This is a genomic window from Ruegeria sp. CDSA021 (genome assembly GCF_059612325.1).
Genome location: NZ_JBXWQJ010000008.1, coordinates 56,677 through 114,347, shown reverse-complemented (window position 1 = coordinate 114,347; position 57,671 = coordinate 56,677). Strand labels below are relative to the sequence as shown.

Genomic DNA, 57,671 nt, shown 5'->3' with positions numbered 1-57,671 from the left:
CCCGACAGCAACATCTTGGCCGTGCGCGAAGAAATCGCCGGAGCCCTGCAGCTTGGCCATTCCGAAGGTGTGGTCGAAAAAGAAGATCGTGATCGCATCTTGGGTGCACTGGATCTGGGTGAACGGACGGTGGAAGAAATCATGTTGCACCGCTCGAACATCGAGATGATCGACGCCAACGCCGCCGCCGAAGCAATCCTGAAGCAGTGTCTGCAAAGTCCGCACACGCGACTGCCTGTTTTTCGCGATGAGCCGGAAAACATCGTCGGGGTGGTTCACGCCAAAGACCTGTTTCGCGCCATGTATGCGCAAGCCGGCGGTCGAGGCGGCACCGACCGTCTGGCCAGCTTTGACATCGGCAAGGTAGCCAATGACCCCTATTTTGTGCCCGAAACCACCACTCTGGACGACCAGATGCGGGAATTCCTGCGAATGCACAGCCATTTTGCACTTGTGGTCGACGAATACGGTTCGCTGCGCGGCCTGATTACCCTGGAAGACATTCTGGAAGAGATCGTGGGCGAAATCGCCGATGAATTTGACATCGACGAAGAGGTGCCCGTCACCAGGACCGAAGATGGTCAGTACCTTGTCGAAGGCGCAATGACCATCCGCGACGCAAACCGGGCGCTGGATTGGTCACTGCCGGATGAAGAGGCCAACACCCTTGCCGGTCTGGTCATACACGAGGCGCAAATGATCCCGATCGTGGGTCAGGTGTTTTCCTTCCACGGCTTCCGGTTCGAGGTAACGGCCCGCGATGGGAATCGCATCACAGGCCTGAAAGTTCGGCCGCTTTAAACCGGACCAGATAGCAAAAACGACACCTTCTGTCGCGTAATTGACAGCACCTGGCATCTTTGCTTTGCACCGTCCCACAAACAGAGGGAGGTGCAGATGAAAAACACATGCCAAGTGGCCGTCATTGGTGGGGGTGTCGTCGGATGCTCGGTTCTGTATCACCTGACCAAGCTGGGCTGGTCGGATGTGATGCTGCTGGAACGTTCCGAACTGACCAGCGGGTCAACATGGCACGCGGCGGGCGGGTTTCACACACTGAATGGCGACACAAACATGGCAGCGCTGCAGGGCTATACCATTCGGCTGTATAAAGAGCTGGAAGAGATCACCGGCATGTCCTGCGGGTTGCACCATGTAGGCGGCGTGACCCTGGCCGACAATCAGGACCGTTTTGACATGCTGCTGGCCGAGCGTGCCAAGCACCGTTTCATGGGGCTGGAGACTGAAATCGTCGGGCCGGACGAGATCAAGAAGATTGCCCCGATCACCAATACGGACGGCATCATCGGCGCGCTCTATGATCCGTTGGACGGACATCTGGATCCCTCGGGCACCACACATGCCTATGCCAAAGCAGCCCGCATGGGCGGGGCAACAATCGAAACCCATTGCATGGTGCGTGAAACCAACCAACGCCCGGACGGGTCTTGGGATGTGATCACCGACAAGGGCACCATTCACGCCGAGCATATCGTGAATGCAGGTGGTCTTTGGGCGCGTGAGGTGGGCGCGATGGCCGGTGTCTATTTCCCTCTGCATCCGATGGAGCACCAATATCTGGTCACGGACTCGATCCCTCAGATTGAAGCGATCATCGACGCCGGTGGCGAGCATCCTCATGTGATGGACCCGGCAGGTGAAAGCTATCTCCGGCAGGAAGGGCGCGGTCTTTGCATCGGCTTCTACGAACAACCCTGCAAACCCTGGGCGGTAGACGGTACGCCTTGGGAGTTCGGCCATGAGCTCCTGCCCGATGACTATGACAAGATCACCGACAGTATCGAGTTCGCCTATAAACGCTTCCCTGTTCTGGCCGAAGCTGGCGTGAAATCAGTGATCCACGGGCCTTTCACTTTTGCGCCCGATGGAAACCCTCTGGTCGGGCCGGTGCCAGGAATGCGCAACTATTGGTCGGCTTGCGGTGTTATGGCCGGGTTCAGCCAGGGCGGCGGTGTTGGCCTGACGTTGGCGCAATGGATGATCGAGGGTGAGCCCGAACGTGATGTCTTTGCCATGGACGTGGCCCGGTTCGGGGATTGGATCAGCCCCGGCTATACCCGTCCCAAAGTGATCGAGAATTATCAGAAACGTTTCAGTGTCGCCTATCCAAACGAGGAACTGCCCGCCGCGCGTCCAAATCGCACAACACCGATGTATGACATCTTCAGTGATCTGGGCGCCGTCTGGGGCCAACAAAACGGGCTGGAGGTCGCCAACTACTTTGCCCAAGGCGATGAGCCCGGGTACGAGACCCCTTCGTTCCGGCGGTCTGACGCGTTCGGTGCGACAGGGCGCGAAGTGCGGGCCGTGCGCGAGAACGTGGGTATCAACGAGGTCCACAACTTCGGAAAGTACCGGATCACCGGACCAGCTGCGCGGGATTGGCTGGATCGGTTCATGGCCGGACGTATCCCGAAACCGGGACGCCTGTCTCTGACACCGATGTTGTCGCCCAAAGGCAAACTGATCGGCGATTTCACCGTATCCTGCCTGAGCGAAACCGAATTTCAACTGACGGCCTCATATGGCAGCCAGGCGTTCCACATGCGCTGGTTCCTGCAAAATGCACAGGCCGGCGTATCCGTCGATAACATCAGTGACCGGTTGAACGGGTTTCAGATTGCAGGCCCCAAGGCTACGCAAGTGCTGGCCGCCTGTACACGGGATGATCTGAGCGACTTCCAGTTTCTCGATGTCCGCCGCATGACAGTTGGCATGACCGACTGTATCGTTCAAAGGGTAAGCTATACCGGCGATCTTGGGTACGAAATCTACTGCGACCCGATGGCCCAACGGCAACTCTGGTGGACCCTGTGGGAAGCCGGGCAAGCGCATGGCATGGTTCCTTTTGGGATGCGCGCAATGATGAGCCTGAGGCTGGACAAGTTTTTCGGCTCGTGGATGCGGGAGTTCTCGCCTGACTACACTGCTGCGGAAACCGGGTTGGACCGCTTCATCTCATTCCGCAAGAACAGTGATTTCATCGGCCGCGCCGCTGCTGAGGCGGAACGCGCTGAAGGGACCGACCGTACATTGGTGGCCTTTGAGGTCGATGCAGACGATGCGGACGTCAACGCCTACGAGCCGATCTGGCTGGACGGCGCTGTGGTCGGTTTTTGTACATCGGGCGGGTATTCTCACTTCGCGCAAAATTCCATTGCGATGGGCTTCTTGCCTTCTGATCGCGTATCCGAAGGGCTTGAGGTTGAAATCGAAATCCTTGGGCAGATGCGCAAGGCAAAAGTACTCTCGACACCTTTGTTTGACCCGGACGGCACACGCATGAGGGGATGACAGCGCGCTTGACCGGCGGCATTGTAGCGGCATGACTGACATTCCCATTATCCTGCTGGCTGCCGGGCAATCTAGCCGCATGGGCGGGGTGGACAAGTTGATGCAGCTGATCGACGGCGTCCCGCTGTTGACGCGTTCAGCGCGCAACGCGCGGGCCGTTGGACCCGTGTTTGTCGCCCTGCCCCCAGAACCGCATCCCAGATACAAGGCTCTGGGCGGTCTGGACGTTCAACCCGTACCTGTCCCGGACGCAACAGAGGGAATGAACGCAAGCCTGCGGGCCGCGATGCGGCAGCTACCGCCAGACGCTCGTGCGGTGATGGTCTTGTTGGCTGATCTACCCGACCTGACTCAGGCCGATCTGGCCGCGGTCCTCTCGGCGCGACAGACCCACCCCGACAGTCTCATCTGGCGCGGGGCTACTGCAGACGGCAAGCCCGGCCATCCGGTGATCTTTGATCGGACGCTCTTTGATCAACTCTCAGCGTTGCAGGGCGATGATGGCGCACAAAAAGTAGTACGGGCACATCAGGGTAAAGTGTACCTGCATTGTCTGCCTGACCGGAACGCGTTGTTGGATTTGGACACGCCCGATGATTGGTACACGTGGCGCAAGAAACGTGCCCTGGAATAAACGCGGCCCGGTCTTTTCAGACCGGGCCGATGCCCAATACAGGACTACCACTTTTCTCAATCCCAAAAATCTGGTCAGTGCGCTGTCAAAGCACCCCGACTGAATAGCTGCCAAACCTAAACAAGACCCCCTCGTTAACACGCCGCTAAAACTTTCGGTGACTGAGTGAACCAGCAGCGCCCCCTAGCGCTTTTGGTTCCCCCTCACTTGGGCACGTTCATCCTCACTGATCTGATCGTTCGAAACAACGTAAAATTGGAAGGAATGGTTAACTTGACCCTAGGTCGAATGGTTTTTGAGCAACAACGCAGGTGCCGTCAATCAACCTTAAGGTGATTTCGTCTTATTGATCACCGCGACGATTCGAAATTATGCACAAACTTATGCGCACATTCACCTCATCAAAGCCAAAGTTTTCTGGTCAAGTCAGGCGACACTCCTGCTTGCACACAACTATTGGAGGAGTTGGCATTTTCCCCATCCTGCAGCTGGATCATTGTCAACAAAACAATAATAATTCAACGTTTTTGAAAGTTTGACGTCAAATTCAGCAACAATCCTCCGATTCGCGCGCCTTAACCAGGCGATTTTAACGAATCCCACTTGACGTCGGCCGCCACAGAACACGCGCTTTGTGGCAAAATTAAGATTTCTTCACGTATCCCTCAGGAAAGACCAATCCTGCTGCCGCATCTCTTGTTTCAACGCGTGGTCGAATCTGCGCGACACATACAGGAGACAGATATGAGCATCCGCAAATCCTCGCTTTTATTTCCCCGGACCTCCAACTGGACGGGCATCAGCGCCTTGGGCGCAGCGCTGCTGGCGACCACGGCTATGCCGTCCATGGCGGACGAGGCGCTGGCTGATTTGGTCGAAACCGTTTCACCTTCGGTTGTAACCATCATCGCGGAACAAGAAATCGTGCCCGGCGCGGCACCCGGACAGAATTTTGACTTTGACGGACATCCGTTTGGCGAATTCTTCAAACGGTTCGGCGCTCCGGAAGGTTTCGATGCACCCCAGCGCGGTCCGGCACAGGGTTTGGGCTCAGGCTTTGTAATGGATGAAGCGGGATACATCATTACCAATCACCACGTCGTCGACAACGCTTCGTCCGTGACCGTTCGACTAAATGATGACCGCACCTATGATGCCGAAGTGGTCGGCACCGACCCGCTAACCGATATCGCCGTCTTGAAAATCGACGCAGACACAAAGCTGCAGGCCGTTGAACTGGGCGACAGCGATGTTATCCGCGTTGGTGAAGACGTTGTGGCCATCGGCAATCCATTTGGCCTGAGCTCGACCGTAACCACTGGTATCGTCTCGGCAAAAGGGCGAAACATCTCTGAAGGTCCCTACGCAGAGTTCATCCAGACCGACGCTGCGATCAACAAAGGCAACTCGGGCGGCCCCCTGTTCAATATGGATGGCGAGGTTATTGGCGTGAACTCGGCCATCTATTCGCCCAGCGGTGGATCAGTTGGTCTGGGCTTTGCCGTGACTTCGAACATCGTAGATCATATCGCAGCCGATTTGCGTGACGACGGCCAAGTCAGCCGAGGCTGGCTGGGTGTTTCGATCCAAAATGTCAGCCCGCAACTTGCGGCGGCCCTTGGTATCGATGCCTCCTCTGGCGCGTTGGTATCTGACGTTGTTGCCGACAGCCCGGCAGATGGTGTTCTGAAGCAGGGCGATGTGATCCTGTCCTTCAATGACGAAGCCGTCGATTCCAGCGGTGATCTGCCCATTCTTGTCGGCACGACCAAAGTTGGCACTGACAGTACTTTGACCGTTCTGCGTGACGGCAAAGAGGAATCGGTCACTTTGACCATCGGCCAACATCAGGCAGCGTCTGCTCAGGCCGATACGCCGATCGAAGCTGAGGTTGCTGGCACAACGTTGGGCGTCACAGTCGCCCCGCTGACCGAAACGGTGCGCGCCGAGACCGGTGTCGCCGAGACCGTCGAAGGTGTTTTGGTTACGAACCTGAAACCCGACAGCCCCGCCGCAAAAGCCGGTCTGCAACGTGGTGACGTGATCGTCAAACTGGGCAACCAGGACACGTTCACCCCCGACGCGTTGAAGGCAGCGCTGGACAGCGAAAAAACCGATCCGGCCCTGGTGCTGATCAATCGCGCTGGCAGCCAGATATTCGTCGCAGTCGAACTGGCCTGATCTTGAACACGGGCGCGCTGCTTGATGGGAATTTTCGGCGCGCCTCACCCGGCGGACAGAATTGTCCACTGTCTGCCGGGCTTGCCGGGTGCGCGCCCAGCACCCGGCAAGGTCCCCGAATTCAATGTGCATCACCTGAAAATTGTGTTTAAATCCCGATAGAAAGGAGCCCGACCATGAGCCGCCGTCTGTTGATCGTTGAAGATGACGCTGACACCAGGGACTTCATCGCCAAAGGGTTCGGCGAAGAAGGCTATGTGGTCGAAACCGCCGCAGATGGGCGCGAAGGGTTGTATCACGCAACAGATGGGGGGTTCGATGCCGTTGTGCTGGACCGGATGCTGCCGGGCTTGGACGGGTTGTCCCTGATCAAGTCTCTGCGGGCGGCCGGATTGAAGACACCGGTTCTGATGCTGACTGCCATGAGCGCGGTGGACGAACGGGTCAAGGGCCTGCGCTCGGGCGCTGACGATTACTTGGTCAAACCGTTTTCCTTTCAGGAACTGCACGCCCGTATCGAGGCTCTGTTGCGCCGTCCGCAGGAAGCTGAGGAAACGCCAACGCTCACGTGCAAAGACCTGGAGATGGATCTGTTGACCCGCAAAGTCACCCGCGACGGGCATGAGATCACCCTCACCCCACGTGAATTCCAAATCCTCGAGTATTTCCTGCGTCGCAAGAACCGCGTGGTGTCGCGCACCATGCTGCTTGAGGGCGTATGGGATTATCACTTCGATCCAAACACCAACGTTGTCGACGTCCACATCTCGAAACTGCGGCGGCAGCTGGATGAAGGTGGCGATGCCCCCCTGATTGAAACCGTTCGCGGTGCGGGTTACATGATGTCTGATGGATAACCTACGGCTTTCTTTAAACAATTCCCGCACACGGCTGGTCGCAACCAGCATGTTTCTCAGCACCTTCCTGACGGCGTCGGTGTTGGTTTTGGTTTACGTCACGGCAAACCGAAGCATCGAATCCGAGACACGTTCGGTTGTCTCTGCTGAGTTGACAGGGTTGGCAGATGAATATGAACGGCGTGGTCTGCTTGGGTTGATCACAGCAATTGAGCGCCGCCTGCCAAGTGCTTCTGAACGAGACGCGCTTTACCTTTTGACGGATCGGCTTGGGGTCAAACTGGTGGGCAATCTGAAATCCTGGCCCGTCAATGTTGCAGCGGGCAGCGGTTGGGTCGATCTGGAGCTGCGCCGCGCCGACAATGACCAGCTTGTCCCAGTGTCTGCCGCCTCGATCCGCCTGCCCGGTGGAGAGCGTTTGCTGGTCGGGCGCGATGCCGCTACGCGGCAGCAGTTTGATCGAGTCTTGTTCCGATCAGTCGCATTGGCGCTGGGGATCGCCTTTGTGCTGAGCGTGATCACCGGCTGGCTGTTCACGCGTTTGGTTTTTGCGCGCCTTTCGGACATTGCCAGCACGGCAGAAAACATCGTGTCGGGTGATTTGTCCAAAAGGATGCCCCTGCGCGGAACCGGGGACGAATTCGACCAGGTCTCGGGCACTTTGAACAACATGCTGGACCGGATCGAGGAGTTGATCAGCAACCTGCGCACCACGTCAAATTCGATTGCGCATGACCTGCGGTCTCCGCTGTCGCGTCTGCGCCAGCGTGTCGAGGCCCTGTCAGAGCCGGGAAAAACCGATTTAGACCGCGAAGTGGATATAGCGCGCGCAACGGCTGAAATAGATCACGTGCTGCGTGTTCTGGCACAGTTAACCGAGATTTCGCGCGCCGAAGCCGGGCTTGGACGCGAACAGTTTGAAACCATCAACTTGCAGCAACTGGTTGGCGATGTTGTCGAACTATACGACCCTGTAGCTGCGGATCAGGGTATTACACTAGACGTCACTGGCTCTGCCCCCCCTATCGAAGGGCACCGCCCGCTTCTGTCGCAGGCCCTGTCCAATCTGCTTGAAAACGCGATGCGATATGCGCCCGCGAAGTCGACCATAACAGTGTCACTGGATACGGCGAACGGTTTTGCCTGCCTGCACGTGCGCGATCAGGGCCCGGGCGTCCCGCCCGAAGAACTGGATCGCCTGCAACTGCCTTTCGTCACACTTGACCCGGCGCGGACGGAACGCAACGCCGGTTTGGGGCTGGCATTGGTCGCAGCGATTTCACGTATGCATGGCGGGAAATTTGCAGCCCGGAATTGTAATCCCGGACTGGAGACGACGATCTATCTGGCGCAAAAGCCCTAAACCGGGATACCTTTTGTCGCCATCGTCTTGTTTTTATAGCGTTTATCTTCCGTCACATCCGTCCCGAACCACTTCGGTGGCACAAAAGCTTCGGCATCTTGTTCCGAGTCGAACTCAACCTCAACCAGACGCAATGGCGCCAGATCGCCCGAAAAGATATCCAGTTCAAACATGAGCCCATCCGGCAATTGTCCGGTATGGCGCTCTTTTTCGACGCGACGGCCTTCGGTTTCGGGCCAGAAGGTTTCGAACTGCTCTGCCGTAATCTGTGCCTCACGCTCAACTCGGACCAGACCACCGCCCCCTTTCAGGGTCAGGAAAAACGCATCGTTCTTCTGCCTCAACCGCAACTCAGTCGAGTCGTCGAGCGCCGTCAAATAACCCTGCCGCACAACCGCTCTCTGCGTATTGCTCAGGTCCGGCACAGCCGCCACCAGGAACTTGCGTTCGATTTCTTTGCTCATCGGGTTGAAACCACTCCGTTTTCCAATTCGTCAAACAGCGCCCGGTACGCGGCACAAGCCACACTGCGTTCAGCATAGGTACTGACCGGGGCACGATGCTGACCCATCTTTTCAATGTCCGCCGCGAAGGGAACCGTCGTTTGCAAAAACCGTTTAGGATATAGCTTGCGCATCGATTCCATCGTTTCCTGATGCAAAATCTTCCGTTTTTGCACCATAGAAAAGAACGCTCGCAGCTTTTTCTTGCGCAGTTTGTGTTCTTCAAAAAAGCTCACCAACTGATCAAACGTCCGCTCGGACAGGGTCGTGGGAATGACCGGGACCACGATTTCATCCGCTGCCTTGAAGATGTTTTCGGACAGGGTCGAAAAGTTAGGTGGGCAATCCAGAATGATCACGTCATAGTCGCTGCCAGCGGACACCAGCGCCTTTTTCAAGCGCGAGCGTTTGTTGCGCATCCGGGACAGGAACACATCGAAGTCGCGGAAGGTCAGGTTTGCGGGCAACACGTCCAGCCCTTCGAAGTCGCTGGCCCGGATCGCTTTGGTAAAGCGTTCTACATCCTCAAAAAACCGCGCATCTGTCAGCTTTTTCGATGGCTTCACCCGAAAATAGAACCCCGACGCACCCTGAGGATCGAGATCACACAGCAAAACCTGTTTCCCCGCTTGCGCATAGGCATAGGCCAAGTTCACCGAGGTCGCGGTTTTACCGACACCGCCCTTGTTGCTGTAGCAGGCAATGATCTTCATCCCTCACTCCTTTTTATGGTGAAACAAGCTGCGGAACAGAGTCCGGGTTTCGGGACTGTCAAAGTGTTGGAAGCTAGTGATAACGCGGTTGCGCTCGGATTTTTGACGTTGATCCAGCACCGCTATCAATCCGCCCACGGCCAGACCGATCTGTGTATCCACACGACCCTGTGCGTTGCTTTGCTGAAAGGCAAAGGCCAGCAATGCCTCTTGCTGGACAGAGTAGTCGTTGAACAGACCCAGATTGTCTTGCAGCTTTTTCAATGGCTTGAGAATTGTCTTGAACCCTTTTGCGTCAAAGAGCGGGGCAAAAAACTCCATCAGATAGCGCAGCTTCTTACAGTCGATGCGCAAGTCATGGACCGTTTCGTCCGGGGTGTCATCGGTGATGCTGCGCGCGATTTTGCATACCTTGCGGTAGCGTTTCCAGATCAGCGTGCAGGCATAACCGTAAGCACCCCGATCCGCGTTTGGTCCGGCTTTTAAACGACCAATGCCGTCGAACATTTCGATCAGCTGATCCATAGAGGCGCCATAGTCATTGCTGCGCAACCTTCGAGACAAGCGCGACAGTTCCTGCCCGCGCTCTTTCTGGAAGCGGTCAAACATCTCTAGCAATCCTGGATGAAGGTTGTGCGGGATGAGGTTGAAATACATATCTTTTTCCAAAAGATACACATCCAGATCACGCATCCGTCCGGTCGGGGCCATAAGATCTGAAAATACCTGCTTCAAATCGGCGGTCTGATCTTCGGAAAAGACCCCTTTGAACAGGCTGACCACAGACCTGATTTTGCGCAGGGAGACACGGTAGTCATGCAGAAACTCTGTATCGATGTCCGCGATCACGCCATCTTCGTTTTGCCGGGCAACCTTCAGATACGTACGAATGATATCTGCTGCGACTTCGATGGATGGTTCTGTTTTGCCCAACTTGATTTCAGGCTTGGCCTGATAGGCGTCCATATCTGGATACAGCCCGACATAGAACGCCTGGATACCCGGTTCGCCAACAGACATGTCGGCAATTGCTGCCCTGACCTTTTGATAAGCTCGCTCGTACCCTCGCAGTTGTTGAAGCTGAACAATTGTCACTTGCCCTGTTGGCGAGGACATACACCAGATCGTTCCCTTAACTTGTGTTTTTTGTAGTTCATCCAACACGGTGAGCGATTTCACCTCAATCTCTCCGGTTCCGATCTGCATAAGGGCGCGCAGTTCGGGAAATCCATTCAAAGCTGCCTGCACCGGGCCCCGTGGCAGGTCCTGAACAAACCGTCCCTTGCCTGCGCAGTTCTGGGACAAATAACGCTGCCCCTTTTGCAGCAGTTGCAACGCACCACCACTTTCGATCAACACCCGACCCTTGGCCCGTAAGGATTGGTCATGGCAATCCAGCAGCGCAAAAGGCCTGGCCACGCCTACCTGTTCAGCGACAACGGAAAACCCCGGCAAGGCAGCTTCAACAGCGGACAAGTCCATCAACGAGGGCAGAAAAAACACCTCTTCAGACGACCCGGCCATCCCCCTTTCGGTTGATCCACCTCTGGTCTTTTTGTGTTCTTGCACCCGACCCTCCGCGACAGCATGGTCTTATGCAATCTCAAGCTTGGAAAAACATCAAGGCATTCCGCTTTGACCATGCGTAATCCCCGGGTGACAGGGGTCAGGTATGGACGTAAAACAAGCCTATGAGCAACCCTGTTTCATCTATCCGCAACCTTGGTCCGGCCTTTGAACAAGCCTGTGCACGTGCAGGCATACACTCGGCTGAAGAGCTGAGAGAATTGGGGCCGGATGAAGCCTATGCTCGCCTCTTGCGCGCAGGCAGCCGGGCCCATTTCATCGGCTATTATGTGTTGGTGATGGGGCTGCAGGGCCGTCCGTGGAATGACTGCAAGGGCGAAGAGAAGAAAGCCCTGCGACAACGGTTCGACGCGATCAAAGCCGGTAACAGCGCGGCGCCGGAAAACCAGATGGTTGCGGATCTGGATGCCATTGGTGTTCGCATCGCAATCAAAGACCTAAAGCAAGTCTGAACAAAAAAGGCCGCCCCAATCGGAGCGGCCTCATACTTCAGCAAAGGCGGCGGCTTAGCCAACCAGTTCGATGCCCGAGAAGAAGTAGGCGATCTCAACCGCTGCGGTTTCCGGAGCGTCTGAACCGTGGACCGAGTTTTCGCCAACCGATTCAGCGAACTCGGCGCGGATGGTGCCGGGGGCTGCGTCTGCAGGGTTGGTTGCGCCCATGACTTCACGGTTCTTTGCAATGGCGCCTTCGCCTTCCAGAACCTGAACAACGACCGGCTCAGACGACATGAATTCGCACAGTTCGTCATAAAACGGACGCTCGGCATGCACGTCATAGAACTTGCCAGCCTGAGCTTTGGTCATGTGAATGCGCTTTTGCGCAACGATGCGCAGGCCGGCCTCTTCGAACTTGGCGTTGATCTTGCCAGTCAGGTTGCGGCGGGTTGCATCGGGTTTGATGATCGAGAATGTGCGTTCCAGTGCCATGTCGGCCTCTCCTTACAATTTGGCGCGGGACCCGCGCCGAAATCCATCGCGCGCCGCGTATCACGGTCTTCCGCTCAAGAAAAGTGTAATGATGGTCTGCCCGCTGCATTGGGGTTCAGAATGTGTCGGGCAGCGGGTCAATCCGGTCCAAACGACGAACATACAGCACCGCAAGCAACCCGGCAAAGCTGCACGCCCACATCATGCCCAGAACCAGAAACGGCCCGTTTTCTGGGCTGACAAATGCGCCTGTCATTGACGTCAGGATCGCACCGAGTGCAACCACCATCGCCCCCGACAACCCTGCCGCGCTGCCTGCCAGCCTGGGGCGCACCGACATGACCCCTGCCGAGGCATTTGCATTTGTCAGACCGTTGCCGAACCCGACACAAATGGCCGAGCCGAAGAACACCCAGACCGACCCCAATTCAGCGAGAAACAACAGCAATCCGCAGAATGGCCCTGTTGAAGCCACAACCCGGCCGATCAGGATCATCGTGGTCAGACGTGTCCGCGCTGCTATCCGGCCGGTAACGAAGTTACCGACCATGAACCCACCCGTGATGATCCCAATTCCAAGGCCCAGCATAGCAGGGCTTAGATCGAACCACGCGGCCGCGACCAATGGCGCGCCGGTGATAAAACTGTAGAACCCGCCAATCGAAAACGCCGCACAGAGGGCATAGCCCCAGAATCGACGGGCGCGGAACAGATGCGGATATTCCCGCAATTGGGCCGCGAAAGTTGAAGAGCGGTTCATGTTAGTCTCGCCCATGTCAAACCACAGCAGCCCCAACAGCCCTGCCCCGAGCAAGGTGTAAAGCACAAATCCCGAGCGCCAGCCGAAGAGCATATCCAGCCCCCCGCCCAGCATCGGACCAAGCATCGGCGCCAAAGCCATGGCCATCGCGACATAGCCGAGTTTGCTGGCCGCTTCATTTGGCGGATACCGATCTCTGATCGACGCACTGGACAGAACTGACCCAGCGACAACCGAAGCCTGCAAAAGACGGAACCCCAGAAAAACCCAAATCGATTCAGCTAGTGTGCATCCGATTGAGGCGATGACGAAGATGGTCATGCAGATCAACAAGATCGGCCTGCGCCCGAAACGGTCGGACAAGGGACCCATAATCAATTGTAAAACCGCTGAAACCGCCAGATACCCGGCAATCGAAAGGTTCACCAGGCCGTAGTCCACGCCGAAATCGTCACTCATATGCGCCAGTGATGGCAGGAACATGTTCAGCGACAGCACCGACAGTGCCGTGGCAAAGATCAGCGTGATCAGAGATGGTGGCGTTTGGGCCGCGCGCATGTGAAAAACCGTTCAGAAAAGCAAACGAAACAGCGCTAACACATTGCTTGAAGCTTGAACATGCTAAGCCGCTGGCGGCGGCATCACAGCTCTGCTAAGAGCGCCCCATGCTACGGATCGAAGATATCACCTACGCCGTTGAAGGTCGCCCGCTTTTTGATGGGGCGTGCGCGACTATTCCCGATGGCCACAAGGTCGGCCTTGTCGGCCGGAACGGCACCGGGAAAACCACCCTGTTTCGCCTGATCCGGGGGGAGCTGGCGCTGGAATCCGGCAACATCTCAGTCCCGAAACGCGCGCGGATTGGCGGTGTGGCGCAAGAAGTGCCTTCGTCAGAAGTGTCGCTAATAAACACCGTCCTCGCCGCTGATACTGAGCGCAGCGCATTGATGGCCGAAGCCGATAGCGCCGAAGACCCTGCGCGGATCGCCGAGATCCATACCCGGCTGGCCGACATCGATGCCTGGTCGGCAGAGGCGCGGGCAGCCTCGATCCTCAAGGGGTTGGGCTTTGACGACGAAGATCAACTGCGCCCCTGCTCGGATTTCTCGGGCGGTTGGCGGATGCGTGTCGCTTTGGCGGCGGTGCTGTTTTCGCAGCCCGATCTGCTGCTGCTGGACGAACCGACCAACTATCTGGACCTTGAAGGCGCGTTGTGGCTGGAAAGCTATCTGGCCAAGTATCCACACACGGTGATCATCATCAGCCACGACCGAGGGCTGCTGAACCGTGCAGTGGGGTCGATCCTGCACCTGGAAGACCGCAAGCTGACCTATTACGCGGTGCCGTATGACAAATTTGCCGAGCGTCGCGCCGAACGTTTGGCCCAGGCGGAATCCGAGAACGCCAAGTCCAAGGCCCGCATCGCACATCTGCAAAGCTTCGTGGACCGGTTCCGTTACAAGGCGTCCAAGGCCGTTCAGGCCCAATCCCGCCTGAAGATGATTGAGCGCATTCAACTGGTCTCGACCCCGCAAGAGGCTGCCTTGCGCGCGTTTTCCTTCCCCGAGCCCGAGGAACTTTCGCCGCCAATCATCCAGATCGAAGGCGGCGTCACCGGCTATGGTGAAACTGAAGTGCTGCGTCGCCTGAACCTGCGCGTCGATCAGGATGACAGGATCGCCCTGCTGGGCAAGAACGGTCAGGGCAAATCGACGCTGTCCAAGCTTCTGTCCGACCGCCTGCCGCTGATGGCGGGCAAGATGACCCGCAGTAACAAGCTGCGCATCGGCTATTTCGCACAGCATCAGGTGGATGAACTTCACGTAGACGAAACGCCACTGGACCACCTGCGCCGTTTGCGACCGGATGAAGCGCCGGGCAAGTGGCGATCCCGTCTGGCCGGATTTGGATTGAACGCAGATCAGGCAGAAACCAAAGTCGGTCGCTTGTCGGGTGGTCAGAAAGCACGCCTGTCGCTGTTGATCGCCACCATCGATGCGCCGCATATGCTGATCCTCGATGAACCGACCAACCACCTTGATATCGAAAGCCGCGAGGCTCTGGTCGAAGCGCTGACCGCATATTCCGGTGCGGTCGTGTTGGTCAGCCACGACATGCACCTTCTGAGCCTTGTTGCTGATCGGCTCTGGCTGGTCTCAGAAGGAACTGTCAAACTGTTTGACGGCGACCTGGAAGCGTATCGTGCCATGCTGTTGTCGCGAGACAAGCCGGTGAAAGAAAAGCCTCAAGTCAGCAAACCTAAACGCCCCTCGCGCGAGGCGATGCTGACCCTACGCGCCGATCTGCGCAAATGCGAGGACAGGATCGAAAAACTGACGGACATGCACGATAAACTCTCGGCCAAGCTGTCCGACCCGGCTTTGTATGAAGACGACAAGGTCAACGATCTGGAAACCTGGAACCGGAAATTTGCTGAAGTCACTGAGGCCATGCAAAAAGCCGAGGCCCTGTGGGTCGCAGCCGCCGAACGGCTTGAACAGGCAGAAACAGCATGACCACGCCCATCAAGGATACTAACGCCATGATTGCCGGTATGCGCCCTGTTTTACAGTCAGGCGAGTTTGCCTTTGCTTCCTGGCATCAAGACAAACCTTGGCCAGACGGTACACGTGCAAGCTGTGTCGAGGCTGAGGGGTTATCTCTCATCGTACCAATCAACCATGCAACGCAGGATGCCGTCGCAATGCGTTGCATCACGTTGCAGGTTCATTCTTCGCTGGAAGGTGTCGGTTTGACCGCAGCCGTTTCCAGCGCATTGGCTCAGGCAGGTATTCCCGCGAACATGGTCGCAGGGTATCACCACGATCACGTTTACGTCCCTTCAGATTCGGCACAAAACGCCCTGAATATCCTGCAGGACCTGCAAAGGAGCAGCAAATAGCGATGGACAGCGCATTCCTGATAACTGCGTTCACGACGCTATTTGTGGTCCTTGATCCGCCCGCGCAAACACCGATCTTTGTGGCACTGACTCAGGGCATGGACTGGAACACGCGCCGGTCCATCGCGGTTCGGGCGTGCGTGACTGCGGGCTTCATTCTGACCCTGTTCGCTGCGTTCGGTGAAGCTCTTTTGGGGTTTGTCGGCATCTCGATGGAGGCGTTTCGCGTTGCAGGGGGCGTTCTGCTGTTCCTGACCGCGCTCGACATGCTGTTCGAACGCCGCACCAAACGGCGCGAAAGCAGCGCCGAGGAAGAGGAACATCCGGACCCGTCCGTCTTTCCCTTGGGCATCCCGCTGATCGCCGGTCCCGGCTCGATAGCAACGATGATTCTGCTTGCGGGTCAGCAGCCCGGCATTCAGGGTCTTGCCGTTGTCATTGGCGTCATGCTTGTCGTTCTGGCGATGGTATTCGTGATGTATCTGACATCCGGCGCTGTGGCGCGTGTTCTGGGCAAGACCGGGCTGAATGTTCTGACCCGTTTGTTGGGTATGTTGCTGGCAGCGCTTTCGGTACAGTTCATTCTGGATGGCCTCAAAGCCTTTGGTTTTGCCGCATAAACCCCCATATAGCGTAGTACTGGCTGAAGTGGGGATACGCGAATGGAAGGCGTAAATATCGGACAACTGGTCTATCTGGTCGTACTTGGCCTGGCGGTTGCGTTCTGGTTCGTTTCGCAAAACCGCCAGTCCCTGAACAAGACATTGCAACAGGTGATGGCCTGGGTGTTCATCTTTGTTGGCGTCATCGCTGTTATCGGCCTGTGGGAAGACATCCGGTCTTCGGTTGGGCCCGCCCCGCAGATGACCGTTTCGGGCGAAACGATCGAGGTGCCCCGCGCCTATGATGGCCATTATTACCTTCCGGTTCTGGTGAATGGTGAGCCAATCAACTTTCTTGTCGACACCGGCGCCAGCCAGATCGTGCTGAGCGCACAGGATGCCGAACGCGCAGGCATCGACCCCAATCAACTGAACTATTTCGGACGCGCCCTGACCGCCAATGGCGAGGTGCGCACCGCTCCGGTCCGGCTTGAAACCCTGACTGTTGGCCCCATCACGGATCAAAACGTATCAGCCTGGGTCAATGAGGGCGAGTTGCACAAGTCCCTGCTGGGGATGGATTATCTGCATCGGTTTTCGAATATCCAGTTTGCAGACGGGCGCATGATCCTGTCGCGCTGACCTCTTTGGAATCGCTTTCGATCATTGAGAACAAAATAGGAACATGCTAAACTGTCCGCATGTCTGCCCATCTTCTCGATCAAAGACCCGCGCGCGCTGCTCCCGGGTTGAGCCTACATAATCAGATCACTCTGCAACTGGGCCGCGTGCACGAGGCATGTGGCCCAGCCCGACGCAGCTTTGCCATGTGGTTGACCGGCCAGACACAGGGCCCGGTCTTGTGGATTTCCCCCGCGTGGGAACCCGGCCAGCTAAACCCCGATGGGATGATGGCCTTTGCCGATCCGGCCCGGTTCATCTTTGTTCATCCCACCCGTGCCGAGGATCTTCTGTGGTGCATGGAAGAGGCACTGCGCAGCGGGGCGATCCCACTGATCATCGGCGACCTGCCCGGCGCGCCGGGGCTGACACCGATACGTCGGATGCATCTGGCCGCAGAACAGGGCGGCACGATGGGGCGGGCTCCGCTTGGCCTGCTGCTGACCCCTGGTGACGGTGGCGCGCAAGGGGTCGAGACGCGCTGGCACATGGCTGCGGCCCATCAGGGCGAGGCCCGGCGCTGGACCCTGACCCGCCGCCGCGCACGCGCCCTGCCCCCGATCACATGGCAGGCCAGCATGACCGCCGCCCGCGCAGGGCTGGAGTTGATCCGGCCCCAGACCGATGATGCTTTGGGGTAACACGGCAAATCGCTCACCCAAGATGTGATTGGCTAAACACAGGGCACCGCCCTAGCGTTTATGCACACGCAAATGATGCACCTGGCCACCAGTGACCGCCATCTCTGCAAACAATATCTGAATAAAAGGGACCACCCGCGCGTTAACCAAGAGTTACCCCCTGCGCTCTAACGTCAAGGCACAGGCGCGCACAACAGGTTCGAACACACCCGAAACACCAGCACAGGCAAGAGGAACCTTCATGACCAGAATGACCAGACGGGCCGTGATAGCCGGGTTGGTGGCATGGCCGGCACTTACCTCTGCGCAGACCGCATTGATCCCTTACGCTCTGGCGTCCAAAGGCACATCGGTTGGATTCACCTTCGATCTGTCCGGGGTTTCGCAATCCGGCACGATGCCGATCCAATCGGCTGCAATAAAACTGGATACAAAGCGTCTGCAAAACAGCAAGGTCGACGTGATCCTGAACGTTGCCAATGCGCGAACCAGATTACCGTTTGCGCGCGGCCCCATGCTGGGGGAAAGCGTACTGAACGCCGATGCACATCCGACCATTCGCTTCACCTCGACCAAAATCCAGCTCGGTCCGAGTGGACGCATTTCGGACGGGGCCACCATTACAGGAGACCTCACCGTGCGTGGCATAACCCGCCCGGTGATCCTCGACGCCGCGCTGTACCGCCCGCCAGGCAGCGCAGCGGATGACCTCAACGCCCTTTCGATCCGCCTGACAGGAACACTGGACCGCCACGTTTTTGGGGCCTCTGGCTATCCCGAACTGGTCGATGACACGGTCGGGCTGAACATCCGCGCCGAGATCACGCGCCAGAACTAAACAGCGAAACTGCAAAAAACGACACACGAGGGTCGATTAGACACGCGCAACCGGTCTGAGTGCGTTATGCCTGACCTCACTATGCGCACGATCATTTCATTTGCCGCCCTGTTTCTTTCGGTCATTCTGCTGCAGCTCTCTACGGGCGGCGTGGGTCCACTCGATGCCATTTCGGGCATCACGCTGAATTTCACGACAGAACAGATCGGTCTGTTGGGCTCGTCCCATTTTATCGGCTTTTTCGTCGGGTGCTGGTGGGCCCCGCGCCTGATGGGCAGTATCGGGCATTCACGCGCTTTTGCCGTATGCACCGCATTGGGCTCAATGGGGCTTATCGGACACACTCTGACGGACGACCCTTACATCTGGGCCGCATTACGGATCGCGTCGGGGACCTGTGTTGCGGGCAGCTATACGGTGATCGAAGCCTGGCTGAACGCCAAGGTCAACAACGAGACACGCGGGCGCGCCATGGGAACCTATCGGATTGTCGATATGGGCGCGTCTCTTGGTGCGCAATTGATCATCGCGGTACTGCCGCCTGCGTCTTACGTTTCGTACAACCTACTGGCTATTTTGTGCTGTGCCGCGCTACTGCCACTGACATTGACCAAAGCCAGCCAACCCAAAACACCCGACGCGCCGCGATTGCGTCCGAAACTGGCCTGGCGCAGCTCTCCTCTGGCGGTGGCAGGCGTGATCGTCGCCGCGCTCAGTTCGGCCTCTTTCCGCATGGTCGGCCCGGTTTACGGGCAAGAGGTCGGCCTGGGTGTCGATCAGATCGCCTTCTTCCTGGCCTCGTTCGTATTGGGTGGTGCGCTGGCACAATACCCCGTGGGCTGGTTGGCCGACAAATATGATCGGCGCTGGGTGCTGATCTGGCTATCTGCAGCTGCGGTGCTCAGTTGTGGAGTAACAATGATGGCAAGTGGCAGCGGGACCATTGGTGTGATGTCGGCGGCAGTTTTCTTTGGCCTGACAACCTTTCCGATCTTCTCGGTCTCTTCCGCCCACGCAAATGACTTTGCCACGACCGAGGAACGTGTTGAACTATCGGCCGCGCTGATGTTCTGGTTTGCGCTAGGGGCCATCGCGTCGCCCTATATCTCGTCGACCTTGATCCAAAAGTTCGGCCCCGAAGCCCTATTTGCCTTCGTCGCATTTGGACATGCCTTCCTGATCATCTTTGGTCTGGCCCGGATGCGGTCGCGGCCTACACCAGATGAGCGTACGAACTACGTCTACGCTCCACGGACCTCGTTCACGATAGGTCGGCTATTGAAACGGTCGCGGGAAAAGTAAAAAGGGCCGGGAAGCACCCGGCCCTTTCAACAATTTCGAGGGGCAGTTGCGTCAGTGCTCGGTACGCGATTCTTCTGCTGGTTCTTCAGCTTCGGCGGGCTCAACAGTCTGCTCCAGAGCACCGTTCACAACGCCGCCAACACCGTTTTCCATCGACAGGCCCAGTTCTTCGCCCAGTTTCTTGAGCGCCGGCATCTGGACGGCCATGCCCATGATTGAATCCAGTGCCTGATTAACCACGGGCTTGTCGGCGTTGGCCGAACCACCACCCGAGGCGCCTGCACCAATGCCACCAACCTGATGGATCTTGATCGAGTCGATCTTTTCGGCTGGTTTGACCATTTCCGAGATGATCGAGGGCATGGCTTCGATCCGCGCCAAATCCACCTTCATGCGGATTTGCGCAGCGGACAGAGCGTTGTCGGCCTCGACAATCGCACGTTTACCTTCGGCTTCGGCCAGCATGTCGTTCTTCTTGGCTTCGGCACGAATGTTGAGCGCGTCAGCATCGGCCTGAGCTTCCTCGCGCCGGGCTTCGGCACGGTCGGCGGCGGCCTCTTTCTCGGCCTGCGCAGCGAGGCGGATCGCAGTTGCCTGACGTTCCGCTTCGCGGGCAGCTTCGATCAGAACGATCTGCTTCTGACGTTCGGCCTCGGCCACTTCACGGGCGGTCACAACAGATTCGGTCGCTTTGGTCGCCTCAGCACGGGCCAGATCCGCCGACGCACGCGCGCGGCTTTCCTCTTCGGATTTCTGCGCGATGATGATCTGGCGCTCTTGCTCGGCCACTTCGATTTCGCGCTCTTTGGAGATTTCCGCATCGCGGATCTTGCGCTCACGCTCGATCTCGGCTGCACGGATGGCTTCCTCACGGGCGATCCGGGCGCGTTCTGTTTCACGTACCGAGTCTTCGGTCCGCGCTGCGATCTCGGCCTCTTGGGCCACGCGCAGGGTTTCCACCATTTGCGTCTGTTCAATACGCGCCTGTTCTTCGTCTTTTTCGATCAGCAGCTTCTGACGCTGTGCTTCCATCGCCGCACGACGCACCTCAACCTCGGCATCCGCATCAATCTGCGCGCGCTCTTTCTTTGAAGTCGCGATAACCTCGGCCAGCTTGCGCATACCCACGGCGTTAAACGCGTTGTTCTCATCCAAAGCTTCGAACGGGGTCTGGTCCAGCGCGGTCAGCGAGACGGATTCCAGCGACAGGCCGTTTTTCAGCAGATCCTCGGACACCGCATTCTGCACTTCCTGCACAAAGTCGGCGCGGTTTTCGTGCAGACCGTCCATGGTCATCTGAGCCGCCACGGCGCGCAGGCCATCAATCAGCTTGCCTTCGATCATCTCGCGCAATTGCTCGACATCAAAGGTGCGATCACCCAGCGTTTGAGCCGCGCGGGCGATCCCTTCTTCGGTCGCCATGACCGAGACGTAGAACTCGACACCCACGTCCACGCGCATCCGGTCTTTGGTGATCAGTGCAGCCTCACCGCTGCGCTGCACCTCAAGGCGCAGGGTTTTCATGTTTACGGGGCTGGCTTCATGCAACAGAGGCACGATCACGACACCACCGTCCATAATGACTTTTTTGCCGCCTGCCCCGGTTTTCACCAGGCTCACTTCGCGGGTTGCGCGTTTGTATAGACGGCCAAGCACAAGGCCGATGAACAGCAGAACGGCCAGAATGGTGACGACCGTAATGGCCAGGAAAGAAACTTCCATGCAAAATCCTCCGATTTTAGGGTTTGAAATTTGATTAGTCTGACAATCCAACCAGAACGAACCGGTCGCGCCGTCTGTCGCGCAGCACCAAAACCTCGGTGCCTTGCTCAAGGATGTCTTTGTCCTGCAGCGGCTCGGCCCGCAGGTGATGCGTGTTGCCGAACCGGTCCATCACCCGCACCTCTGCCGCGCGCCCGCGTGAAGCAGTCCCTTGCGAGATCACGCCCCGGCGGCGGGCCAGCATCCGTTCCGACATTGCCTCGGTCTCGGTCTTGGGCAACAGCCGGGCAAAGACTGTGCCAAAGCCACGCGCAAACCACAGGCCAAACGCACCGGCAGGAATGGCCGCCATCCAACTGGGCAGGTCAAATCCCAGCAGATCGCGCAGCGCCAGTTGCAGGCCGATGCCCGACAGGCCGAAACCTGCCAACAGTACCACCAGCCAGATCATGAACGGCACTTTGCCGATCCCCAGCCAGGCCATCGGGCCTGCTGAGTCTGCCTGAGGTACCTCCGTCTCAATCTCGGCCAGTTCGAATTCGCTCAGATCGAAATCCGCATCGATATCAAGATCGAAATCCGCGGCATCCAGATCCAGGGCATCCACCACGTCCAGATCAACCTCGCCCTCACCCGCCAGCAAACTTCCCCCCAACACCAAAGCAATCAGCTCCAGTGCCAGCAGGCCGAACAACAGCGCAAGTGCCATTGTGAATGGTACAAATGCACCTTCGAGCAGGAAGTCGAACATCAATGAATGGCTTTCGTTATTGTATACTTTAGTATACATTGGATGTGGGTAGTCTTAACGAAATTTCAAGAGGTTGCGATTCTGGAATTCAACCTAAGGGTGGTGTCTCCCCCCGCCCGTATACAATCCGAAATCCGGTGTCAGGTGTTTTTTTATTGCCGATCATTGCTTTTCAGGGCGCAGGTGCGAAACCCGGCCTTTTGCTGACGGACGACATAAGGTAGACGGGCGCGCAGACAGATATGCGGAAGCGGAACATGGCTCGGATTCTCATCACCTCAGCGATCCCCTACATCAACGGGATCAAGCACCTCGGCAACCTGATCGGCTCGCAACTGCCAGCCGATCTGTATGCGCGTTACCAGCGTGCCCGGGGGACTGAGGTCATGTTCCTGTGCGCCACGGATGAACACGGCACGCCGGCCGAACTGGCTGCCGCCAAGGCAGGCAAGCCGGTGGCCGAGTACTGCGCCGACATGTATACGGTTCAGGCCGATATCGCCAAACGGTTTGGCCTCAGCTTCGATCACTTCGGTCGTTCGTCAAGCGACCAGAACAAGCGTCTGACCCAGCATTTTGCGGGTAAGTTGGATGACGCGGGCCTGATCCGCGAAGTCAGCGAGAAACAGGTCTATTCCAACGCCGACGGTCGCTTTTTGCCCGACCGCTATATCGAAGGCACCTGCCCCAATTGCGGCTATGAGCGCGCGCGCGGTGACCAGTGCGAAAACTGCACCAAACAGCTGGACCCGACAGACCTGATTGAGCCACGTTCGGCCATTTCCGGCTCGACCGATCTGGAAGTGCGCGAGACCAAGCATCTGTATCTGCGCCAATCGGCGATGAAGGATCAGTTGGATGCGTGGATCGACAGCAAGGCGGACTGGCCTATCCTGACCACATCGATTGCCAAGAAGTGGCTGCATGACGGCGACGGCCTGCAAGACCGTGGCATCACCCGCGATCTGGACTGGGGCGTGCCGGTCAAAAAAGGCGATCAGGATTGGCCAGGGATGGAAGGCAAGGTCTTCTATGTGTGGTTCGACGCGCCGATCGAGTACATTGCCTGCGCCAAGGAATGGGCCGATGCCAATGGCAAGAGCGACGCCGATTGGGAGCGCTGGTGGCGCACCGACAAAGGCGCAGACGACGTGCGTTATGTCCAGTTCATGGGCAAGGACAACGTGCCTTTCCATACGCTGTCTTTCCCGGCGACCATTCTGGGCACCAACACGCATAATGAAGTGAGCGGATCATCCGAGCAATGGAAGCTGGTCGATTATATCAAGTCGTTCAACTACCTGAACTATGATGGCGGCCAGTTCTCGACCTCGCAAGGTCGCGGCGTGTTCATGGACCAGGCGCTGGAAATCCTGTCCGCCGACTACTGGCGCTGGTGGCTGCTCAGCCATGCCCCTGAAAGCAGCGACAGTGAGTTCACCTGGGAAAACTTCCAGCAATCGGTGAATAAGGACCTCGCCGACGTTCTGGGTAACTTTGTCAGCCGGATTACCAAGTTCTGCCGCTCGAAGTTCGGTGAAGCCGTGCCGGAAGGCGGCAACTATGGCGATCGTGAAAACGCTCTGATCAACGAACTCACCAAACGTGTTCGCGCTTATGAAGGGCATATGGAGGCGATGGAGGTGCGCAAATCGGCGCAGGAGTTGCGGGCGATTTGGGTTGCTGGCAACGAATATCTTCAGGCCGCAGCCCCATGGTCAACCTTTAAGGAAGACCCCGAGCAGGCTGCCGCTCAGGTGCGCCTGGGTCTGAACCTGATCCGTCTGTACGCCGTGCTGAGCGCGCCGTTCATTCCTGACACTTCGGCCCGCATGTTGAGCGCGATGAACACGCTCGATACTGCCTGGCCGGAAGACGTGGCCGCAGCGCTCAGCGCCCTGCCCGCAGGTCACGACTTTACCGTGCCCGACGTTCTGTTCGCCAAAGTCACGGATGAACAGCGCGAGGAGTGGCAGGAGAAATTCGCAGGTACACGCAGCTGAACACGGCGTGACCCAAACGACAAGCGGGGGCTTTATCAGCCCCTGTATTGCGGGCTGGCATGAAACAGCTGAATATCTAAACCATCCAAAGCGCTGAAATTTTTGGCATCGCCTCTCATTGGCCCTAGATTTATCGCGCTTGAGAATTCACCGCAAAAAAGTCATCCTGACACCAAGTACTTCCGACTCGGGTCGCCATGCCGGCGGACTCGGCATCAATTGTTTCTGTCACGTACGAGGCGTTACATGTTCCCAGCACATATTCCTTCCACCCGGACCGGCAGGCCTCTGGCCACTGCACTTTTGCTGTTGTCCCTGGGACTGGCGCACGCCGCAGTCGCGCAAGAGGAAGGCGCGCCGCCAAAAGTGTCGATTTCGGCGGCCTATACCGAAGAAATCACCGACGAGGCCACATTCATCGGGCGTGCTCAGGCAATCAACAAGGTCGACATCGTGGCCCGCGTGAACGGGTTTCTCAACAGCCGCGAGGTCGAGGATGGCGCAACAGTCAAGGAAGGGGACCTGCTGTTCACCATCGAACCCGACCTTTACGAAGCGACACTTGAGGCCCGCAAAGCTGATCTGAACCGAGCGCAGGCAAATCTCGAACTCGCAAAAGTCGATCTTGCCCGTAAAGAAGAACTGTACAAACGCGACGCCACGCCGGAATCGGAACGCGACATTGCCCGCGCCAACGAGTTGGTTGCAGAGGCAGAGGTGAAGGCAGCGAATGCCGCGATCCAACAAGCCGATCTTGACCTGAGTTATACGCAGATTCACGCGCCGTTTGACGGGCGTATCGGCAGCATCACCACCAGCGTTGGCGACGTGGTCGGTCCAAACAACCCTCCACTGGTCAATATCGTCAGCGAAATGCCAATTTACGTGAATTTTTCTCTTAACGAAAAATTATTCACGACCGTTTTGGAAACCTATGGCGAAAACTCGGCCTCTTTGGCGGAAAGCCCGCAAAGTCCTAATGTTCACGTGATCCTGCCAAATGGAAGCGAGTTGGATGAAACCGGCAGAATCGTCTTCGTCGATAACCGCATTGATCCCTTGACCGGCGCGATCACGGTCCGCGCCCAGTTCGACAACGCAAACCGGCTGATCCTGGATGGTGCATTTGTAAACGTACAGATCGAAGCGCTGGAGCCGACCTTGCAGGTTCTTGTGCCGCAAGCCGCCTTGCAGCGCGATCAGCGGGGTGAGTTTGTTCTGGTGGTCAATGACAAACAGATGGTGGAACAGCGCTACATCACCACTGGCGACACATACGGCACCGCGATCATCGTGACGGACGGTCTGCGCGAAGGTGAAAGTGTGATTGTTGAGGGCCTGCAGAGGGTCCGCCCCGGCGTGGCTGTTGACGCGGTCGTTGCCTCTGAACAGCCGGGAGAATAACTGATGTTCTCAGCCCTGTTCATCAGCCGGCCCAAGCTGGCGCTTGTCATTTCGCTGGTACTGACCATCATGGGCGGCATCGGCTATCTGGTGCTGCCGGTGGCGCAGTTCCCGGATATCACGCCACCCGTTGTCAGCGTTACAACCACTTATACCGGCGCGAATGCGGAAACGGTGGAAAATACTGTCGCCGCGCCGATTGAGGCACAGGTCAACGGCGTGGACGACATGATATACATGACGTCCACCTCATCCGATAACGGCTCGTATTCTCTGAATATCACCTTCGAGGTGGGCACGGATCCAGACATCGCATCTGTCAACGTGCAGAACCGGGTGGCGCAGGCCATGTCATCGCTGCCGAGCGAAGTGACATCTTCGGGAGTGGTCACACAAAAGGCTTCGACCAACATGCTGTTGCTGGTGACGTTGACCTCACCGAATGGCACCTATGACAGCGTGTTTTTGTCGAACTATGCCTCGATCAACCTGCGCGACGCGCTGGCACGCGTGCAGGGCGTTGGTAAAGCCGATGTTCTGACCAACCTGGAATACGCAATGCGGATCTGGATGGATCCCGACAAGATGGCAGCGCTGTCCATCACTCCGGGCGACGTGATAAACGCAATCCGTGAACAGAATATCGAAGTGTCCGCCGGTTCGATTGGCGCGCCTCCGGTGCCTGAAGGGCAGACGTTTCAGTACACGATCAAATCCAAGGGTCGTCTGACTTCGGCGGATGAGTTTGGCGACATCGTGATCCGCACCGGTGCCGATGGCGCGATTGTCCGCGTCAAAGACATCGCACGTACAGAACTAGGCGCACAGTTTTATTCGGCTTCGGGCTATTTCCAAGCGGTCCCGGCCACAGTGATAGGCATCTATCAAGCCCCTGGCGCCAACGCTCTGGCGGTCTCGGACCGCGTACAGGCTGAACTGGACCGCCTGTCCCGCGCGTTTCCCACCGACATCGAATATGATGTGCCTTTCAACACAACTGACTTCGTCGAGTCTTCTCTGAACGACGTGGTTTCGACCCTGATCCTGACCTTCATCCTCGTGATCTCGGTGGTTTTTGTGTTCCTGGGAAGCTGGCGTGCCACGATCATTCCCGCTGTGGCCATCCCGGTCTCTTTGATAGGTACCTTTGCCTTCTTGTTGGCCTTCGGCATGTCGTTGAACACGATCTCTCTGTTCGCGCTGGTCCTTGCCATCGGGATTGTGGTGGATGACGCCATCGTCGTGGTTGAAAACGTTGAACGCATCATCGCCGACGAAGGGCTGCCTCCTGCTGAGGCGACCCGAAAAGCGATGGGCCAGATCACTGGCCCGGTTATCGCAACCACGCTGGTTCTGTTGGCGGTTTTTGTGCCGGTCACCTTTATGCCCGGCATCTCGGGACGGCTCTATTCTCAGTTCGCAGTCACGATCTCAACCGCTGTTGTGATTTCGTCCATCAACGCGCTGACCCTGTCGCCCGCGCTGTGTGGGTTGGTCCTTCAGGCACGATCTGGCCCGCCCAAAGGGCTGCTTGCCGTGTTCGAAAGCTTCATCGGCACCGTGCGCAGTGGTTATGTCGCCATTGTACGAAAGCTGTTGGTTTTTCCGGCCATTGCACTGGCCATCGTGGTTGGGCTTGGCATGGGAACGGGAACGATCATGTCGAACACCTCAGCCGGGTTTATCCCGCTTGAGGACAACGGCTATCTGTTCGTCGACGTGCAATTGCCCGATGCGGCGACGTTGGAACGGACCGAGGCTGTGACCGCCCGCCTTGACGATCAGCTGCGCGAAATCCCCGGCGTGGCCAGCACGGTTCTGGTCAACGGCTTTTCGCTGCTGAACGGTACGATCACCAACGGTGCCGCGATCTTTGTGAACCTCGACAACTGGAGCGAGCGGCAGGAAGACGACCTGAGTGCTGATGCCATCCTCGCCAAAGTACTGGCGATATCCAACAGCGAGTCAGCTGCCTCAATCGTTGCCTTCAACCCGCCGCCCATCCAGGGTCTCGGCATGTCTGCCGGGGTTGAAATGGAGGTGCAGCAAACCGGTGGAGGCACGCCTCAGGATCTTGCCTCAGCCGTGGGTTCGTTCGTGTATTCGGCCAATCAAAGGGCCGAGATCGGGCAAGCCTATACAACCTTCCGCGCCAACGTTCCGCAGCTTTTCGTGGATCTGGATCGTGAAAAAGCCAAGACGCTCAATGTCTCGGTGGCCGAAGTTTTTCAGACCATGCAGGCGCAATTGGGGTCTTACTATGTAAATGACTTCAACCTGTTTGGCCGCGTCTATCGCGTCATGATCCAGGCCGATGGCACCTATCGCGACAATGTCGATGATATCGCCAATCTCTACGTCCGTTCGCAGAATGGCGACATGGTGCCTTTGGGCACACTGATCGACGTGGAAAACGTATTGGGGCCGGTCCTGCTGAAACGGCACAACCTGTTCCGGTCGGCCACGGTGACAGCTGTACCCGCGCCTGGCCTGTCCAGTGGTGACGCCATTACGGTAATGACAGAGGAATCCCAAACCGCCCTGCCCCCCGGATATGCGTTCGAATGGACCGGCACGGCCCAGCAACAGCTGGCCTCGGGCAGTCTGGTGGTCATCATTCTGGGGCTTGCGATCCTGTTTGGATACCTGTTCCTGGTTGGTCAGTATGAAAGCTGGACCTTGCCCGTCTCGATCCTGCTGTCCGTGGTCGTGGCCCTGTTCGGGGCGGTGGCGGCGGTCGCCATCGTCGGCAGTGACATCAATCTTTATACGCAGATCGGGATGATCATGCTGGTGGGGCTGGCGTCGAAAAACGGCATTTTGATCGTTGAATTTGCGATGGAGCAACGCGCCAAGGGCCTGTCGATCAAAGAAGCCGCAGCCGAGGCCGCGCATCAACGTTTCCGCGCTGTGATGATGACCGCCCTGTCCTTCCTGCTGGGGGTTGTTCCGCTGCTGGCCGCCAATGGTGCCGGCGCTGCCAGCCAGAAGGCGATTGGTGTGGCTGTGTTCGGCGGTATGTTGGCCGCGACGCTGGTTGGTGTGATCGTGGTTCCGGTGCTCTACGCCCTCATGCAAAGCATGAGAGAGTGGCTGAAAGGCAGCAAAAACGATCCCGACCCGTCCGAGTCTGCGGCCTGATCCTGTAATTAACCCCGCCTCAACGGCGGGGTTTTTTCTTAGCGTGATCTTGCGCGGCGCCGTTTGGCAATCTCGTGGATCACCTGTTTCGCGTCAATCGGCGGTTCCTGCTCGATCCTGCGATACTCTGATCCATCCCTGCGCCGCGTCAGCAACCCGCAAGAGATCATCGTGCGCCGCAACGTGGCAGGGTCATCGAAACAATGCTCGGCATTGAGACAGGCGTTGACCTCGGCCTCATTTACGGCCCTACCCGATGGCACTGCAGCCCACAGAGCCCAAAGTGACAGGTTTTGCACCGAACGTTTCGAAGGCCATTGCCGCAACCTGCCCTGCGTGTCGAACAGGTATAACGTGCGTTCTACTGCTCGCGCATTGGCCGCTGGCGGGTCCGAGCGCGCCTGCAATCTGCGACTGGCGGCGCTGTCGGCGCGCATATGTTGTACATTCTGATAACCAGCCGCGCGCGCGACCATGTTCATCAGAGTCAAGTGCGAGGGGCTGGCCTCTCCCAACTGGGTGGCCAAGGTTCGAACAAAGGGTGTCAGATCATCCACATGCAAAGGGACTGGTATCTTGCTCATCACACATCCAAATCGGGCGTTCTGTGCATTCGTTGGCCGCTGACCTGACGAAGCAACGCCCTGAGTGTTGCGATGTCAATCATCCGTTAAAGGCAGGTTTAGCACTCTGAGAAAGAGCAACGGCGCCTCGGTGTCTGCCGACCGTACCCAAGGGCTAGCATAACAGGGGTCCACCGCCAAGGGGCCTGCAAACCCAGTCACGCGCTGCGCCGCTCGGCCATCCAGCGATCGATCCGCGCGATTTGCTCGTCACTGAGCCGAAGCCCCAGCTTGTTGCGTCGCCAGACGACATCTTCGGCAGTGCGGGCATATTCCTTGTCCATCAACCAAGCGACCTCTTGCGCGGTCAAGGTTGCGCCAAAATCCTCACCAAGGTCAGACACCTGTTTTGCACCACCTATTACCTCGCGCGCCTCGGTCCCGTAGGCGCGGATCAAGCGGGCCGCCCATGCTGGGTCGAGGAACGGGTATTCCGCCAGAAGGTCGCTTTGAAGGGTGTCGACGGAGTCCACCGGAAAGTCTCCACCGGGCAGAGCAACTCCAGCAGTCCAGGGTTTGGGCAGGTCCGGAAAGAAATCGGCCACTTTTTCTAGCGCGCTTTCTGCAAGCCTGCGATAGGTGGTGATCTTGCCACCAAACACGTTCAAAACAGGCGCCCCACCCTGCGCATCAACTTTCAACGTATAGTCTCGCGTCGCCGCTGTGGCGCTGCTGGCCCCATCGTCATACAGCGGGCGCACACCGGAATACGTCCAGACAATATCATCGCGGGTCACGGCGCGTTGGAAGTATTTTGACGCGAACGCACACAAATACTCCTGCTCGGCCTCGGTACATACCGGCGCGGTGGACGGATCCGGATGATCCTGATCGGTTGTGCCAATCAGGGTGAAGCCCTGCTCGTAGGGAATGGCAAAGATGATGCGGCCATCTTCGCCTTGAAAGAAATAACACTTGTCGTGATCGTACAATCTAGGCGTCACGATATGACTGCCGCGCACCAGCCGAACGCCCTCGCGCGAGTTCACGCGGATCTTGGTCTGGATGATGTCGCCGACCCACGGACCACCTGCGTTGATCAACATTCTGGCCTGGATCACACGGGTCTGGTTACTGTCCCGATCCCGCACCGTCACCTCCCACAGATCACCCACCCGCTCGGCCGAGATCACTTTGGTCCGCACCATGATCTGTGCACCTCGCGCCTCAGCATCACGCGCATTCAGGACCACCAGACGGGAATCCTCGATCCAACAGTCGGAGTACTCATAGGCCGTTTCGAACCTGTCTTGCAAAGGGGCCCCTTCCGGTGCCGTGCGCAGGTTCAGCGACGTGGTTCCGGGCAGGATTTTGCGCCCGCCAAGATTGTCATACAGGAACAACCCCAAACGGATCAGCCAGGCCGGACGCCGCCCACGCATCCATGGCATCACCGTGCTGAGCAAGCGAGAGGTCGGCGTTTCCGAGTCAAACCGCATGTCCTTGTGGTAAGGCAACACAAAGCGCATCGGCCAGCTGATATGTGGCATCGCCCGCAGCAGGGTTTCACGTTCGATCAATGCCTCGCGGACCAGCCGAATTTCAAAAAACTCCAGGTATCGCAACCCGCCATGAAACAGCTTGGTCGATGCCGAAGACGTAGCCGATGCCAGATCGTTCATTTCCGCCAGTGTCACCGACAAGCCCCGCCCGGCGGCGTCCCGTGCGATACCACAGCCATTGATGCCGCCGCCAATGATGAAAAGGTCTGTGATCTGATCGTCCGTCGACTGCATATCTTTTGATTCCTCGCGAGGCATTGTCTGGCGCATTAGTCCGAAAGTCATTCGCTTGGTCAATGTTTATGTTCGTTTATTTTCTTTTTGCAACTCTGATATGAAAAATTCGCAGCCCTTCTTGCCAAACTTACCCAAAAGAACAAAAACGAAGGAACGCGTTTTTGAGTGGACCCGCCCCATGTCTCTGTCTTTTCGCCAATCCGACATTCTGGACATCGCCAGTACCGAAGGGCGCGTCACGGTTGACGGGCTGGCTGAACGTTTTGGCGTCACCGTTCAGACGATCCGGCGCGACCTGACCGAACTGGCTGATGCCGGTAAACTTGACCGGGTCCATGGCGGCGCGGTTCTACGCTCAGGCGTGTCCAATATCGGCTATGACGACCGACGTGCGCTGAACGCGGATGCCAAAACGCGCATCGCACAAGCCTGCGCTGCGGAAATTCCAGATGGCGCGTCAATCTTCATGAATATTGGCACCTCGACCGAGGCCGTGGCGCGGCAAATGCTGAGCCATAAGAACCTGATGGTCGTGACGAACAACATGAACGTCGCCAACATCCTTATTGAAAACCCAGATTGCGAAGTTGTCATGGCTGGCGGTGTTCTGCGGCGCTCGGATGGCGGGTTGATCGGCACCCTGACTGTTTCAACCATCCAACAGTTTAAGTTTGATCTGGCCGTCATCGGATGCTCGGCGCTGGATCGAGACGGAGATCTGTTGGATTTCGATTTTCAAGAAGTTCAGGTCAGCCAAACCATCATCGCACAAGCACGGCGCACCTTTCTGGTGGCAGATCATTCAAAGTTTCAGCGTTCGGCCCCTGCACGGATCACCTCGATGTCCGAAATCGATACGATTTACACAGACGTTCATCTGCCGGGTGATCTACCGCAACACTGTCGGGAGTGGCGAACAGAAGTCGTTCTCTGCGCGTAGTAACTTTCGCACTTCAACGTTTGGGTGAATTGCGCAGCTTGTCAGATGCCGTTCAGCCTGACACTATCCACTACTTGTTACAATGCGCACGGGAGGGGAAGACCGGGCCATGATTGCTTTATTATTTCTGCTGTTTACCGTCACAATGGGGCTCAACTATTTCAACTTGACTAAGGTCGGCAACGTGCTGTTTTTCGCCACGTTGGCTCTCAGCATCTATTGGTTGAAATTCCACGCCACCAGCCAACTGACAATTCAACTTTGAGGGGACCGGCATGACACCTGAACTGTCCCGCACGCTCAACGCGCTGGGTATGCTTGCCGTCTGCCTTGTCTTGGCTTTGGCGTTTTTCTATCAGCTTGTTCTTTACGAACTGCCTTGCCCACTTTGCTTATTGCAACGTGTTGGGCTTGTGGCGGTTGGTGTGGGGCTTGGCTTGAACCTGCTCTATGGAGCTAGACCACAACATTATGCCATTGTGCTGATCGCAGCACTGTACGGCGGCAGTGTTTCGATCCGCCAAATCCTGCTGCATATCGTACCCGGAACAGGCCACTACGGATCACCGGTTCTGGGGCTCCACTATTACACATGGGCCGGGATCGCCTTTTTCCTCATTTTGCTGGGCACGGCGATCATGCTGTTGTTTGAGCGTCAGTACGACAACGACGCGTCCGCAGAGCCGAAATTTGGGGGAAACAAACTGGCCAAAACAGCCTTTTTCATCATGCTGGCGCTGGCTGTGGTGAATGCCGGGTCAACCCTGCTGGAATGCGGTCCCGGCATCTGCGCTGACCCGCCGACAAGCTACAAATTGATTGACGAACTGGACGCGGACGACGGAGGATAAGACAACCTTCGCCCGAAAAGGAGGCACGAGCTTGGGACTATTGGGGCAGCCGCTAGGCTATTACGACTATCTGACTTTCGTGGCGTTGATCCTGCTGCTTGCGGCGGTGATGGCGTTGTTTCTCTTCCTCATGGGGCTTCCGGGGCGGATCGCAATTAAACGCAATCACCCTCATGCCGAAGCCGTCAAGATCATGGGATGGATGGGATTTCTGGCCGTGGTCCCATGGGTCCACGCCTTTATGTGGGCGTTCCATGATGGAATCACCGTCGACATGCGCCGGGGCCCAGACGAAGAGAAAGATGCCATTCGCGACGAAATCAAACGTCTGGGCGGCAAGATCAGGCCCGAGTATCAGGATCGTCTGGACACAGACGATACGCAGAAAAGCTAAGGCCGAAGGAAACCAACAAACATGCTCGTCGCCCTTAGCATCACTCTTTTTTACATCATTTTTGTCTGGCTCATCTTCTTCAAGCTGGAACTTCTGAAATTCAACATTGCCTGGGGCATCGTCTCGTTCTGGGTGGGCGCGCATCTGCTGCTGATCTTTCTGGTGGCGCTGCGGTTCTTTCAGCCCTTCTCGGCAGACAGTCATGTGGTGCGTTCGACCATACAGATCGTGCCCAAACTGACGCAGCCAACGATATTGACCGAGGTACTGGTCGAGCCCAATACTCAGGTTACAAAAGGCGATCCGCTTTATCGCTTTGATGACACCGTGTTTTCACTGGCGGTGGACAATTCAAAGGCCCAACTGGTCGCGGCCGAGCAGAATGCCAAAATTCTGGAACAGGATGTGATCGCGTCGACCGAAGCAGTGGAACGGGCAAATGCGCAGCTGGCTTATGCGCAGACCCAACAAGCCCGCTATGAAAACCTCGTGCCCGCTGGTGGAGCACGGCAGGACGATTTGGATCGCTGGAACGAGCAGGTGACCGAAGATCTGGCCGCCGTCAAACAGGCTCAGGCAAATCTGGAAAAGGCGCAACTGGCTGTGGAATCGCAGATAGACGGCGTGAACACGGGTATTCTTCAGGCTCAGGCCCAATTGGCTGAAGCCGAGTATTTTCTGGAAAACACAACAATCTATGCACCAGAAAACGGTATGATCGTTTCTCAACAGGCACGTCCTGGTCTGGTTGTCGGCGACGTTCGCCTGGGCGCAATTGCCAGTTTCGTGACCGAGGACAGCCCTTATATCCTCGCCACGTTCCGTCAGCAGAACCTCAAATTTGTCGAACCTGGGCAAGAGGTTGAGGTGGCGCTGGATCTCTATCCCGGTGAAATCCTGAATGGAAAGGTCGAGGCAATCTGGTGGGCAACTCGGCAAGGGCAATACCTTCCTTCGGGACGCCTGCCCGGTTTTGAACTGCCCAAACTGCCCGGTCGAATTGCAGTGCAGATCACCGTGGATCTGCCAGAAGGCCACACATTCCCCGCAGGTGGCCACGCGGCGGTGGCAATCTATACGGGCATGGGCAAAAGCTTTGAGTTCCTGAGACGCATCAACATCCGTCTCTATTCCTTCGCCAACTTCATCCGACCACTGGATATTTGAGGATGCGCACAATGACACTCCGCCAGCTGCTTGGCACCGCTCTTTGCGCCGCAACCCTCGCAGCCTGCGCGCCGGTGGGACCGGATTTCGTGCGCCCGAACTCTCCGGTCGTGAAGCAATGGATCGAGGTGAACAACCCCGGCACTGGCCAAAGCGGCCTGACATCGCGCAGCGCACCTGTGGTGAAGTGGTGGGAGACGTTCAATGATCCGACCCTCAACAGGCTTATTGCAGAAGCTTATGCGCAAAACCTGACCCTTCAGGTTGCGGGTGCGCGCGTGTTACAGGCTCGGGCACAGTTGGGCATCGCATTTGGCGAGCTTTATCCGCAATCCCAGGCCATTGGAGGATCACTACAGCGACGGCAGATCAGCGACAATCTTGGACCCATCGCCGATATCAATCGCATCATTCCGCTGGATACCGAATTCTCAACCTCACAAGTCGGCTTCGATGCCCAATGGGAGCTGGATGTCTGGGGCGCGCAGCGGCGCGGCGTTCAGGCCGCGCGGTCCAATCTGGCGCTTCAGGTGGCCAATTACGACGACGCACTGGTGACGCTGACCGGGGATGTGGCTGCTCTGTACGTCAATATCCGTGCGTTGCAGGAGTCTCTGGCAGTTGCGCGCGAAAACATCAAGTTGCAGCAAGCATCTGCTGATCTGACCCAATTACGTTTCAACAATGGTGTCACGACCGAGCTGGACGTGCAGGAATCCACCGCCCTGCTCAACAACACCAAAGCCTTGGTGCCAGACCTGGAAAGTGACCTGCAACAGACCAAGAATGCCTTGGCGGTGCTGCTGGGTGTCACGCCGTCTCGGATGACAAACCTGTTGGGGAATACCGGCCGCATCCCGTCTGCGCGGACAAATGTGGCTGTGGGTGTACCCGCTGAACTTCTGCGCCGACGCCCGGATGTGCGGGCTGCGGAATTGGCTGCTGCGACGCAATCGGCGCAGGTGGGCATTGCGATGGCGGATCTGTATCCGCAGTTTGTCCTGTCAGGCGCGATTGGTCTGCAGGCGTCAGGCGGACGTGATCTGTTCAGCGGCAACAGCGCAACCGGTCTGGTCAGTGCCGGCGTCGTCTGGAACGTGTTGAATTATGGGCGCATCAAGAACAATGTCCGCGCACAGGACGCCGCTTATCAGGCGCTGATCGCCAATTACCAGAACACCGTGCTGACCGCCTATTCCGAGGTGGAAAGCGCGATGGTCGCTTATGCGCAGGCACGCAAACAGGTTGGGTTCTATCAGCAAAGCGTCGACGCCTCGCGCAAGGCGGCTGAGATCGCGGTCAGCCAGTACACGGACGGCATTGCCAGCTATTCACGTATCCTGAACACGCAAACGGCCCTGCTGCGCTCGCAAGCCAATCTGATTGAAGCACGGCAGCAAGTTTCCAGTAATCTGGTTGCGGTTTACAAGGGGTTGGGCGGCGGCTGGCAGATCCGTCAAAACCAGGAATTTCTACCCGAAACCGTATTGGCCGAAATGGCCTATCGCACCGACTGGGGCGATCTGCTGCAGAAAACCCCAACCGGTGCCAGTCTGAACTAAGCCCTACTTGGTCAGTCCGCGCAGCCCACCTGAGATCAGGATATTGACCTCATACAAAATGCGCGGCGCAGCCAGCCCGCCGGGGCTGGCCAGATAATTCGGGCTCCATTCCGGGTCGAACTTTTGCTTGAAGCTGCGCAAGCCTTCAAAATGATAAAACTGCTCGCCATGCTCGTAGACGAACCCTCCGATCCGGTTCCAGAGCGAGGCATGTTGCCGATTTTCTATACCCGAGAACGGCGCGGCCCCCAGCGAGAACCAGTGAAAGCCCTGCTCCGAGCCCCAAACCATCATCTCGGCAAACAGCGCGTCCATCACAAAGCTTGGGCTGTCTGGCTCATACCGCATCAGATCCAATGACAGCTCGGATTTGTCGCCGCCTTGGAACAGGTTGGCGAACGCCTTGATCTTGCCTGTGTTTCCATCGCGCAATACTGCATGATCGAAATACGACAGGTACTGATCGTCAAAGCCCCCTAGTGCAAATCCCTTTTCAGCCCCGGCCTTTTGCTCCAGCCAATGATCAGAAATTTCGCGCAACTCAGGCAGAACGGGTGCCAGCTTTTCCTTCGGGATGATCTCGAACACATAGCCTTCGCGTTCGGCCCTGTTCTTGGCTTGCCGGAACCGTTTGCGCGACTTTCCATCCAGCGAGAAGTCTTGCAGCGGCACCCGAGCAACCTCGCCTATTTTCAGGATCGACAGGCCAAGATCCAGAAAAGTCGGCAGGTATTTGGTCGAAACACTGTAGAACGCACACAACTTTCCTTCACGGTCCGCCTTTTCCCGAAGCTGCCAGATCAATTGCCGGCCTGCGACCTCATCCCCGACCGGTTCCCCTTTTGAGATCACAGCGTTGCCGGTATCAGCATAGACGATAAAGGCCGTTTCATCCGGCGAGATCAGAAATTGCTTGTCGCCGGTCAGGGATATCTGGGATTCGGTATCCTCACTTTCCATCACCAACCGTTCGACCACCTCGGGGATTTCAGTGCGTTGCGGTGTTGGAATCTCGCGTCCAAACAAAGAGTTGACGGCCACCACGCCGACGATCACAGCCACAACGAGGCTCGACCGCAAAAAGCGTGAGGCGTCGCCATTCCATGCAAACTCCCACCACAAAGCGTTTTGGTATTCGACGTGGGAATAAGCGAACAACCCAATCCAGAAGATGACGGCCAGCAACACGACAACGCTAATCAGCCATGGGATGTTCAGGCGAAAGATCGATGCGCCGCTGACCCGGTAAAACGCGCCACGGAACAGGGCCAAAACGCCTATCGTTCCCAACATCGACACCGCTTCGTGCGTGTCCAGGCCCTTGGCGAGCGAGGCAAAGAACCCCGCAACCATCAGCAGCATCGCCACCAGCCATGCGCGGTAGAGCTTGCGGAACAAGCCGCGCGACACCAGCAACAGCAGAACACCAATGGCACTGCCCACAAGGTGCGAGGCCTCGACAAAGGACAGCGGCAGAACATCCTTCAATACGCCAAGGTTCTGTGAACCCGCAGGCAGTGCCCCTGATACCAAAAGGATCACCCCGGCCACCGCCGCAACGCCCGCTGCAACAATGGGGACCATGGGACGGATGACCCTATACACCCAGGTTGCAGCACCGCCGATCCGGTGCCGTTGCGTCAGCGCCGATGCCACAGCAATCGACAGGCTGGCGACGGCAAACGGCAAAAAAGTATAAACCACCCGGTATAACAGCAATGCTGCTATGACATCTGACCGCCCCGACGCCCCAAGCCCCGCAATCAGCGTCGCTTCGAACACACCGATTCCGCCCGGTGCGTGGCTAAGGATACCTACGGCAATGGCGGCAACATAGATCGTGAAGAAATACGGATAGCCAACGCCCAGATCGTCGGGCATCAGGACATAAAGCACCATGGACGCGCCGAACAGATCACCGATCGCGGCCAGCGTCAGTAGGCTGGCCAGTTTCCCGCCCGGCAAATCAAAACCAACACCTGCCAATGAAAGCCGCCTGCCCCCGCTGGACAGCCAGACGAACAGGACGACCAACGCCCCCAGCAAAGAAAGCCCAATGGCGGTTTCCACCGTTGTGCTGACCGGCACCACCTTGGATATGCCGTCGGGATGCAGGGTCAATAGCAGGCCAAGGATCAAGATCAGACCCATCCAGAACGCGACCCATGAGGTCGCGATCACCCCGGCCACACGCCCCAGGTCCAGGCCAAGTGACGCATAGATCCGATACCGGATTGCGGTCCCGGTGATGTAGGAAAAGCCAAGACAATTTGATACGGCATAGCCACTGGCCCCCGCCATCCCGGCCACATGCAATGGCACTTTGCCTTCAGCTACGCTCTGCACGGCGAACACATCGTAAAGTGACAGAGAAAAGAAACTGAACCCCGTCCAGCAAAGCGCAATGAACATCAATTTCCATGACGTCGCCGCAATATCAGTCTGCACTTCTGACCATCTCACATGCGCCGACAGATCGTGCAGAACCGTCAAGGCGATGCCGGTAATGACAATGGGTATCGCGATGCGCAGCCAAGGCTTTTCCAGCAACGCCGCAATCCGTTCCGCCCAGCGCACGGCCAGAGGTTCGTCAGTTTTCTGCGAAGTGGTCATGCTGAACGTCCCTGCCTGTTTGTGAAGCCAGTCAGTCTGCTGATTACCCTGACATCATCTGCCCGGAAACTGTGGCACAAATTGTTTTCATCTCAAAGCACTAGAGCCGCCCCTTGCGCGTGGACAGCAGCAAATTCGTCTCGGACCGTGTGATGCCGTCAAAGCGGCGGATCTGGAACAGAACCTCATCCAGTTCGGCCAGGGTCTCGGTGCTGATCTCTGCGATCAGATCCCAGCTGCCGTTGGTCGAATGCACTGCCGTCACCTGCCGCAGGGCCGCTATCCGCGCCATGACACGCTCTGTCCCGCGCCCTTCAATCTCTAGCATCATCAGTCCACGCACAGGGCTTTGCGCCAGATCCCTGCGTGTCAGGATGGTGAAGCCGACGATCTCACCGGATTGTTTCAGGCGCTGCAACCTGCTGCGCACAGTGGTGCGCGTCACGCCCAGCGTTTCCGACAGCTCGGACAGGCTGGCGCGTGCATCGCGTTGCAACGCATTGAGCAATCGGTTATCCAAATCGTCCATGCTTTCTTCCCATAAAGAACTATCAGGAACCATTTTGAGCAAATTGCAGTCTTCACGCAAGGCACTCTGACATCGTAAATGGACACATGGACATGAAAAAAATCATACTGATCGGCGCACCAATGGACGCCGGAAAGCGTCGTCAGGGATGCCGGATGGGCCCCGACGCCTATCGTGTGGCCGGGTTGCAAGAGGCTTTGACCGATCTTGGCCATTCCGTGCAGGATCAGGGCGACGTGCGCCCCGAAGAGACCGGTCTGCTCGAACATCCGCATCTGTTTGCCCTGCCAGAGTGTGTCGGCTGGACTCAGGCCCTTAGTAAAGCGGCGCAGGCAGCCGCCGGTCAGGGCGTGCCCATTTTCATGGGCGGGGACCATGCGTTGTCCATGGGCACCGTCAACGGAATGGCCGCACATGCAGCAAGGATGGATCGACCGTTGTTCGTGCTGTGGTTGGACGCCCACAGCGACTTTCACACACCAGACAGCACGGGCAGCGGCAACCTGCATGGAACGCCTGTGGCCTATTTTACCGGAAGACCAGGTTTTGATGCTTTCCCGCCCTTGCCCGCTTTGGTCCCGACGGATCGCGTCGGCATGATCGGCTTGCGCTCAGTCGACCCTGCAGAGCGTATGGCGTTGGAACAGGACCGCGCCATGCTGGCCGACATGCGCAGCATCGACGAGAATGGGATCAAAGCCCCTCTGCTGGCCTTTCTGGACCGTGTACGCGCCGAAAACGCGCTGCTTCATGTGTCGCTGGATGTTGATTTCCTCGACCCTGCCATCGCCCCGGCCGTCGGCACCACGGTCCCCGGTGGAGCGACCGAGCGCGAAGCCCATCTGGTAATGGAGCTTCTGCATGAAAGCGGGCTGGTCAGCTCACTGGATCTTGTTGAGTTGAACCCGTTTCTGGATGAAAGGGGCCGCACGGCCAAACTGATTGTCGATCTTGCTGCATCACTGATGGGCCGCCGCATATTCGACCGCCCCACCCGCAGTTTCTGATGCCGTGCTTATTGCCAGGCGAGTGAGGGAGACCCCTGTTGCTGCTGGGTGGTATCGCGCGAATGATCCCAAAGACGGGCAGCAACTTTAGACGGCTGAGAAGCGCTCTGGCCGTATTGCGCGAGGTATAGCCTCGCGCCCTTGCTACCCTGCAAGAGACGGCAGGTAGAGTACAATTCCCGGGAACGCCACGAGCATTGCGATCGTCATGGCATCAGCGATGAAGAACGGCGTCACGCCCTTGAACACGTCCTGAACGCTCAGGTCCGGGCGCACCCCGGCCACGACAAAGCAGTTCAGCCCGATAGGTGGTGTAATCAGGCAGAACTCGGCCATTTTAACCACAAGGATACCGAACCAGATGGCGCACATCGGGCCCGACATCCCAAACGCGCTGTCGGCTGCACTGACGGTCTCACCTCCGTTCAGGGCCATCACCGCAGGGTAGACAACGGGCAAGGTCAACAGCAACATCCCAATTGCATCCATGAACATGCCCAGCACAGCATAAGCCAGAAGGATACAGATCAGGATCATCATCGGTGACATCTCAAGCCCGGTAATCCAGTCGGAAAACGCTCCGGGAAGATCTGCGAAGCCAAGAAACCGCACATAGATCAGAACACCCCAGATGATTGAGAAGATCATGGCGGTCAGCTTGGCGGTTTCCAAAAGCGCGGATTTGAATTCCTTCCAACGCATTCCATGGAACAGGGCGAAACAGAACACGATGAAGGCCCCGATTGCGCCACCTTCTGTAGGGGTGCCCCACGCCTTGTCTCCGAACGGGTTGTAGACAAAGCAAATGATGATCAGGATCACGGCCACAATCGGAATGGCACCGGGCAAGGCAGCAAAGCGCTCTTTCCAGGTAAAACCCGTGACAGGCGGTCCGACGGTTTTGAAGACCACGGCAATCCCGACAATCAGCAAGCCATAAACGATTGCAGAAAACGCACCCGGTATGAATCCGGCCAGCAACAGCTTGCCGACATCCTGCTCAACGATGATGGCGTAGATCACCAGAATGGCCGAAGGCGGGATGAGCGAAGCCAGCGTTCCACCCGCAGCAACGACACCAGCCGCAAAGCGTTTGTTATACCCCACCTTCAGCATCTCTGGGATCGCTATTCGGGCAAAAACGGCTGATGTGGCAACCGATGCCCCGGATACAGCGGCAAAACCTGCGGTGGCGAAAACTGTGGACACGGCAAGCCCACCCGGAACCCAGGCCACCCAGCGTTTGGCAGCTTCGAACAAAGCGAGCGTCAGGCCAGCGTAGTAGGCCAGATAGCCAATCAGGATGAAGGTCGGGATCAGGCTAAGCGTATGAGCCGCAACCTTTGAATGTGGTACCTGCCCTGCAGTCTTGACCGCAACCGTCAAAGCTTTGCCAAACTGGTCCGGATCATATCCAAACTTGGCCCAGAAAATCCAGATGAGCCCAACCAAACCCGTCAGTCCCGCCGCAAAAGCCACGCGCATTCCGACGACGACCAGAACCAGCAGACCACCCGTGACCCAGAGGCCAATTTCAATCGTGCCCATGCTTCTAGTCCTGCCCTTCGAACTGCTCGGCCTCTGCCGCCGCTTGGGCCGCTGCATCCTGAAGAAGCGGCACCGCCACAGGGGTCTCAAGCCCCAACACAAACGCACGCCCATAGCCCCAAACCTGAAGCATCAACCGTACACACAGCACCGAAAAGGCAACGGGCGCCAACAGCTTGGCAGGCCACAAGGGAATACTGATGTCGATGGAACTGTCCCTGCTCCAGAGCGGCGCGCCAAGATCGAAGGACCGATCGAAATGGGACCAACTGCCCCACACCAGTGCCACCATCAGAACGAGGATCAGAATGACCGAGATCAGCTCGAACAGCCACAAGGCCCGACCGTGAAGCCGTGAGATGACGATGTCCATGCGAATATGCCCACCGTCGCGCTGCACAAAAGAGATACCCAGAAATGCAATCAGCGGCATCGCCTGTTCGATCCAGTCGACGTAACCGGGCAACGGCGCGTTCAGCGCGTTGCGCCCGCTGACGGAAACCACGGCCAAAACCATCAGTCCAAAAACCGCGAAACCGCTGATCAATGCAAGAAAGCGTTCAAGCTTCAACAACTGCCGGTCCAGCTGGCTCAGACGGCTTCCGTCTTCCAGCACCGTGGCTTGTCCTGCCATCCCGTGGTTCCTTGTTCTTGAAAGTGAACCGGGCACCCGGCAGGGCACCCGGTCAAATAGATCAGTTACCGCCGCGCTGCTGCTTCAGCGTGGTTTGAACCAGATCATACAGGTCTTGTGCCGGCAGCCCCTGCTCTGACATATCCGCAATCCATTTCTCGCGGATTGGATCTGCAGCTGTGGTGCGGAACTCCTCGATCACGGCATCGTCGATCATGACCTTCTGCACGCCCTTTTCCTCAAGGACGCTGTCCCACTGTTCAAGCAGGCCGCCGTAGTTTGCCAGATAGTGATCAATCGCCTCATCAATCGAGCTGTTCAACGCTTCGCGATGCTCGGCAGGTAGTGCTTCATAGGCGTCGATATTCACAACCACAGGACAGTTCACTGTGCCGGGGTTCAGGTTGGCCGTCCACCAATCGGCCTCATTGATCGTGCCAAAGGACAGGTGCGCATGCTGGGCAAAGGCCACGGTATCCACAACACCAGATTCCATTGCATTAAAGGCTTCGGTCGCAGGCACCGAAGTCGGCACACCACCCACAGCCTCAAAGGCTTGACCCAATCCGCCGGTTGCACGAACGCGCATTCCATCAAATTCCGCCAACTGGTCACGGGGTTCGCCTTTGCCCACGATATTATACTGTGGCATGGGCGAGGTCATGATGATCCGGGCATTCCACTGCGCCATCTCATCCTTGACGGCTGGGTGGTCATACACCGCGTGACTGACGGCAACCTCTTCCTCAAGGTTGTTCACACCCAGGAACGGCAATTCCAGCACAGTGATCGCCCGATTTTTGTCGCGGTGATAGCCAGCGCAGAACTGAGCCATCTCGAACGCCCCGATTTCGATACCATCCAGGTTTTCGCGTGGCTTGGACAAGCCTCCATAGCTGACATTGATGGTGAACTCTCCTCCGGTCTTTTCACTGACCAGTTCAGCGAGCTTTTCGACATGCTCGGTGAATGCGCGGCGTTTGCCCCAAACGGATGCATTCCACTCGGTCGCGGCAGCCTCACTTACAAACGCAAAGCTCAAGGCGGTAACAGCGGCACCGCTCAACATCTTATTCATGATTTTGTCTCCCTTTGGTGCGCCTCTTTCCGAAACGCTTGAAAAAGAAGCTAGCGCCAACATTCTGATGTGCCAACCCTCAGGATCGCGCATGTGAACCCATCTGACACCAAGAAGAAGATTTGGCCGGAGAGGACGCCGCTGCTTCGGCGCGAAACAACGAACAGCAGGCGTTACAATTAAATATTTGTTTCCGAAGGTTTTTTACAAAATTTTGCGTTGTAATTTACAAAAATTGAGACTGGATTAAAATTTCTTTACAAACAAACCCAAAGATTACGGCAATTTATTTATTTATTTTCTGAACCCGGTAATACTCTGATCGGGGAGGAACAGGATCGACTTTGCCAAACAATCAGGCAAAAACGACCTAACGTAATCCAGTCCAGAGGGAGGAGCCTCAAAGATGACCACCGCTGCCCAGGCAGATGCCAAGACATATCCGCCATCCGCAGAAACCGTCGCCCGTGCGCATGTCGATGCCGCAAAATATTCCGACATGTATGCCGCCTCAACCTCTGACCCGGACACGTTCTGGGGCGAGCAAGGCAAGCGCGTCGACTGGATCAAACCGTTCTCGAAGGTAAAGGACGTCAATTACGACTTCGGCTCGGTCAAGATCAACTGGTATGCCGATGGCACGTTGAATGTCTCGGCCAACTGTCTGGATCGTCACCTGAAAACCCGTGGCGACCAAACTGCGATCATCTGGGAACCCGATGATCCAAACGACCCGGCCCAACATATCTCTTACGCCGAACTGCACCGCCGCACGTGCCGGATGGCCAATATCCTGGAAACGCTGGGTGTGCGGAAGGGCGACCGCGTTGTCATCTATCTGCCAATGATCCCCGAGGCCGCCTATGCCATGCTGGCCTGCGCGCGGATCGGTGCAATTCATTCCATCGTTTTCGCAGGCTTCTCGCCCGACGCTCTGGCGGCACGTGTCAACGGTTGCGACGCCAAGGTGGTGATCACGGCAGACGAAGCGCCTCGTGGCGGTCGCAAAACTCCGCTGAAATCCAACGCCGATGCCGCCCTGCTTCACTGCAAAGACTCGGTGAAATGCCTGGTCGTCAAGCGCACCGGTGGTCAGACCACATGGATCGACGGTCGCGATTACGACTATAATGAAATGGCGCTTGAGGCGGATGACTACTGCGCACCCGCCGAGATGAACGCGGAAGATCCCCTGTTCATTCTTTATACCTCTGGCTCGACTGGTCAACCGAAAGGCGTTGTACATACCACTGGCGGTTATCTGGTCTATGCCGCACTGACGCATGAGATCGTTTTCGATTATCACGAAGGCGACGTGTATTGGTGCACGGCGGATGTGGGCTGGGTCACGGGCCACAGCTATATCGTCTATGGCCCTCTGGCCAATGGCGCGACGACCCTGATGTTCGAGGGCGTACCGACCTACCCTGATGCAAGCCGCTTCTGGCAGGTGTGCGAAAAGCACAAGGTGAACCAATTCTATACCGCCCCAACCGCTTTGCGCGCCTTGATGGGGCAAGGCAACGAGTGGGTTGAGAGGTGCGATCTGAGCGATCTCAAGGTGCTGGGCACCGTGGGTGAGCCGATCAACCCCGAGGCCTGGAACTGGTACAACGAAGTTGTCGGTGGCGGGCGCTGTCCTATCGTTGATACCTGGTGGCAGACGGAAACCGGCGGTCATCTGATGACGCCCCTGCCTGGTGCTCATGCGATGAAACCCGGATCGGCCATGAAGCCATTCTTCGGCATTGAACCAGTGGTTCTGGACCCGCAGTCCGGTGTAGAAATCGAAGGCAACGGCGTCGAAGGCGTTCTTTGCATCAAGGACAGTTGGCCCGGCCAGATGCGCACCGTTTGGGGCGATCATGAGCGGTTCGAGAAAACCTATTTCTCGGATTACAAAGGCTACTACTTCACAGGTGACGGCTGCCGTCGCGATGAAGGTGGCGATTATTGGATTACGGGTCGCGTCGATGACGTGATCAATGTGTCCGGCCACCGTATGGGTACGGCCGAGGTGGAAAGCGCTCTGGTGGCTCATGCCGCTGTCGCTGAGGCCGCCGTTGTGGGCTATCCTCATGAGATCAAAGGGCAAGGCATCTACTGCTATGTCACTTTGATGAATGATCGTGAGCCTTCGGACGAGCTGCTGAAAGAGCTGCGTACATGGGTCCGGACAGAAATCGGCCCGATTGCCTCGCCGGATGTAATCCAGTGGGCCCCTGGATTGCCCAAGACACGCTCGGGCAAGATCATGCGCCGGATCCTGCGCAAGATTGCCGAGAATGACTTTGGCAGCTTGGGTGACACTTCGACACTGGCCGATCCGTCGGTTGTCGAAGACCTGATCAAAAACCGTGCGAGCAAGTGAGGATGTGATGGACGCTGCCACGATCACCACACCCGCCGTTCTCATCCTTCTCGGCCCTCCGGGCGCCGGGAAGGGTACACAGGCCCGTATGCTGGAAGAGAAGTTCGGGCTGATTCAGCTGAGCACCGGCGACCTGCTGCGCGAGGCTGTCGCGGCAGGGACAGAAGCAGGTCTTGCTGCCAAAGCCGTCATGGAAGCGGGCGACCTGGTTAGTGACGACATCGTCATCGCCATTCTGCGTGACCGCATGGCTCAGCCTGACTGTGCAAAAGGTGTCATTCTTGATGGCTTTCCCCGCACAACGGTCCAGGCCGAGGCACTGGACGATCTTCTGGAGTCGAACAATCAGAAGATCAACGCCGCGATTAGCCTTGAAGTTGAAGACGCCGAAATGGTTGTCCGCATCTCGGGCCGCTACACCTGCGCCGGGTGTGGTGAAGGGTATCACGATACGTTCAAAAAGCCTGCCGAAGATGGCAAATGCGACAAGTGTGGCCACACCGAATTCAAGCGCCGCGCGGATGACAATGCCGAAACCGTAGCATCGCGGCTGGCGGCCTATCACGCGCAGACCGCGCCGCTGATCACCTATTACGAAGGCCATGGCGTGCTGCAGCGCACCAACGCCATGGGCAAGATTGAAGACATCGCGCGCGATCTGGAGGAAATCGTCGGTCGCGCGATGAAGTAAGGGGAGGAGATAAGCCGTAAGGCTTTGATCCAAAACAGAATTCTTCAATGAACCGCCGTGGCGGAACAGAGAAGTATTGCCGGGCGTCACGGGGCGTTTGGTACAATCGAGAAGCGGTCCGCGTCACTGGAGGAATTGGGCTCGGGCCGCCCAACGAGGAAGCGAAGGAGGAACCCGCAATGGCGGATCATTCAACAAACTCCGCGCAGACTGCCGAGTCCGATAAGGGCTATTGGCAGGCCAACCTGCGCCTTATCTACATCAGCCTCGTCATCTGGGCGCTGGTGTCGTTTGGATTCGGCATTCTGCTGCGTCCGTTGCTGTCGGGTATCGCCGTCGGCGGAACCGATCTGGGCTTTTGGTTCGCACAACAGGGATCGATCCTGGTCTTTTTGGTGCTGATCTTCAACTACGCCTGGCGCATGAACAAGCTGGACGCCGAATTCGGCGTAGACGAAGAATAAGGGAGAGCGGGGATTATGGATCAGTTTACCATCAACCTGCTGTTTGTTGGCGCGTCTTTCGCGTTATACATCGGCATCGCGATCTGGGCCCGAGCGGGTTCCACATCTGAATTCTACGCCGCCGGTCGCGGCATTCACCCGGTCACCAACGGCATGGCAACAGCGGCGGACTGGATGTCTGCGGCCTCGTTCATCTCGATGGCCGGCCTCATCGCCTTTACTGGCTATGACAACTCGACCTTCCTGATGGGTTGGACCGGTGGCTACGTGCTGCTGGCGCTGCTGCTTGCGCCCTACCTGCGCAAGTTCGGTAAATACACCGTGTCGGAATTCATCGGCGACCGCTTCTACAGCCAGACCGCACGTATCGTTGCGGTGATCTGTCTGATTGTTGCCTCGGTAACCTACGTGATCGGTCAGATGACCGGTGTGGGCGTGGCCTTTGGCCGCTTCCTCGAGGTTTCGAACACATCCGGTCTGCTGATCGGTGCGGGCGTCGTGTTTGCCTACGCGGTGTTTGGCGGAATGAAGGGCGTGACCTATACTCAGGTCGCTCAGTACTGCGTGCTGATCACCGCCTATACTATCCCGGCGATCTTCATCTCGCTGCAGCTGACTGGCACTCCCGTTCCGGCGCTGGGTCTGTTTGGTGACACCGCCAGCGGTGAGCCCCTGCTGACCAAGCTGGACGCGATCGTGACCGAGCTGGGCTTCAACGAATACACAGCCCACCACTCGAACACGCTGAACATGGTGCTGTTCACCCTGTCGCTGATGATCGGTACTGCGGGCCTGCCCCACGTGATCATGCGCTTCTTCACCGTTCCCAAAGTATCTGACGCACGTTGGTCGGCTGGCTGGGCGCTGGTCTTCATCGCGCTGCTGTATCTGACCGCCCCTGCGGTTGGTGCCATGGCGCGTCTGAACATCAGTGACATGATGTGGCCCAACGGTGGCATCGAAGGTGGCGCTGTTTCGGTCGAAGAGATCGACAACGATCCGCGTTACGACTGGATGGCCACGTGGCAGAAAACCGGTCTGCTCGACTGGGAAGACAAGAACGGCGACGGCAAGATCCAGTACTACAACGACAAGTCCGAAGCCATGACTGCTATCGCGGAAGAAAAAGGCTGGGTCGGTAACGAGTTGACCAAATTCAACCGTGACATCCTGGTTCTGGCCAACCCCGAGATTGCCAACCTTCCGGGTTGGGTGATCGGTTTGGTCGCTGCTGGTGGTCTTGCGGCTGCTCTGTCAACCGCTGCGGGCCTGTTGCTGGCGATCTCGTCGGCAGTGTCCCACGACCTTGTCAAAGGTGCGATCAACCCGCAAATCTCTGAAAAGGGTGAACTGCTGGCCGCTCGTATCGCAATGGCCGTAGCCATCGTTGTTGCAACCTATCTGGGTCTGAACCCACCGGGCTTTGCGGCGCAAACCGTGGCACTTGCCTTTGGTCTGGCGGCAGCCTCGATCTTCCCGGCGCTGATGATGGGGATCTTCTCGACCCGCATCAACAACACCGGTGCGGTTGCTGGTATGCTGGCTGGTCTGACGGTTACTCTGGTCTACATCTTCCTGCACAAGGGCTGGCTGTTCATTCCGGGCACCAACTCGTTCACCGATGCTGACCCACTGCTGGGCCCGATCAAGTCGACCTCGTTCGGTGCAATCGGTGCGATGATCAACTTTGGTGTGGCCTACGTTGTCGCGGGCATGACCAAAGAGACCCCGCAGGAGATCAAGGATCTGGTCGAAAGCGTACGCATTCCCCGTGGTGCGGGCGCAGCTCAGAATAAGTGAGCTTGATGCGGTCGTTGGTTCTTGCCTTCGACCGCGTCTTTCGATCCACTGTTCCCGCCCGGCACACCACTGGGCGGGATTTTTTCACCAGAACACCGGAGACAACACATGCCCCTGTCCCATGATGAAATTGCCCGGTTTCTGAAATCCGTTCACCCTTATGACGCGTTGCCTTCCGACGCCCTCGATCAGATCGTCAAACAGATCGAAGTCTGGGAGGTCGAGGAAGATGCCTCGGTCTATGAGCTGGGCCATAAGTTGCCCGGGGTGTTCGTGATCTATGAAGGACAGGTTGAGATTACCGATGAGAACGGTGCCATCGTCTCTCATCTGGGTCTGCGCAATTCCTTTGGCGAGAGGGGCCTGCTGAAAGACGGCAAGGCCGCCACAAAGGCCCGTGCGCATACTCCTTCGGTCCTGATGGTTCTGCCGCCGGATCTGGTGCGGAGTTTGATCGATGACCACGATGTGGTGGCAAAGTTCTTTGACCGCACACGTGGCGACCGCAGCGGCCCGCAAAGCCTGGCTACCAGCTCGATCGACGTATTGATGGCGCATAATCCGGCCACCTGCCCCGCTGACACGTCGGTTCAGGACGCCGCGAGGATCATGCGTGACAAACATATCTCGTCGCTCTGCATCACCGACGAAGATCGCTTGCAGGGCATTGCGACCCTGCGGGATATCTCGGGCAAATACGTTGCAGACGGCTTGCCAGCCACCACGCCGATCTCTGAGATCATGACCGCAAATCCTGTGACCCTGTCACCCAGCGATATCGGGTCGGATGTGCTGCATATCATGATGGAGCGTGGCATAGGCCATATCCCGATCTCCGAAGGCGGTCGTCTGGTCGGGATCGTCACCCAGACCGATCTGACCCATTATCAGGCCGTGAACTCGGCCGAGCTGGTGCGTCGTATTGCGCAAGCCAACACAGCCCAAGAGATGGCGCGCGTCACCGAAGAGATCCCGCAGCTTCTTGTGCAGCTGGTTGCAGGCGGAAACCGGCATGAAATTGTTACCCGTCTGATCACCGATATCGCGGATACGGTCACACGCCGCCTTCTTGCCCTGGCTGAAGCTGAACTGGGCTCGCCCCCGGTTCCGTATCTGTGGTTGGCGTGCGGCTCGCAAGGGCGGCAGGAACAAACAGGCGTATCTGATCAGGACAATTGCCTGATGCTGGATGACAGCGTGACTGACGCAGACACGGCCTATTTCACCAAGTTGGCCAAATTCGTCTCGGATGGGCTCGACATTTGCGGATATTTCTACTGCCCCGGCGACATGATGGCGACCAATCCGCGCTGGTGTCAGCCGGTGCGAGTCTGGCGCGACTATTTCAAGGGCTGGATCGCCAAGCCAAACCCCGAGGCGCAGATGTTGGCCTCTGTCATGTTCGACCTGCGCCCCATCGGTGGCGCGTTTGAGTTGTTTGCCGACCTGCAAGCCGACACTCTGGCGGCGGCTCGAGCAAATTCGATCTTTGTGGCGCACATGATTTCCAACTCGTTGAAACACACGCCCCCGCTGGGGCTGCTGCGCGGGTTCGCCACGATCCGCTCGGGTGAACATCGCAACACGCTGGACCTGAAACACAACGGTGTTGTGCCTGTTGTCGATCTGGCGCGCATCTACGCATTGCAGGGCGAACTGACCGAGGCCAACACCCGCGCCCGCCTGAAAGCAGCCGAGGCCAGCGGTGTCCTCAGCCCGTCCGGCGCCCGGGATCTGCTGGACGCTTACGACCTGATCGCCGAAACCCGGCTGGAACATCAGGTTCGGCTGGTCAAATCCGGTGAAAAACCAGACAACTACCTGCCGCCGTCCGAACTCTCGGACTTTGAGCGAAGTCATCTGCGCGATGCGTTTGTTGTGGTAAAAACGATGCAGTCGGCGGTTGGCCACGGCAAGGGTATGCTGGGCTAAATGCCCCCAAGAACGGAGAGACCACATGTTTCTGGAATTGATCGGCACTATCTTTGCGGGCTTTGCGTTTGCGGGCGTCGTGCTTGTGCTGAACAAGCTGACCGGTGGGCGCTTGCCAAAATGGACCACTCCGGTTGCGGCAGGTCTGGGCATGATCGGCATGACCATCGCCAGCGAATACTCCTGGTATGACCGCACAGTAGGTACTCTTCCGGAAAGTATGGAAATTGTTCAAGAAGTTAAAAACAAGTCCTACTACCGACCCTGGACATATGCTGTGCCCTTTGTCGACCGTTTCTCGGCCATCGACACACAATCGGTCCGAACCAATGATCAGGTTCCCGATCAACGGCTGGTCGATCTGTATCTGTTTGGGCGTTGGGCACCAGTCACGCATTTGCCGGTGGCCGTCAACTGTGCGGAAAACAGTCGCGCCAACCTTGTAGACGGAGCCGAATTTGCCGACGACGGTCGCCTGATCAACGCAAGCTGGTACCGCGCTGAGGGCAAAGACTCCATCATCGAGACCACTTGCGGGGTCTGATCATGCTCACTGGATTAAGTCTGAGACTCAGGATTTTTCTGTTCTTCTGCCTGCTGGCATTGGGGGGAGTTGCGATCAGCGCAGTCGCCCTTTGGATCACCTATGCCCGCGCGGAGAACCCCGAACTACTGGACGCTTTCATTTTTGCCGAAATCCTGATCGGGTTTGGCTTGCTAGCCCTGATCGCCGGTGTCTGGCTTCTGTTTGACGACAATGTTGCAAAACCGATCGAGCGCCTCTCGGCCCAATTGCGCGCGCGTGCGCATGCCGGGGTCAGCACGGATCTGGACATGCAAGCGGCGCGCTATCTGGGGGATCTCGCCCCGGCCGCAGCTGGACTGGCGGAACAAGTGGCTTCAAACGCGATGCGAACTGCCGAGGCCGTAGCTACGGAAACCGCTCATCTCGCGGCCGAGAAACAGCGTCTCACCGCTCTGTTGACGGAAATCCCGGTCGCCATGCTGCTGGCCAGCCCCAAGCATCAGATCGTGCTGTACGACGGGCAAGCAGCCGAGGTTTTGGCCCAGATCGCGCACCCCCGCCTGAATGCCTCGCTTTTTGAGTATATAGAGGCAACCGGCCTGACCGACGCCTACGCAAAACTGAGTAAAACCGGCAAGGACGTCTATTGCACCCTGTCCAGTATCGACGGCAAGCAGACCTATTCCGCCCGAATGAAACCGCTGGGGGGGGCGCCTGGATACATGCTGGTCTTTGATGACAGCGCTGCGCAGATTTCCCCTGATGAGGCGCGCCCGCTGGTTTACGATTTTGAGTTGCTCGACACGCCGGGCGATGACGCGTTCGAGAACCGCACCCTGTCTGACCTGTGTTTCGTGGTCTTCGATACCGAAACAACCGGGCTGCTGCCGCACAAGGATGAAATCGTTCAGATCGGCGCGGTGCGCGTCCTCAACGGCAGGATCGTACAGGGCGAACATCTGGACATGCTGGTGGATCCGGGCATTCCAATTCCCCCAGCCTCTACCAGGGTGCACAAGGTCAGCGACCATATGGTTCAGGGCGCGCCGGATATCACCCAGGCCGGACGCGTGTTTCACCAATTTGCACGCGATGCGGTGATGGTGGCGCATAACGCGCCCTTCGACATGGCGTTCCTGCGCCGTCACGGGCCGAGGATGGAGGTCGAATGGGACCATCCGATCCTGGACACGGTTCTTCTGTCTGCCGTCCTGTTCGGGGCCAGCGACACGCATACGCTGGACGCCCTTTGCGAAAGGTTGGACATCACCATCCCCGAGGCGCTGCGCCACACTGCACTTGGCGATGCTGTTGCCACGGCTGAAGCGTTGGTCAAGATGCTGCCGATCCTACAGGCGCGAGGCTTTACAACATTTGGTGAGGTCATAATGGAAACCCGAAAACACGGGCGTTTGCTGGAAGACCTGAACTGACGGTTTAAATTGCAGGCAACAGTCAGCTTTTCGTGGACAATCCGGGCCGCGCGTGGCACCAGATGCGCGGCCAAGGAAGACGCGCGCAATGACCCAAAAGACCTTTACCCCTACGCCGGATCAAAGCCCCGCCTTTCGCGAGGCGCTGGGGTGCTTTGGCACTGGCGTCACCGTGATCACCACACAAACCGAAGGTGGGCCGCGTGCGATCACTGTGAATTCCTTTGCCTCGGTCTCATTGGACCCGCCGCTGGTGTTGTGGTGTCTGGCCAAGGAATCGTACCGTTTCGATGCCTTCAGCAGCTGTGAACATTATTCGATTCATGTGATGGCACAGGATCAACAGGATCAGGCGCTGCGGTTTGCGCGTGACGGTGCGGATTTCTCACATGCAGATTGGACTGAGGATAAGACCGGTCGCCCGCAATTGACCCAATGTCTGGCGCGGTTTGATTGCCGCCTGCATGCGCGGCACGACGCCGGGGATCATCTGATTATTGTCGGTCAGGTGGATCAGGTAATGTACCGCACTGGCAATGGTTTGATCTTCAAGCGCGGTCAGTTCGGTGGGTTTGTCGACCTGATCTAATCGTCCAGCGATCCATGCACGGCAAGCGCCTCAAGCTGGGCGTCCTGCGGCTTGATGACTCGATAGCTTTCGTGCACACCTGCCTCGCTCAACTCACGGGCTACGGTGAGCAAAGTGTTGGCGGCATGGTCTTCGCACAGGTCAGACATGTGATCGATTTCGGATTGTGCGACGCCCATTGCGGCCTCGACCGATGGCGCGCCGTAGAATTGTACAAAATGTTCGGCCAGATTGCGCGTGATCCGATCCTTCTCTGCAGGCTCGATCTGTGTCACGGCGACAAATGTGACGCGACCAAAGGTCTCCAGACCCAACCAGCCATTTGCAAATGCCTGCCGCGCCTTACCCTCAAGATCGGCATCGCTCCAGTTCGAAAACTCGAACCCGCCGGACACACACCATTCTCCGGTACGGGCCGGGGAATGAAACACGTTCATATCGCTTTCGTCGAAATGGATTGCGCGGGCCAGTTTCATCGTCCGTTCTCCAACACTTCGGTCAGGGGGCGCAAGCGCGTGTCTGCACCGTCGCGGATCAGCATCCCGAACCGCTCATCCGTTCCAAGGAACACACCGCCGTCCGTTAGCGGATCACCAACACCGCGCAAAAGCGCCATCCAGTCGGTATGCAACGGCGCGTTGCCTTCCTCTTGCCATCGATTGAGCCAGGTCAGCATGTGACGAGACCAGCTTTCGACCAGTTGCGTCGCGGAAACCTCTGCGCACCCTTCGTCATAGAGCGCGGTAACGTCCGGGTTCGCACCCGGCGCTTCGCTGGTTTGCAACAGCGCCAGTTCCCAACCAACAATCAGCCAATCCGGCTCGTCTTCGGCTGAGGTGTCCGAGGCGGCGACTCGAAACTTCCCACATTTTGCGCCGTTCACGCAGATCAATCCGTCCCAGCCGAGATGCACGGCAACCTCGGGCGGAGCCAGAGCGCCCAGCGCATTCTGAAACCCCACAGCGCAAAGGGGCAGCATCGCCATGGCGTCCCGCAACGGCACCTCGGGCGCAAAGACGATGGCAACGCGCAGGCGGTCGGCCTGAATGTTGTAGACGACCGTTCCCGCGTCACAACCCAGTGCCGCCATAGCCTGCGCGCGGTCGAACGGGTCTTCCCCACCCTGAACAGAGTGGCCCGTCAGCAAAGGGGGAAAGACCGGCTGGCTCATGCGAAGCCGTTCGAGATCAGGTCGCGTGCGATCTTGCGGAACGACTCGGCCTGTGGGCTGTCGGGTTTGCTGACCACGATGGGCGCCCCCCCGTCGGCAGCGACACGAATATCCAGATGCAGCGGAATCTCACCCAACAACGGTACGCCCAGCGTCTCAGCCTCGGAGGCGACACCGCCATGGCCAAACACATGCTCTTCGTGCCCGCAGTTCGAGCAGATGTGGGTCGACATGTTTTCAATCATTCCCACGATCGGAGTCTTGAGCTGGTTGAACATGTCGATCCCCTTGCGGGCGTCGATCAGGGCCACATCCTGCGGGGTTGAGACGACGATAGCACCGTCCACCTGGAATTTCTGACTCAGCGTCAATTGCACATCGCCGGTGCCGGGTGGAAGGTCGACGATCAACACGTCCAAAGCGCCCCATTGAACCTGACCCATCATCTGTTGCAGCGCGCCCATCAGCATGGGTCCGCGCCAGACAACGGCCTGACCTTCGTTGGTCATCAGCCCCATGGACATCATGGTCACGCCGTGATTGCGCAACGGCAGGATGGTCTTGCCGTCCGGGCTGGCCGGACGACCGGAAACACCCAGCATCCGGGGCTGCGACGGGCCGTAAACATCGGCGTCCAGCAGACCCACACGGCGACCTTCGGCGGCCAAGGCGCAAGCAAGGTTCGCGGACACGGTGGATTTGCCGACGCCACCTTTACCGGATGCGACCGCTATGATCCGATCGACACCCGGAACGGCCTGCGGCCCGGTTTGCGATGGCTTGGGCTTCGGCTTCAAATCCGGCGGGGCCTTTTCGGAATGCGCAGTCATCATGGCCGAGACATTGGCCACACCGTCAACCATCTGCGCGGCCTTCTCGGCCGTTGCCCGTACAGGCTCCATCTGTTCGGCGTGCTTTGGGTCGATCTCCAGCACAAAACGCACGGTGTCGCCTTCCACGTTCAGTGCCCGCACAACGCCCGCGCTGACAATATCTTGCCCGGACACCGGATCGGTGATCTTTTTCAGGTTCGCCAGAACCGCATCACGAACACTCATGCCTCGTTCCCTTTGATGCGCCCTGCTGACAGGGGCGTGCGTGTCGACTCGCCACTCATTGCATGTGTCTCCGTCTCTTTCAGTTTATTTGACGCACCGCGCCCCGCCCCGTTAGGCTGAGCCATGCGCTTTGTCCTCTTGTGCCTGAGCCTGACGCTCTCTGCCACCCCCTCTTGGTCACAAGAGGCTATTGGGCTTGCGGCCCCGGCCGAGGTGAATGACTCTGGTCTGTTGCAACATATTCTTCCTCGCTTTTCTCTCAAGACCGGGATTCGCGTTATTGCGGATGACACAGGCGTTATGGTCCTGAAGTCCGCCCCGCCCGGCGATCCGGTCTTTGCCCGCAATGATGTAATCTATCACCTCACCATCGAAGACAATAAGCGGCAGGCCCGGTTTCGCGACTGGCTGCGTTCGGAGATCGGCAAACGCACCGTTGAGAGTTTTGCGCCCGCGCAGGGCACGCCCTTTACCGCCAGCTTTGATCTGACGGTCACTCAGTCGGACGAAACCGTCGACGGCGATACCGTGCTTGGCGAGGAACTGTCGATGACCCATTGCGGGCGGTGCCATGTGATCGGGCCGAAGAACCGAATGAACGGGCTGGGGTCGACGCCTTCTTTCCCAGTGCTGCGCGCAATGCCCGACTGGTCTGAACGGTTCGAGGCGTTCTTTGCCTTGAACCCCCACCCCGCGTTTACGCAAATAGACGGGCTGACACCGCCTTTTGACCCCGAACGCCCGTCTCCCATTCACCCGGTCGAGATCACGCTGGACGATCTTGACGCGATCCTCGCCTTTGTGTCGCGCATCGACGCGGCAGATCTTGGTGCCCCGCTGCAGTTTCAATGATCCTTTCTGTCCGAATAATAGTCTTCGGTGGTAACGACCCGAGGCTTGGGGTTTGACTGGAACGGATTGTCCTGCTGTTGGAACTGCGTATTCACCCGACAATTGTCACACATCTGGATCATTCGTGCCTGATCCGACGTGGCAAACATCGGGTGCGTGCCCGAAAGCTTCTCCATGATCCGTTCCACAGTAGATTTCACCCCAAACAATGCACCACATTCAACGCAAGCAAAGGGCTCCTCTTCATTGAGCACTTGCTGCGACAGGGCCGCATCACTCAAATCAAGCTGTGGGACTAGAGTGATCGCGTCTTCCGGGCAGATCGTCTTGCACATCCCGCATTGCAGGCAGGCATCCTGCTGAAAGTTCAGCTGCGGCTTGTCCGGGTTGTCGATCAGTGCACCAGACGGGCACAACGACACACAGCTGAGACACAAGGTGCAACTGTCCTCGTTTACCGCCACCGCCCCATAAGGCGCATTTTCGGGCAGCGGCAACGGTGCCTCAGCCTGCGGGTTCAGAGCCTGCGCAGCCAATCGCGCGATCTGTCGGCGATTCCCCAGTGGCAGAACCGGATCAGCCAGGGGCTGCGGCACGTCTTGACCATAGAGCAGATCAGACATGGCATCGGGATCAACCTCATCAATCAGGCCGATCCCGTCTGACCCGGCAATGGCGTGTGCCAGTGCAACCTCGCGATCCAGCGCGTCCCGCTCGGTCGTGGGCGCAAGCAGCACATCCGCACGAGCAAATCCGTGCGCCAAGGCGGCAAGCATCTCGGCGTGACCGACGCCCGATATAACATTTAGTTCCAACGGGATAACATTCGAAGGTAAACCTCGACCAAAGCGTGCTGCCAGCCGGATCATCTCGGACCCATGCGCATCATGGATCAGCAGTCGAGGCGCAGAACCTCCTGCACGTCGATAGGTGCGCGCCAGGATATGCATCCGGGACAACAGCGCCGATACACTCGGGTCCTCATAGGTGATCGCGGTTGACGGGCATAGGGCAGCACACGCACCACATCCGGCGCAGACCATCGGATCGATGCTCACATGCTCTCCCGCTGGTGTAATCGCCCCGGTTGGGCAAATATCCAGACAGTTGGAACAGCCCACCTGTTCGGCCCGCGAATGCGCGCAGAGTGTTTCTTCCAACCGCACGTACAGGGGCTTTTCAAAGGTTCCAACAAGTTGCGCAGCCTCAAACGCCAGACGCTCAACAGCCACCGCGTCTCTTGGATCGGCCCTCAGATATCCCTCGCGCT

At 57.7% G+C, this 57,671-nt stretch carries 51 protein-coding genes (2 of these 51 only partly in view); 33 read left to right on the top strand and 18 right to left on the bottom strand.

Going from position 1 to position 57,671, the window contains the following annotated elements; all coding sequences use genetic code 11:
* The 6 genes from AC2FLD_RS12650 to AC2FLD_RS12625 all read left to right on the top strand — a co-directional run.
* Nucleotides 1–801: the 3' portion of an HlyC/CorC family transporter gene (locus tag AC2FLD_RS12650; protein ID WP_496672539.1), read on the top strand. 504 nt of this gene lie to the left of the window's left edge; only the last 801 of its 1,305 coding nucleotides appear in the window; its start codon lies off the left edge, out of view; the stop codon is at nt 799–801.
* Between the two features lie 96 nt (nt 802–897).
* Nucleotides 898–3,315 (top strand): GcvT family protein, encoded by a 2,418-nt coding sequence (locus AC2FLD_RS12645; RefSeq protein ID WP_496672542.1) that lies wholly within the window; start codon nt 898–900, stop codon nt 3,313–3,315.
* 31 nt (nt 3,316–3,346) lie between these two features.
* Complete coding sequence (locus AC2FLD_RS12640; protein WP_496672544.1) at nt 3,347–3,949, top strand: nucleotidyltransferase family protein; 603 nt, start codon at nt 3,347–3,349, stop codon at nt 3,947–3,949.
* Nucleotides 3,950–4,693: 744 nt separating this feature from the next.
* Nucleotides 4,694–6,130: a Do family serine endopeptidase gene (locus tag AC2FLD_RS12635; protein WP_496672546.1), complete on the top strand. Its 1,437-nt coding sequence runs from the start codon at nt 4,694–4,696 to the stop codon at nt 6,128–6,130.
* A gap of 176 nt (nt 6,131–6,306) precedes the next feature.
* Nucleotides 6,307–6,987: a response regulator transcription factor gene (locus AC2FLD_RS12630; RefSeq protein ID WP_496672548.1), complete on the top strand. Its 681-nt coding sequence runs from the start codon at nt 6,307–6,309 to the stop codon at nt 6,985–6,987.
* 49 nt (nt 6,988–7,036) lie between these two features.
* On the top strand, nt 7,037–8,350 hold the full coding sequence (locus tag AC2FLD_RS12625) for a sensor histidine kinase (protein WP_496672551.1): 1,314 nt from the start codon (nt 7,037–7,039) through the stop codon (nt 8,348–8,350).
* Here AC2FLD_RS12625 and AC2FLD_RS12620 read toward each other — a convergent pair.
* Genes AC2FLD_RS12620 through AC2FLD_RS12610 form a run of 3 tightly spaced genes read right to left on the bottom strand, consistent with a single transcriptional unit; the run spans nt 8,347 to nt 11,135 of the window.
* The gene (locus tag AC2FLD_RS12620) at nt 8,347–8,814 is read right to left on the bottom strand and encodes a CYTH domain-containing protein (RefSeq protein ID WP_496672554.1); all 468 of its coding nucleotides are present in this window, start codon (nt 8,812–8,814) and stop codon (nt 8,347–8,349) included. The genes AC2FLD_RS12625 and AC2FLD_RS12620 overlap by 4 nt on opposite strands.
* Complete coding sequence (locus AC2FLD_RS12615; RefSeq protein WP_496672557.1) at nt 8,811–9,566, bottom strand: ParA family protein; 756 nt, start codon at nt 9,564–9,566, stop codon at nt 8,811–8,813. The genes AC2FLD_RS12620 and AC2FLD_RS12615 overlap by 4 nt, the downstream gene beginning before the upstream one ends.
* 3 nt (nt 9,567–9,569) lie before the next feature.
* Nucleotides 9,570–11,135 (bottom strand): CHAD domain-containing protein, encoded by a 1,566-nt coding sequence (locus AC2FLD_RS12610; protein ID WP_496672560.1) that lies wholly within the window; start codon nt 11,133–11,135, stop codon nt 9,570–9,572.
* 122 nt (nt 11,136–11,257) lie between these two features.
* On the opposite strand from AC2FLD_RS12610, the gene AC2FLD_RS12605 reads away from it, so the two are divergent.
* A complete protein-coding gene (locus AC2FLD_RS12605; RefSeq protein ID WP_496672563.1) occupies nt 11,258–11,605 on the top strand; it encodes a TfoX/Sxy family protein in 348 nt (115 codons plus the stop codon).
* 54 nt (nt 11,606–11,659) lie between these two features.
* On the opposite strand, the gene ndk is transcribed toward AC2FLD_RS12605, so the two are convergent.
* Both ndk and AC2FLD_RS12595 read right to left on the bottom strand, forming a co-directional pair.
* Complete coding sequence (gene ndk / locus AC2FLD_RS12600) at nt 11,660–12,082, bottom strand: nucleoside-diphosphate kinase (RefSeq protein WP_050603574.1); 423 nt, start codon at nt 12,080–12,082, stop codon at nt 11,660–11,662.
* A 115-nt stretch (nt 12,083–12,197) separates the two neighbouring features.
* On the bottom strand, nt 12,198–13,400 hold the full coding sequence (locus AC2FLD_RS12595; RefSeq protein ID WP_496672566.1) for a multidrug effflux MFS transporter: 1,203 nt from the start codon (nt 13,398–13,400) through the stop codon (nt 12,198–12,200).
* 107 nt (nt 13,401–13,507) lie between these two features.
* Here AC2FLD_RS12595 and AC2FLD_RS12590 point away from each other — a divergent pair, with 107 nt between their 5' ends.
* From AC2FLD_RS12590 to AC2FLD_RS12560, 7 genes are all read left to right on the top strand, one after another.
* Nucleotides 13,508–15,358, top strand: coding sequence for an ABC-F family ATP-binding cassette domain-containing protein (locus AC2FLD_RS12590; RefSeq protein WP_496672569.1), 1,851 nt, complete (start codon nt 13,508–13,510; stop codon nt 15,356–15,358).
* A complete protein-coding gene (locus tag AC2FLD_RS12585; protein WP_496672571.1) occupies nt 15,355–15,744 on the top strand; it encodes an ACT domain-containing protein in 390 nt (129 codons plus the stop codon). Before AC2FLD_RS12590 ends, AC2FLD_RS12585 begins: the two co-directional genes overlap by 4 nt.
* A gap of 2 nt (nt 15,745–15,746) precedes the next feature.
* Entirely contained in the window at nt 15,747–16,364 is a 618-nt protein-coding gene (locus AC2FLD_RS12580) for a MarC family protein (RefSeq protein ID WP_496672574.1), read from the top strand.
* Nucleotides 16,365–16,406: 42 nt separating this feature from the next.
* Nucleotides 16,407–16,988 (top strand): retropepsin-like aspartic protease family protein, encoded by a 582-nt coding sequence (locus tag AC2FLD_RS12575; RefSeq protein ID WP_496672577.1) that lies wholly within the window; start codon nt 16,407–16,409, stop codon nt 16,986–16,988.
* A 59-nt stretch (nt 16,989–17,047) separates the two neighbouring features.
* Nucleotides 17,048–17,668 (top strand): ImuA family protein, encoded by a 621-nt coding sequence (locus tag AC2FLD_RS12570; RefSeq protein WP_496672580.1) that lies wholly within the window; start codon nt 17,048–17,050, stop codon nt 17,666–17,668.
* A 241-nt stretch (nt 17,669–17,909) separates the two neighbouring features.
* Complete coding sequence (locus AC2FLD_RS12565) at nt 17,910–18,506, top strand: YceI family protein (protein ID WP_496672583.1); 597 nt, start codon at nt 17,910–17,912, stop codon at nt 18,504–18,506.
* An 81-nt stretch (nt 18,507–18,587) separates the two neighbouring features.
* Nucleotides 18,588–19,808 (top strand): MFS transporter, encoded by a 1,221-nt coding sequence (locus AC2FLD_RS12560; protein WP_496672665.1) that lies wholly within the window; start codon nt 18,588–18,590, stop codon nt 19,806–19,808.
* Between the two features lie 51 nt (nt 19,809–19,859).
* On the opposite strand, the gene AC2FLD_RS12555 is transcribed toward AC2FLD_RS12560, so the two are convergent.
* Together AC2FLD_RS12555 and AC2FLD_RS12550 are read right to left on the bottom strand one after the other, a co-directional pair.
* Nucleotides 19,860–21,530 (bottom strand): flotillin family protein, encoded by a 1,671-nt coding sequence (locus AC2FLD_RS12555; protein WP_496672586.1) that lies wholly within the window; start codon nt 21,528–21,530, stop codon nt 19,860–19,862.
* 34 nt (nt 21,531–21,564) lie between these two features.
* Complete coding sequence (locus AC2FLD_RS12550) at nt 21,565–22,320, bottom strand: OB-fold-containig protein (protein WP_496672589.1); 756 nt, start codon at nt 22,318–22,320, stop codon at nt 21,565–21,567.
* A 218-nt stretch (nt 22,321–22,538) separates the two neighbouring features.
* Between AC2FLD_RS12550 and metG the strand changes: the two genes are divergently transcribed.
* From metG to AC2FLD_RS12535, 3 genes are all read left to right on the top strand, one after another.
* Nucleotides 22,539–24,284 (top strand): methionine--tRNA ligase, encoded by a 1,746-nt coding sequence (gene metG, locus AC2FLD_RS12545; RefSeq protein ID WP_496672592.1) that lies wholly within the window; start codon nt 22,539–22,541, stop codon nt 24,282–24,284.
* Between the two features lie 246 nt (nt 24,285–24,530).
* Nucleotides 24,531–25,688 (top strand): efflux RND transporter periplasmic adaptor subunit, encoded by a 1,158-nt coding sequence (locus AC2FLD_RS12540; protein ID WP_496672595.1) that lies wholly within the window; start codon nt 24,531–24,533, stop codon nt 25,686–25,688.
* Between the two features lie 3 nt (nt 25,689–25,691).
* Nucleotides 25,692–28,829, top strand: coding sequence for an efflux RND transporter permease subunit (locus AC2FLD_RS12535; RefSeq protein WP_496672598.1), 3,138 nt, complete (start codon nt 25,692–25,694; stop codon nt 28,827–28,829).
* Nucleotides 28,830–28,867: 38 nt separating this feature from the next.
* Here the strand turns inward: AC2FLD_RS12535 and AC2FLD_RS12530 are convergent, their stop codons facing one another.
* Both AC2FLD_RS12530 and glpD read right to left on the bottom strand, forming a co-directional pair.
* Nucleotides 28,868–29,413, bottom strand: coding sequence for a DUF2087 domain-containing protein (locus AC2FLD_RS12530; RefSeq protein WP_496672601.1), 546 nt, complete (start codon nt 29,411–29,413; stop codon nt 28,868–28,870).
* A gap of 197 nt (nt 29,414–29,610) precedes the next feature.
* The gene (gene glpD, locus AC2FLD_RS12525; RefSeq protein ID WP_496672604.1) at nt 29,611–31,188 is read right to left on the bottom strand and encodes a glycerol-3-phosphate dehydrogenase; all 1,578 of its coding nucleotides are present in this window, start codon (nt 31,186–31,188) and stop codon (nt 29,611–29,613) included.
* Nucleotides 31,189–31,369: 181 nt separating this feature from the next.
* Here glpD and AC2FLD_RS12520 point away from each other — a divergent pair, with 181 nt between their 5' ends.
* The 6 genes from AC2FLD_RS12520 (at nt 31,370) to AC2FLD_RS12495 (ending at nt 36,105) form a co-directional block, all read left to right on the top strand.
* The gene (locus tag AC2FLD_RS12520; protein WP_496672606.1) at nt 31,370–32,131 is read left to right on the top strand and encodes a DeoR/GlpR family DNA-binding transcription regulator; all 762 of its coding nucleotides are present in this window, start codon (nt 31,370–31,372) and stop codon (nt 32,129–32,131) included.
* A gap of 109 nt (nt 32,132–32,240) precedes the next feature.
* A complete protein-coding gene (locus AC2FLD_RS12515; RefSeq protein WP_172677873.1) occupies nt 32,241–32,396 on the top strand; it encodes a DUF5993 family protein in 156 nt (51 codons plus the stop codon).
* 10 nt (nt 32,397–32,406) lie between these two features.
* On the top strand, nt 32,407–32,982 hold the full coding sequence (locus tag AC2FLD_RS12510; RefSeq protein ID WP_496672608.1) for a disulfide bond formation protein B: 576 nt from the start codon (nt 32,407–32,409) through the stop codon (nt 32,980–32,982).
* A 31-nt stretch (nt 32,983–33,013) separates the two neighbouring features.
* A complete protein-coding gene (locus AC2FLD_RS12505) occupies nt 33,014–33,376 on the top strand; it encodes a DUF3302 domain-containing protein (RefSeq protein ID WP_496672610.1) in 363 nt (120 codons plus the stop codon).
* Nucleotides 33,377–33,397: 21 nt separating this feature from the next.
* A complete protein-coding gene (locus tag AC2FLD_RS12500; protein ID WP_496672612.1) occupies nt 33,398–34,543 on the top strand; it encodes an HlyD family secretion protein in 1,146 nt (381 codons plus the stop codon).
* 11 nt (nt 34,544–34,554) lie between these two features.
* Complete coding sequence (locus AC2FLD_RS12495; protein ID WP_496672614.1) at nt 34,555–36,105, top strand: efflux transporter outer membrane subunit; 1,551 nt, start codon at nt 34,555–34,557, stop codon at nt 36,103–36,105.
* A 3-nt stretch (nt 36,106–36,108) separates the two neighbouring features.
* Here AC2FLD_RS12495 and mprF read toward each other — a convergent pair whose 3' ends face one another.
* Both mprF and AC2FLD_RS12485 read right to left on the bottom strand, forming a co-directional pair.
* Nucleotides 36,109–38,718 (bottom strand): bifunctional lysylphosphatidylglycerol flippase/synthetase MprF, encoded by a 2,610-nt coding sequence (gene mprF, locus AC2FLD_RS12490; protein WP_496672616.1) that lies wholly within the window; start codon nt 38,716–38,718, stop codon nt 36,109–36,111.
* Nucleotides 38,719–38,818: 100 nt separating this feature from the next.
* Nucleotides 38,819–39,247: an Lrp/AsnC family transcriptional regulator gene (locus AC2FLD_RS12485; RefSeq protein ID WP_050603592.1), complete on the bottom strand. Its 429-nt coding sequence runs from the start codon at nt 39,245–39,247 to the stop codon at nt 38,819–38,821.
* An 86-nt stretch (nt 39,248–39,333) separates the two neighbouring features.
* Between AC2FLD_RS12485 and rocF the strand changes: the two genes are divergently transcribed.
* Complete coding sequence (gene rocF, locus AC2FLD_RS12480) at nt 39,334–40,254, top strand: arginase (RefSeq protein WP_496672618.1); 921 nt, start codon at nt 39,334–39,336, stop codon at nt 40,252–40,254.
* 144 nt (nt 40,255–40,398) lie between these two features.
* On the opposite strand, the gene AC2FLD_RS12475 is transcribed toward rocF, so the two are convergent.
* The 3 genes from AC2FLD_RS12475 to dctP form a co-directional block, all read right to left on the bottom strand.
* Nucleotides 40,399–41,802 (bottom strand): TRAP transporter large permease, encoded by a 1,404-nt coding sequence (locus AC2FLD_RS12475; RefSeq protein ID WP_496672620.1) that lies wholly within the window; start codon nt 41,800–41,802, stop codon nt 40,399–40,401.
* Between the two features lie 4 nt (nt 41,803–41,806).
* Nucleotides 41,807–42,436 (bottom strand): TRAP transporter small permease, encoded by a 630-nt coding sequence (locus AC2FLD_RS12470; RefSeq protein ID WP_496672622.1) that lies wholly within the window; start codon nt 42,434–42,436, stop codon nt 41,807–41,809.
* 61 nt (nt 42,437–42,497) lie between these two features.
* The gene (dctP, locus tag AC2FLD_RS12465; protein WP_496672624.1) at nt 42,498–43,514 is read right to left on the bottom strand and encodes a TRAP transporter substrate-binding protein DctP; all 1,017 of its coding nucleotides are present in this window, start codon (nt 43,512–43,514) and stop codon (nt 42,498–42,500) included.
* A 406-nt stretch (nt 43,515–43,920) separates the two neighbouring features.
* Here dctP and acs point away from each other — a divergent pair, with 406 nt between their 5' ends.
* The 8 genes from acs (at nt 43,921) to AC2FLD_RS12425 (ending at nt 53,320) form a co-directional block, all read left to right on the top strand.
* Nucleotides 43,921–45,885, top strand: coding sequence for an acetate--CoA ligase (gene acs, locus AC2FLD_RS12460; protein WP_496672626.1), 1,965 nt, complete (start codon nt 43,921–43,923; stop codon nt 45,883–45,885).
* Between the two features lie 7 nt (nt 45,886–45,892).
* Entirely contained in the window at nt 45,893–46,576 is a 684-nt protein-coding gene (locus tag AC2FLD_RS12455) for an adenylate kinase (RefSeq protein ID WP_050603597.1), read from the top strand.
* Between the two features lie 179 nt (nt 46,577–46,755).
* Nucleotides 46,756–47,040 carry a DUF4212 domain-containing protein gene (locus AC2FLD_RS12450; protein WP_050603598.1) on the top strand — a complete coding sequence of 95 codons (285 nt, stop codon included), beginning with the start codon at nt 46,756–46,758 and terminating at the stop codon, nt 47,038–47,040.
* 15 nt (nt 47,041–47,055) lie between these two features.
* Entirely contained in the window at nt 47,056–48,840 is a 1,785-nt protein-coding gene (locus AC2FLD_RS12445; RefSeq protein WP_050603599.1) for a sodium:solute symporter family protein, read from the top strand.
* Nucleotides 48,841–48,948: 108 nt separating this feature from the next.
* The gene (locus AC2FLD_RS12440; RefSeq protein ID WP_496672628.1) at nt 48,949–50,772 is read left to right on the top strand and encodes a putative nucleotidyltransferase substrate binding domain-containing protein; all 1,824 of its coding nucleotides are present in this window, start codon (nt 48,949–48,951) and stop codon (nt 50,770–50,772) included.
* A gap of 25 nt (nt 50,773–50,797) precedes the next feature.
* Entirely contained in the window at nt 50,798–51,316 is a 519-nt protein-coding gene (locus AC2FLD_RS12435) for a hypothetical protein (protein WP_050603601.1), read from the top strand.
* Nucleotides 51,317–51,318: 2 nt separating this feature from the next.
* Nucleotides 51,319–52,731: a 3'-5' exonuclease gene (locus AC2FLD_RS12430; RefSeq protein ID WP_496672631.1), complete on the top strand. Its 1,413-nt coding sequence runs from the start codon at nt 51,319–51,321 to the stop codon at nt 52,729–52,731.
* Nucleotides 52,732–52,819: 88 nt separating this feature from the next.
* Entirely contained in the window at nt 52,820–53,320 is a 501-nt protein-coding gene (locus AC2FLD_RS12425) for a flavin reductase family protein (RefSeq protein WP_496672634.1), read from the top strand.
* Here AC2FLD_RS12425 and AC2FLD_RS12420 read toward each other — a convergent pair.
* Genes AC2FLD_RS12420 through AC2FLD_RS12410 form a run of 3 tightly spaced genes read right to left on the bottom strand, consistent with a single transcriptional unit; the run spans nt 53,317 to nt 55,549 of the window.
* On the bottom strand, nt 53,317–53,796 hold the full coding sequence (locus AC2FLD_RS12420; protein WP_496672637.1) for a DUF6505 family protein: 480 nt from the start codon (nt 53,794–53,796) through the stop codon (nt 53,317–53,319). The two genes, AC2FLD_RS12425 and AC2FLD_RS12420, sit on opposite strands and share 4 nt — an antisense overlap.
* Complete coding sequence (locus AC2FLD_RS12415; protein ID WP_050603605.1) at nt 53,793–54,491, bottom strand: biotin/lipoate--protein ligase family protein; 699 nt, start codon at nt 54,489–54,491, stop codon at nt 53,793–53,795. Before AC2FLD_RS12415 ends, AC2FLD_RS12420 begins: the two co-directional genes overlap by 4 nt.
* Complete coding sequence (locus AC2FLD_RS12410; RefSeq protein WP_050603606.1) at nt 54,488–55,549, bottom strand: Mrp/NBP35 family ATP-binding protein; 1,062 nt, start codon at nt 55,547–55,549, stop codon at nt 54,488–54,490. The genes AC2FLD_RS12415 and AC2FLD_RS12410 overlap by 4 nt, the downstream gene beginning before the upstream one ends.
* A 123-nt stretch (nt 55,550–55,672) precedes the next feature.
* On the opposite strand from AC2FLD_RS12410, the gene AC2FLD_RS12405 reads away from it, so the two are divergent.
* Nucleotides 55,673–56,401 carry a c-type cytochrome gene (locus AC2FLD_RS12405; protein WP_496672639.1) on the top strand — a complete coding sequence of 243 codons (729 nt, stop codon included), beginning with the start codon at nt 55,673–55,675 and terminating at the stop codon, nt 56,399–56,401.
* Here AC2FLD_RS12405 and AC2FLD_RS12400 read toward each other — a convergent pair.
* A protein-coding gene (locus tag AC2FLD_RS12400; protein WP_496672642.1) for a 4Fe-4S binding protein crosses the window boundary here: on the bottom strand, nt 56,395–57,671 show its 3' portion. It continues 676 nt past the right edge of the window; 1,277 of the gene's 1,953 nt are visible here — the last part of the coding sequence; its start codon lies beyond the right edge, outside the window; the stop codon is at nt 56,395–56,397. The two genes, AC2FLD_RS12405 and AC2FLD_RS12400, sit on opposite strands and share 7 nt — an antisense overlap.

Coding starts and splice junctions, on each gene's coding strand:
- AC2FLD_RS12645 (WP_496672542.1), top strand. CDS start 898: ATGAAAAACACATGCCAAGTGGCCGTCATTGGTGGGGGTGTCGTCGGA.
- AC2FLD_RS12640 (WP_496672544.1), top strand. CDS start 3,347: ATGACTGACATTCCCATTATCCTGCTGGCTGCCGGGCAATCTAGCCGC.
- AC2FLD_RS12635 (WP_496672546.1), top strand. CDS start 4,694: ATGAGCATCCGCAAATCCTCGCTTTTATTTCCCCGGACCTCCAACTGG.
- AC2FLD_RS12630 (WP_496672548.1), top strand. CDS start 6,307: ATGAGCCGCCGTCTGTTGATCGTTGAAGATGACGCTGACACCAGGGAC.
- AC2FLD_RS12625 (WP_496672551.1), top strand. CDS start 7,037: ATGTTTCTCAGCACCTTCCTGACGGCGTCGGTGTTGGTTTTGGTTTAC.
- AC2FLD_RS12620 (WP_496672554.1), bottom strand. CDS start 8,814: ATGAGCAAAGAAATCGAACGCAAGTTCCTGGTGGCGGCTGTGCCGGAC.
- AC2FLD_RS12615 (WP_496672557.1), bottom strand. CDS start 9,566: ATGAAGATCATTGCCTGCTACAGCAACAAGGGCGGTGTCGGTAAAACC.
- AC2FLD_RS12605 (WP_496672563.1), top strand. CDS start 11,258: ATGAGCAACCCTGTTTCATCTATCCGCAACCTTGGTCCGGCCTTTGAA.
- ndk (WP_050603574.1), bottom strand. CDS start 12,082: ATGGCACTGGAACGCACATTCTCGATCATCAAACCCGATGCAACCCGC.
- AC2FLD_RS12595 (WP_496672566.1), bottom strand. CDS start 13,400: ATGCGCGCGGCCCAAACGCCACCATCTCTGATCACGCTGATCTTTGCC.
- AC2FLD_RS12590 (WP_496672569.1), top strand. CDS start 13,508: ATGCTACGGATCGAAGATATCACCTACGCCGTTGAAGGTCGCCCGCTT.
- AC2FLD_RS12585 (WP_496672571.1), top strand. CDS start 15,355: ATGACCACGCCCATCAAGGATACTAACGCCATGATTGCCGGTATGCGC.
- AC2FLD_RS12580 (WP_496672574.1), top strand. CDS start 15,747: ATGGACAGCGCATTCCTGATAACTGCGTTCACGACGCTATTTGTGGTC.
- AC2FLD_RS12575 (WP_496672577.1), top strand. CDS start 16,407: ATGGAAGGCGTAAATATCGGACAACTGGTCTATCTGGTCGTACTTGGC.
- AC2FLD_RS12570 (WP_496672580.1), top strand. CDS start 17,048: ATGTCTGCCCATCTTCTCGATCAAAGACCCGCGCGCGCTGCTCCCGGG.
- AC2FLD_RS12565 (WP_496672583.1), top strand. CDS start 17,910: ATGACCAGAATGACCAGACGGGCCGTGATAGCCGGGTTGGTGGCATGG.
- AC2FLD_RS12560 (WP_496672665.1), top strand. CDS start 18,588: ATGCGCACGATCATTTCATTTGCCGCCCTGTTTCTTTCGGTCATTCTG.
- AC2FLD_RS12555 (WP_496672586.1), bottom strand. CDS start 21,530: ATGGAAGTTTCTTTCCTGGCCATTACGGTCGTCACCATTCTGGCCGTT.
- AC2FLD_RS12550 (WP_496672589.1), bottom strand. CDS start 22,320: ATGTATACTAAAGTATACAATAACGAAAGCCATTCATTGATGTTCGAC.
- metG (WP_496672592.1), top strand. CDS start 22,539: ATGGCTCGGATTCTCATCACCTCAGCGATCCCCTACATCAACGGGATC.
- AC2FLD_RS12540 (WP_496672595.1), top strand. CDS start 24,531: ATGTTCCCAGCACATATTCCTTCCACCCGGACCGGCAGGCCTCTGGCC.
- AC2FLD_RS12535 (WP_496672598.1), top strand. CDS start 25,692: ATGTTCTCAGCCCTGTTCATCAGCCGGCCCAAGCTGGCGCTTGTCATT.
- AC2FLD_RS12530 (WP_496672601.1), bottom strand. CDS start 29,413: ATGAGCAAGATACCAGTCCCTTTGCATGTGGATGATCTGACACCCTTT.
- glpD (WP_496672604.1), bottom strand. CDS start 31,188: ATGCAGTCGACGGACGATCAGATCACAGACCTTTTCATCATTGGCGGC.
- AC2FLD_RS12520 (WP_496672606.1), top strand. CDS start 31,370: ATGTCTCTGTCTTTTCGCCAATCCGACATTCTGGACATCGCCAGTACC.
- AC2FLD_RS12515 (WP_172677873.1), top strand. CDS start 32,241: ATGATTGCTTTATTATTTCTGCTGTTTACCGTCACAATGGGGCTCAAC.
- AC2FLD_RS12510 (WP_496672608.1), top strand. CDS start 32,407: ATGACACCTGAACTGTCCCGCACGCTCAACGCGCTGGGTATGCTTGCC.
- AC2FLD_RS12500 (WP_496672612.1), top strand. CDS start 33,398: ATGCTCGTCGCCCTTAGCATCACTCTTTTTTACATCATTTTTGTCTGG.
- AC2FLD_RS12495 (WP_496672614.1), top strand. CDS start 34,555: ATGACACTCCGCCAGCTGCTTGGCACCGCTCTTTGCGCCGCAACCCTC.
- mprF (WP_496672616.1), bottom strand. CDS start 38,718: ATGACCACTTCGCAGAAAACTGACGAACCTCTGGCCGTGCGCTGGGCG.
- AC2FLD_RS12485 (WP_050603592.1), bottom strand. CDS start 39,247: ATGGACGATTTGGATAACCGATTGCTCAATGCGTTGCAACGCGATGCA.
- rocF (WP_496672618.1), top strand. CDS start 39,334: ATGGACATGAAAAAAATCATACTGATCGGCGCACCAATGGACGCCGGA.
- AC2FLD_RS12475 (WP_496672620.1), bottom strand. CDS start 41,802: ATGGGCACGATTGAAATTGGCCTCTGGGTCACGGGTGGTCTGCTGGTT.
- AC2FLD_RS12470 (WP_496672622.1), bottom strand. CDS start 42,436: ATGGCAGGACAAGCCACGGTGCTGGAAGACGGAAGCCGTCTGAGCCAG.
- dctP (WP_496672624.1), bottom strand. CDS start 43,514: ATGAATAAGATGTTGAGCGGTGCCGCTGTTACCGCCTTGAGCTTTGCG.
- acs (WP_496672626.1), top strand. CDS start 43,921: ATGACCACCGCTGCCCAGGCAGATGCCAAGACATATCCGCCATCCGCA.
- AC2FLD_RS12455 (WP_050603597.1), top strand. CDS start 45,893: ATGGACGCTGCCACGATCACCACACCCGCCGTTCTCATCCTTCTCGGC.
- AC2FLD_RS12450 (WP_050603598.1), top strand. CDS start 46,756: ATGGCGGATCATTCAACAAACTCCGCGCAGACTGCCGAGTCCGATAAG.
- AC2FLD_RS12445 (WP_050603599.1), top strand. CDS start 47,056: ATGGATCAGTTTACCATCAACCTGCTGTTTGTTGGCGCGTCTTTCGCG.
- AC2FLD_RS12440 (WP_496672628.1), top strand. CDS start 48,949: ATGCCCCTGTCCCATGATGAAATTGCCCGGTTTCTGAAATCCGTTCAC.
- AC2FLD_RS12435 (WP_050603601.1), top strand. CDS start 50,798: ATGTTTCTGGAATTGATCGGCACTATCTTTGCGGGCTTTGCGTTTGCG.
- AC2FLD_RS12430 (WP_496672631.1), top strand. CDS start 51,319: ATGCTCACTGGATTAAGTCTGAGACTCAGGATTTTTCTGTTCTTCTGC.
- AC2FLD_RS12425 (WP_496672634.1), top strand. CDS start 52,820: ATGACCCAAAAGACCTTTACCCCTACGCCGGATCAAAGCCCCGCCTTT.
- AC2FLD_RS12420 (WP_496672637.1), bottom strand. CDS start 53,796: ATGAAACTGGCCCGCGCAATCCATTTCGACGAAAGCGATATGAACGTG.
- AC2FLD_RS12415 (WP_050603605.1), bottom strand. CDS start 54,491: ATGAGCCAGCCGGTCTTTCCCCCTTTGCTGACGGGCCACTCTGTTCAG.
- AC2FLD_RS12410 (WP_050603606.1), bottom strand. CDS start 55,549: ATGAGTGTTCGTGATGCGGTTCTGGCGAACCTGAAAAAGATCACCGAT.
- AC2FLD_RS12405 (WP_496672639.1), top strand. CDS start 55,673: ATGCGCTTTGTCCTCTTGTGCCTGAGCCTGACGCTCTCTGCCACCCCC.